This is a genomic window from Paenibacillus sp. TY11, assembly GCF_059772165.1.
The window spans coordinates 1-57,671 of record NZ_JCBAIQ010000027.1 but is presented as its reverse complement, the minus strand read 5'-3'; the positions used below and the strand labels follow the sequence as shown (position 1 = coordinate 57,671).

Here is a 57,671-nt window from a genome sequence, read left to right as displayed (position 1 = left end):
CACCGGGTTATGCGGTCAATAAAGAAATATGGATGAAACGCATGATTCAGGAAATTGAAAGTGAAGATCCACAGCAGTTGGCCGACTGTTTGCTAGAACGGGTTATTCGATACCAACAAAATCAAATCTATGATGATATGACAGTAGTCGTTAGTAAAATAGATCACTTCCGCCCAGAGTGGGCAACCCTTCATGTACCTGGCATGAGCTGGATGGAACGTCCGCGGACGGTGAGTTAAGCCGACATTGCCCGGGAAATTCCTTATTCATTTTTAAAAATCCGCATTCTTCGTTTGAATCGTTCCTGATTAGGTAAAGATAGAATCTATCGGGATAGATTAAGAGGAAGCGGAGGTCAAAAAGCGATGAAGCAAATTTTGATCATTACAGACGGATGCTCTAATGTAGGTGTTAGTCCAGTCATGGCGGCAGCCCAGGCCTTACGGGAGGGTATTACAGTGAACGTCGCCGGAGTCATAGATTATGGAACCATAGGCGAGCTTGGCAGCGCGGAGATTCAGGAAATCGCTAAAGCAGGGGGAGGGTTTAGCCAAATCGTAGGTACGAGGCAGTTGGCGCAGACCATGCAGATGATGACGCGCAAAACGGTGGTTCAAACCATTCAGCAGGCGGTTAATAGAGAGTTAACGCACATTTTGGGTGAGGGTGGCGCCCGACATATCGGTGAACTGCCTCCGGCAAAACGAGCCCAGGTGGTTGAGGTGATGGATGAACTGACAGAAACAAGCACCCTGGAAATTGCTTTACTCATTGATGCAAGTGCGAGCATGAAGCCCAAGCTGCCTGCTGTAGAGGACAGCATCCGTGATTTGCTGCTCAGTTTACAGTCCAGAAGCGGGCTTAGCCGTATATCTGTATTTCATTTTCCGGGCGGACGAATGGGGGAAGACGCGGTCATGGATATCGGTTGGACCTCTGAGCTTAACCAGATCAAATCGATATTCGGACGTTTGCGGATGAAAGGGGCGACGCCGACAGGTCCAGCCATTTTACAAGTGATTGATTATTACCGATATGTTACACTAGGGGAGCAGAAAGATCTGGAAGAATCCTATGGCAAAGGAGAAGGGATGCTCGGTGACTACGTCGTCTGATCCCGTTCTTGCACCCGGAACGGTCATCAAGGGCAAGTGGAAGCGGAGCAGCTATGTCATCCAGCGCTTGCTGGGCCGGGGAGCGAACGGAACTGTATATTTGGTAAAAGAAGCACAGGCCGATCGGCAATTTGCTCTGAAAATGGGGAAGAACACGCTTGATCTGCAATCGGAGATTAATGTGCTGACCACATTGCAGTCTCAGGGGACTCAGGCCGCCCTCCAGCGAAATGGGAATCCCTCCTTTTTGTTTGAGGTGGATGATGTAGTGTTACGCAGCGGGGAGATCCCCTTTTATGTTATGCGATACGTTAAGGGTGATCCGCTTCATCGTTTTGTGGCAGCCAAAGGGTCCGAATGGTATGGTGTGGCTGGAACCGGCATACTGAATCGTCTGGCAGATCTCCATCAGGCAGGATGGGTGTTTGGCGACCTGAAGCCGCAGAATATTTTGGTCAATGCCTATGGAGAGGCTGAATTAATTGATTATGGTGGAGTGTCCCTTGCAGGTCGGAGTGTTAAACAATTTACAGAATGGTATGACAGGGGGTTCTGGAATGCTGGTAGCCGAAATGCCGATTCCCAGTATGACCTGTTTGCCTTTGCTCTTCTAACGATTCATATATTGGAGAGTGAATCGTTAAAGGCGGCTGCGAGCAGGCTGCCACAGCTACGCAATACGGCAGAATTGACAGTCATCATTCGTCGCAGCCGTGTATTACGCCCCTACGCCGAATGGCTGCTGGGTGCAGTGCGTGGAGAATATTCCGATACTCGTGCAGCGGCCCGATCTTGGTCACGTCTGGCTTCCGCACATGTCAGGCAATCGTCCGTCAAAAGAGGGAATTCACGCTGGCTGGGGTATGCCTTCACGGTATCACTTTTGCTGCTTGCCGGAGCGCTCTGGATTGCGTTAAGGTAGCGGCATGACTTACATAAGATAACAGATGATCATCATTTTTACGGTCGGGAGAAAAGAGGGTCGTGAATGGGAACAACAAAACCGACCGGTGTTGTACAGGAAGTGCTCGCTTTGGCGCGAGATCATTCACTGTGGAGCCCCGGAGACCGCATTGTGGTTGCTGTATCCGGTGGGCCGGATTCGGTGGCCCTTTTGCACATTTTACATGAAATATCCGTTATACATATGCCTTTACAACTCGTTTGCGCTCACGTCCATCATGGTTTCAGGCCAGAGGAATCGGATGCCGAGGCTGAAGAGGTACGCAATATTGCACGAAAGCTTGAGCTTCCATTTGAAATGATACGGGTTGATGTACCCACTTATATGAAAGAGAGCGGGAAGGGGCCACAGGAAGCAGCTCGCGAGCTACGATACAGCTTTTTACATGATACGGCTACGAAGTGGGAAGCACAGCATATTGCAATGGCTCACCATGGCGACGATCAGGCGGAAACGGTTCTCTTGCACTTGCTGCGTGGTAGCGGCCCAGCGGGTTTGGCGGGTATGCGTTTGGCGCGCAAGGAAAAAAATGTGCAACTCATTCGCCCGCTGCTTCGTATGTACAAGGCTGACCTGATTGAGTTTTGTAACTTTTATGGCCTTTCCTATGTGACAGACAGCACTAATTTATCGTCCAAATACCGCCGTAACGCCATCCGCATGGATGTGCTTCCTTTTTTGGGGCAATATAATGAACAACTGACACCGTCCCTGAACCGGCTGGCCGAAACGATGGCTGACGAAAATGACTTTATGGAGGAATCTACGCTTTCGGCGTACGAGAAAATGGTGCGTTTGGATAATGACAGGTACATGTTTTCCATCGCTTCATACCGTAAGCTATCCGTTGCTTTACAACGGAGGTTGATTAAACTAATATTAAATTATCTGCCTTCGGACAGTGAAAATTTAGATTTTCGTAAAATTGAGACCGTACGACTAAGACTTCTCCAAGAGGCATCGTCTACGTGGAGTTTGGACTTGGGCGGCGGTGCGGTTGGAGTCCGCGAATATGACCAAGCGGTTTTGTTTGACCGTACGCAAGTCGTTATGGGCGAATGGTGCTATGGACTGAGCGTATTGCCTATTTCCGGTGAGCTTGAGTTGCCTGAGGCAGGGGGTATACTTCGGTGGCGAAAGGCTTCTTATGCGGATGGACACAATCCGGCGAATGAGGAGGAAGCGTGGTTCGACGCAGATGAATTGAGTCTGCCGTTGACTGTACGCTCGCGATTACCTGGAGATACCATGTATGTAATGGGATTAAACGGAAGAAAAAAGGTTAAAGATATTTTTATTGATGAAAAAATACCTCCTTCAATGCGTTCCGTTATTCCTATCGTCTGCGACCACTCTGGAGCTATTCTCTGGATTCCGGGCGTACGACGTTCTGTACATGCCGCGGTGCAAAAGCACACGTCTTCGGTTATATATATGTCATGGCAAAGACGAGAGAGTCCGGGGCACCGGTAATTGCGCAGGAACGGCTTTCATAGTATAAACTTAGGAGGTTTACACCGTTGCAAAATGATATTCAGGAAGTATTGATCAGCGAAGAAGAAATTCAGAGTAAAATCAAGGAATTGGGCGCACTGCTTAGCGTGAAATATGAAGGAAAAAATCCATTGGTGATTTGCGTGCTGAAGGGTGCGTTTATCTTTATGGCAGATTTGGTTAAAGCCATTACAGTGCCGTTAGAGCTTGATTTCATGGCTGTATCAAGTTATGGAGTATCCACCAAATCATCAGGCGTTGTTAAAATCATTAAAGATTTGGACGCTTCAGTGGAAGGACGCGATGTTCTGATTGTCGAAGATATTATCGACAGTGGCCTGACGCTGACACATTTGATTGAATTGCTTAAGAATCGTAATGCCAATTCGGTATGTGTCGTAACGTTGTTCGACAAGCCTGCACGCCGGACCGTTAATCTTGAAGCTGATTATACCGGATTTACGCTTCCGGATGCGTTTGTTGTCGGCTATGGTCTGGACTATGCCGAGCACTACCGGAACCTCCCATACATAGGGGTTTTGAAGCCGGAAATCTATACCAGCTAATCTCAGCCTCCAGTCCTAGGACTAAATAGGGTCCTTTGTTGAGAAGGGCTTACAGGCTATGGTAAAATAACTTAAGTGTCTCGAGAGGAGGTAGGGGATGAATCGGTTCATCCGGAATTCTGGTTTTTATTTGATTCTTTTTTTAGTTGTGGTGGGTATCGTTCAGTTTGTTAGCAACAGTAACGAAGCCTCCGATCTCCCTAGATATGACCAATTACGGCAAGAGGTTAAAGCTAATAATATCTCTAAAGTAACGGTCCAATTTGACGGTTACGCCTATCTTGTAACCGGTGCATATAAGAAGCAGCCGGCTAATGCTAAATCGACCAATTTTTCCGTATATGTTCCGCCAACGGATCAAGCGCTAAGTGAACTGGTGAATGCCAGCGAAACGAACGGGTTTGAATACGTGCAGAAGAAAATGGAAGGCGAAAGCATTTGGCTGACATTTTTGACTTCTATCATTCCTTTGGTGATCATGTTCCTGTTGTTTTTCTTCCTGTTTAATCAGGCACAGGGCGGTGGCGGCAAAGTTATGAACTTCGGTAAGAGCAAAGCCCGTCTGTATAACGAAGAGAAGAAGAAGGTTACCTTTGAGGACGTGGCAGGGGCTGACGAAGAGAAGCAGGAGCTTGTCGAAGTCGTAGAATTCTTGAAGGACCCACGCAAGTTCGCAGCTGTGGGCGCTCGTATTCCAAAAGGTGTTCTGTTAGTGGGCCCTCCAGGTACGGGTAAAACACTGTTGGCAAGAGCTGTTGCAGGCGAGGCCGGAGTACCTTTTTTCAGCATTTCGGGTTCTGATTTTGTAGAAATGTTCGTCGGGGTTGGTGCTTCCCGTGTTCGCGATTTGTTTGAGAATGCGAAGAAGAACGCACCTTGTATCATTTTCATTGACGAAATCGATGCCGTTGGACGTCAACGTGGCGCCGGATTGGGTGGCGGACATGATGAACGTGAGCAGACGCTCAACCAATTGCTCGTAGAGATGGATGGATTCGGCGCAAACGAAGGTATCATCATCGTAGCCGCGACAAACCGTCCGGATATTCTGGACCCGGCATTGCTTCGTCCGGGACGTTTTGACCGTCAAATTACGGTTGACCGTCCGGATGTTAAAGGCCGCGAAGCAGTATTGTATGTACATGCACGCAACAAGCCATTAACGAAGGATGTTAAATTGGACGTAATTGCGAAACGTACAACAGGCTTTACGGGCGCTGATCTGGAAAATCTGCTGAACGAAGCTGCCTTGTTGGCGGCTCGTCGTAACCGCAGAGATATTTCGATGCGAGAAGTAGACGAAGCCATCGACCGTGTTATCGTAGGTACTGAAAAACGCAGCCGCGTAATCAGTGACCGCGAAAAACGAATTGTTGCTTATCATGAGGCAGGCCATACGATTATCGGCTTCTTCTTGGAAAACGCCGATATGGTTCACAAGGTAACGATTATTCCACGTGGACGTGCAGGCGGATATGTCATCATGCTTCCGAAGGAAGACCGCATGCTGACAACCAAGCAGGAATTGCTGGACAAAATCACTGGATTGTTGGGTGGACGCGTATCCGAGGAACTGTTTATTGGTGAGATCGGAACAGGAGCCTACAGTGACTTCCAGCAAGCAACAAGCATCGCACGCAGCATGATCGTAGAATACGGTATGAGTGAGAAGCTAGGTCCGATGCAGTTCGGCACTTCGCAAGGCCAAGTGTTCCTTGGACGGGATATCGGTCATGAGCAGAACTACAGTGATCAGATCGCTTATCAGATTGACCAGGAGATGAATCGCTTCATCACTGAATCTTATGAGCGTGCTAGAGAACTCCTGACCAAGTATTCCAAAGAGGTTCATCTGATCGCTCAAACCTTGCTGGAAGAAGAAACCTTGGAACTTGAGCAAATCAAACGTTTGATCGAGACAGGTTCTTTGAATGGTGGTACGAATGAGGGAGAAGGAACGCCGGAAAGCGGTGAGCCTGTGATCGACAACATTGGAGACGTCCGTGTACGTATTCAAGGTAAGGATGAAGAGCCTAAGAATACAACGGATCAACCGAATGATATCCCTAATCTGCAAAAGCCAGAGGATGATAACAATTCGGGCAACTCCGGTGGTACTCCACCGACAACAACCTGATCATCTAATGGATAGTTGAATAAGCATATATGTAAGCTCCGGGGAACCAGTAACTATTGGTTTTCCGGAGCTTTTTAAAATGTGGAAGATTATTGATAACGTGATTTGACAGACAGAGGAACGTTGTGTACATTTATTGTTAAATAAACGGCTGTCGTCTTTTTAGCTTATAAAAGCCAACAGCCGCTGCAATCGACTTTCTATCATTTTGAACATATATCGTGAGCGCATACTGTACAACCTATGGTGTGCGCTATTCTTCTGTGAAATCAGGTGAAGGCATGATTCCAAGATATCTAGTTGATTTTGATGTAGCGGAATTGACCAAATTGGAAGCCGACGTGTTAATTATCGGCTCCGGCATTGCGGGCTTATATACGGCGATTAAGGCTGCGGAGAATCGGAAAGTGTTGCTGATCACCAAGAAGGCCTTGATGGAGAGCAACACACGTTATGCTCAAGGTGGCATTGCTGCTGTCACATCGGACGAGGATACACCTGCTTCTCATATGCAGGATACCCTGATTGCTGGTGCTGGTCTGTGTGAACCAGAGGCGGTCAGAACGCTTGTACATGAAGGTCCAGGTGGTATTCAGGAGTTAATACGTTTGGGAACGGCCTTTGACCGTGTGGATGGCCAACTAGCGTTGACACGGGAAGGTGCACATAGTCATCGGCGCATTTTGCATGCGAATGGAGATGCCACCGGTCATGAAATTGTTCGTGCGTTGTCACAGCAGGTTGCTGCCCATCCCGGTATCGAAGTGTGGGAAGAATGTATGGTCATCGACCTGCTGACGGAGCATGGCGAATGTATCGGGGCTCTCGTCCAAAAGCCGGATGGGGAAAGATCGTATATAACTGCAAATGCAACGATTTTGTGCTCAGGAGGTAGCGGGCAATTATACCGTTATACGACCAACCCAGATATCGCAACCGGAGATGGTATCGCTATGGCATATCGTGCGGGGGCGGTTGTACGTGATATGGAATTCATACAGTTTCATCCTACGGCGTTGTGCCATCCGGGTGCTCCAAGGTTTCTAATTTCCGAAGCCGTACGGGGAGAAGGAGCCGTGTTACGCAATATTCACGGAGAACGTTTCATGGAGCAGTATGATTCCCGGCAGGAGCTTGCACCCAGAGACATCGTAGCCCGTGCTATCATTCATGAGATGGAACGCACCCAAGCTACGCTTGTATACCTGGATATTACACATGAGCCGCCTGAGCGGGTTAAACAACGTTTTCCAACGATTTATCGGACATGTCTGTCATTTGGTTTGGATATGACGACAGACTGGATTCCCATTGCGCCTGCTGCCCATTATATGATGGGTGGTGTTCAGACTAATTTGTATGGGGAAAGCTCCATTAGACGTTTGTTCGCCTGCGGGGAGACTTCTTCCACGGGTGTTCACGGAGCTAATCGTCTGGCGAGCAATTCGTTATCTGAAGCTATTGTATTCGCCAGCAGGATTATCGAGCGGCTACATTCATTGCCACCGCTGGTCGGTCATACTTTGATATCTTACAGCGATAACCGTGCAGAGTTCCCGGTTTTATCCGTCGTGGAGCAGCGGCATAAGCTGCAAGAAACAATGGTTCGTTATACTGGAGTTCGTCGGCACGGCGAAGGGCTGCAAGCAGCGTTAGATGAGCTGCAAGGGCAAATGCCTGTTTTTGAGGCCGTGATTGCCAGCCAGGAAGAGATCGAATTTGCCAATTTGCTCACCTGTGCATTGTTAGTAACAGATGGTGCGCTGCTGCGTGAGGAGAGCCGAGGAGCGCATTATCGCGAGGATTTTCCTGAGACAGATGATAGCGTATGGCGAAAGCATGTTCAGCAGCGACGTGAGCAAGGCATAACGGAGGAGTGCGTTCATGACATCTAACAGCGAGCTTTATGGAGAGTTTAGTGGATATCAGGAAGAACTGACGGCACAAATTCGCAGCTGGCTGCGAGAAGATACAGGTTCCGGCGATGTGACCACGCGCTGGACGATTGAGCCGGGTCACCAATCCAAGGCTGTCATTCATGCCAAGGAGAGCGGTGTAGTTGCGGGTTTACCCGTGGCTGCACTTGTATTTCGGGTAGTGGACCCTTCCTTGTCGTTCACTCCGCGGGTGACCGATGGACAGTGGATTGAAAAGGGAAGCGTTTTGGCAGAAGTGACGGGGAGTACCCATGCGATTCTGACTGGAGAGCGACTGGCGTTAAATTTACTCCAACGGATGTCCGGTATTGCAACGCGGACTCAATCTTTTATAGATCAATTGCATGGGCTTTCCACTCGCTTGGTTGACACACGTAAAACAACACCGGGTCATCGACTGCTGGAGAAGTATGCTGTTCGTGTGGGCGGCGGCTCGAATCATCGCTTTGGCCTGTACGATGCTGTTATGATTAAGGATAACCATATTAAGGGCGCGGGTGGGATTGCACAGGCGGTGAGTCGAGCGCGCGCCCATATACCCCATACGATGACCATTGAAGTAGAGACGGAAAACATGAAACAAGTTCAGGAAGCTCTGGAAGCCGGGGCGGATATTATTATGCTGGATAACATGTCCGCCCCAGATATGAAGGAAGCCGTTCGTTTCATTCGTGAACGGGCCCCTCATGTCAAAACAGAAGCCTCAGGCAATGTATCCCTGGATACAGTGCGTAAGATGGCTGAGAGTGGCGTAGATGTGATTTCTGTAGGCAGGCTGACATACTCTTTTCATAACCTGGATATCAGCCTTGACCTTAACGCAAAGAAAGTTAGGTGACACCCATTGATTCTTGTAGTGGATGTAGGTAATACCAATATTGTTCTGGGGATGTACAAGGGAAGCGAGCTGCTGCATCATTACCGGATTAGTACCTCCAGACAGGCAACCGCTGATGAATACGGCGTACTTATACATAATCTTTTTGGTATGGGTGGCGTAGTAAAGGATGACATTCAGGGGGTTATCATTTCCTCTGTCGTTCCGCCGTTGGTCCGTGTATTGGAGGAAATGTGCGATAAATACATAGGCAGAACGCCGTTAATCGTCGGACCGGGAATCAAGACCGGTCTTAACCTGCGTTATGAAAATCCGCGTGAAGTAGGGGCGGACCGGATCGTGAATGCAGTGGCTGCTGTCGAACGGTTCGGCGGGCCTCTGGTTGTGGTGGATTTTGGAACAGCGACGACGTTTGATTGTATTGACGATAAGGGAAACTACTTGGGCGGAGTAATTGTGCCGGGTATCGGAATTTCGACGGAGGCACTGTATCAACGGGCTTCCAAGCTACCCCGTATCGAGTTGGAGAAACCCAAAAAGGTCATTGGTCGTAATACGGTCCATGCCATGCAAGCCGGGATTATCTTCGGTTATGCCGGGCAAGTGGATGGCATTGTGAGGCGCATTAAGGAAGAAATGCAGGCAGAGCCTACGGTTATTGCTACCGGAGGTCTTGCTGAGCTAATCGCATCAGAGACAGAGAGCATTCAAAAGGTGTTGCCGATGTTGACGCTTGAAGGATTACGCATCATTTACCAACGTAACGCCGAATAAAAAAAGTGGATATAAGCTGCCGCTGAGGCCAACCGGTGATCTTATCGGTTTGGATTAGCGGCGTTTTTCGTCTATACTGAAATATGTTACGTTTTTGAACAATTCGCGTGATCTGTCGATGCAGGTTGTTTATATAGCAGGAAATCATGCTTCAATGATGAGGAAACACTAACGAAAATAAGCAGCATAGCTGCTCTGGAGAATAGGGGAGGATATCAATATGGAAAATAAGCAGGATCGACTTATTCGCGGTACAGCCATGGATGGAAGGGTTAGAGCTTTTGCTGTTCGGACCACTCAATTGGTAGAGGAATTGCGGAGAAGACATGATACTTATCCTACGGCAACCGCTGCTTTGGGACGAACTCTTACAGCGGGTGCAATTATGGGTTCTATGTTAAAAGGCAAAGAGCGATTGACCATTCAAGTTAAAGGTGACGGTCCGATTGGGCAAATCGTCGTTGATGCCAATGCTGTAGGTGAAGTGCGAGGCTACGTTACTGAACCGCATGTGCATTTGCCGAGCAATAGTATGGGCAAACTGGATGTAGCGGGTGCCGTAGGTACAGAGGGATTCATTCATATCATCAAGGATTTGGGGTTAAAAGAACCGTATCGCGGCAGTACCCCGATTATTTCCGGTGAGCTGGGTGAGGACTTTACCTATTATTTTGCCAAATCAGAGCAGACCCCATCGGCGGTGGGCTTGGGCGTGCTGGTAGATACTGATAACTCGGTTATTGTGGCAGGTGGATTTATTATTCAATTGCTTCCAGGCTTAAATGATGATGAGATTACAGCTATCGAAAATGCAGTCGGTTCTATTCCGCCAGTTACAGCTCTATTGGATCAAGGGCTGGAACTTGATGAAATGCTGCGCTGGATGCTGCCGGACGTTCGTATCCTCGATGAATTGGATATCCATTTTCAATGTGAGTGCTCACGGGAACGTGTGGAAAAAACATTGATCAGTTTGGGAGAAAGCGAATTAGAGCAATTAATTGAGGAAGAAGGACAGGCTGAGGTCGTGTGTCACTTTTGTAATGAGGCTTATCAGTTTAATAAGGACGAATTGCAAGATTTGTTAGATCAAGCCAAGGCCTAACCGGATGGGCGGTGCAAGCGATGACTACACGGGAGAAGGGATTATGGACAGCTGTCATTATTCTGACCGTTAGCGTCGCCGCCTTAGGTGGTCTGATCATGCTTCGGGGGCTGTTAAAGCCGGGTGATGTAAGCAAGGATGACGGCGATCATACTGTGGCGGAGATGAGTCAGGAAGGCATATCGGAGGAACAGTGGATTGCGGAACTGAAAAAGCGATATGGAACCAATACGCTGTTGCAAATGTTGAATCGTAAAGCCGTGCAGGCTGAAACCAAGCGTCTCGGTATCAAGATCACCCAAGAGGATTTACAGCAGGTGCTGGAGCAGGATAGTAAAGGGTACGACTCTGATCACGCCTATTTTGAGGAAATGCAGCGACAGTTTGGCTTAGGTCCGGTTGATTTGCGGAATGAAGCGGAGTACCGAATTGGATTGGAGAAAATAGCCACGCAGGGTATCCAGGTTCAGGAAGCGGAGATTGACGAGTATTGGGAGCAGCACCCCGAGGAATTTGCCGTCGGTAAGCAGATCAAACTGGCAGCTCTTTATGTGGCTAAAGCGGAGGAAGCAGAGGCGTTGCTTGATCGGGTCAAGCAAGGAGAGAGCTTCGATGTGCTGATTCAAGAACATACAGGTAAGCCTTTCGGCAAAGATAGCAGCGGACAGCTGGGATGGGTGGACGAATATGATCCACTTCAACCGGAGGCCATTATGAAGGCTGCAAGAGAACTAAGCTCTGGGGATGTTGCAGGTCCCATCTCTGTTAACGATGGCTACGCCGTCATTTTTGTACAAGATATCCGGCTAAAGACTTCTCCGGATAAGCAGCAGATTCGGCAGCAAATCCGCCGATCTCTTGCGCTTGCACAGGCCGCTCCTTTGGAAGAGGTCGAGAAGAGTCTGCGTGATAAATATGGAGCGCGTATTTTATCTGGAAAAGATGTACCCTCCGCTTCTCTGTAACATAGTGAAAGAATCTTGGTTCGAAGGAAGCACGATGCTGATAACGTGGGATGTCAGCATCGCGGCTTTTCACTCGTATTGACATTGGAATTGAAGATTGTTATGATTAGCGTGTAAAACCCACTATTTTTATCGGAAATTAAATGAACTGCACAAAATAAGAACGATCTACCAAGAATGATCTAGAATGTGATTTCGCAATTGTTAATATATCATCTACAGTCAGGGAGGAATTATCATGGCTAAAGTTGTTAATAACATCACTGAACTTATCGGGGAAACTCCCCTCGTTCGCCTCAACCGGATCGTACCGGGAGATAGCGCCGAAATTTATCTGAAACTGGAATATCAGAACCCGGGCTCCAGTGTAAAAGACCGTATTGCGATTAGTATGGTAGAAGAAGCTGAACGTGAAGGGCTACTTAAGCCAGGCGGTACAATTATTGAAGCAACTAGCGGTAACACAGGAATCGGCTTGGCTATGGTTGCTGCTGCGAAGGGTTATAAGGCAGTAATCGTTATGCCGGAAACGATGAGCATAGAGCGTCGTAATTTGTTGCGTGCTTATGGAGCCGAGCTTGTGTTAACACCTGGGTCAGAAGGTATGAACGGATCCGTTAAGAAAATGGAAGAGTTGCTGAGTGAAAATCCGGAATATTTCGCTGCCGAGCAGTTCAAGAACAAAGCCAATATCAAAATTCATCGTGAAACGACCGGTCCTGAAATTGTGGAAGCGATTCGTTCCATCGGCGGAACTTTGGACGCTTTTATAGCGGGAGTAGGTACGGGCGGGACTATTTCTGGTGCAGGAGAAGTGCTTAAGAAAGAATTCCCTGAAGTTAAAATTGTCGCTGTAGAGCCTGCTTCTTCTCCACTGCTAGCAGGTGGTAAGCCAGGACCCCATAAAATTCAAGGACTTGGTGCCAACTTTATTCCTGAAATTTTAAACCGTGACATCTATGATGAAATTATTCATGTAGAAAACGATGAAGCTTTCGAGGTAGCGCGTAAAGTAGCCAAGGAAGAAGGCATCTTGTCTGGTATTTCATCCGGTGCGGCTATTCATGCGGCTTTGAAGCTTGCTAAGCAATTAGGTAAGGGTAAGCGGATTGTTGTCATCGTTCCAAGTAATGGCGAACGTTACCTGAGTACACCACTATACAATTTCGAGCTGTAATTATGTCGTAATTGTGTATACTATACGTAAGGAATCCCTCATTTCCCTGTTGCCGGGGGGTGGGGGTTTCTTTTTAAGGAGAGAATGTAGACTTTTTGCAAAGTAAGGGAAGGGGAAGCACACACGGATGAAATCGACAGCTAGAGTGACGGAGGCGCAGTGGCAGATTTGGCAGGAGGAAGGCTGGAGTATACTTCCCTATATTGCTGAGTACCAATTACCCGTTGGCGGGTTACCGTCATCGTGGCGGAAGGCTTGGGAGGATTCGTCGCCATATGCCTTCTTGCTGGAGAGCGCTAAAGGTGGGAGATATACCTATCTGGCCTTAAATCCAGTTGCTGTATTGGAAGGCAAGGGAGAACATGCAGTTTGGACTGATTTACAAAGTGGAAAGCATGGTGACATGCATGGACAACCTTTGACAGTCATGAACGAATGGATCGCCCCTTACCGTGCGCCGCGTGTACCTGGCATGCCTTTTTTCTCTGGAGGATTTGCGGGTTATCTTGGCTACGATGTAGCTCGCTCGTTGGAGCGTTTGCCAACTCAAGCTGCAGACGATACGGGCATACCTGATTATGTATGGATGCGGGTGAATGAGCTATGGATTTATGATCACGAAACATCGTGCATATATTGTGCTGTTCATATGCCCACTCCTGCCCATTCCGATAAAGTCGGTAGTCATACCGACTTGGCCAATCACGTTATGGATGGGGAAAAACCTATACTTTGCGGGTATTATGCGGAGGCTGCTCAACGTGCAGAACGTATGCTGACTCAGTGGAACAAAATCATAAATGCCGGAGAGACTGATCCTGCTTATCCCCGTCGTTGTGCTAGGCTCGCCGAAGAAGAACTAGAGGCTGCTCATCATGAATCTGAAGGTTGGACAGCAGCATTCAACCAACAAGATTTTGAACATGCCGTGAAACGTGTGCAGGAATACATTGCCCAGGGAGATGTATTTCAGGTTAACTTGTCGATTCGTCAGCAACGTACGCTTGTAGCCCTCCCTGAAAATATATATGAATGGCTTCGTCTGCTGAATCCTTCCCCTTATATGGGTATGCTGCGCATGCCAGATTTACGGATCGTCAGTGGCTCGCCGGAACTGCTGGTGAAGCTGGAGGATGGACGTGTGAGCGCACGACCTATTGCAGGTACCAGAAGAAGGGGGCTGACACCGGATGAAGATGCCGCTATGTCTGCCGAACTTCTATCAAGTGAAAAAGAACGTGCCGAGCATATTATGCTCGTCGATCTGGAGCGTAACGATATCGGACGGATTGCCGAATACGGATCGGTGCATGTGCCTGAACTGCTGACTGTCGAATACTATTCGCACGTTATGCATTTGGTTTCTCAGGTTGAGGGGAAGTTAGCCTCAGGTCGTACGGCTATAGATGTAATTGCTGCTACCTTTCCAGGCGGAACCATTACCGGTGCACCCAAGGTGCGCACCATGGAAATTATTGAAGAATTAGAGCCCGTTCGTCGGGGGCCTTATACAGGGTCCCTTGGATGGATTGACTATAACGGCAATATGGAATTAAATATTATAATAAGAACATTAGCTGTTAAAGGCAGCACTGCCTATTTACAGACAGGTGCGGGGATCGTCGTCGATTCAGAGCCGTACAGAGAATATCGGGAATGTCGGAACAAGGCCAGAGCTGTCATGAAGGCGGTACAATGTGGTGAAGAAGAAGCCGCTTTGAGCAGGAGCGGTATCACAGGAGGGTGAGTCGTATGATTTTGGTGATTGATAATTATGATTCGTTTACGTACAATCTTGTTCAATATTTGGGTGAACTTGGCGAAGAAGTAACCGTAAAACGGAACGATGAGATTGATGTGAAAGGCATAGAAGAGCTGGCACCAGAGCATATTTTGATCTCGCCGGGTCCATGCACACCGAACGAGGCGGGAATATCGCTGGATGTGATCCGCCATTTTAAAGGTCGCATTCCGATTTTCGGCGTTTGCCTCGGCCACCAGGCCATCGGACAGGCTTTTGGCGGTAAGGTTATCCGGGCTGAACGACTCATGCACGGTAAAACATCACCGATTCTCCATCACAATACGTCGGTATTTGAAGGCTTGCCTTCTCCGTTCACAGCAACCCGGTATCACTCGTTGCTGGTGGAGCGCGAGAGCCTGCCTGAATGTCTAGAGATTACCGCTGAAACCGCAGAAGGTGAAATTATGGGTTTGCGGCATAAAGAATTTGCCGTAGAAGGAGTCCAGTTCCATCCCGAATCCATTATTACGGACTATGGGCATCAACTATTGCGCAATTTCCTAAAACGCAAGGTAGGCGTCTGATTGATGAAATATATTGGAGTCAATGGCGTCCTCACGGAAGCCGCAGATGCCGTGATTCACGTAAGTGATCACGGCTTTTTGTACGGAATGGGTTTATTTGAAACTTTTCGTACCTACAAGGGCGTTCCATTTCTGCTAAATCGGCACTTGCACAGACTAGCGGAAGGCTGCCGCATGCTGGGTATTCCTTTTCAACCGAACGAGGAGCGTCTTACGAGACATATTCAAAGTCTGATGGTAGCAAATGGACTGGATGAAGCCTATATCCGGTACACCGTATCAGCGGGCGAAGAGATGCTAGGCTTACCAGCGGGTGACTATACGCGTCCCAACCATATTTTGTTCGCTAAACCATTGCCCTCTACCAATACACAAACCGAGCGATCAACTTCCCCATCCGCGCTTCAGTTGTTGCGAACCCCCAGAAACACTCCCGAGGGTGAGATTCGCTTAAAGTCGCTTCATTATATGAATAATATTCTTGCTAAGCGGGAACTGCAGCAATATGCCGAGGCTGTCCGTTATAAGGCTGAAGGATTGATGCTTACGGCAGATGGTTTTCTGGCAGAGGGAATGGTCAGCAATTTGTTTTTTGTGCGGAATAATACGCTGTATACCCCTGACTTGTCTACAGGGATTCTGCCAGGCATTACACGTGAGTTCATTTTGGAGCTGGCGCAACTGCGAGACATTCCTTGTGAGCAAGGCCTGTACCGTTGGGACGAGCTGAAACAGGCTGATGAAATTTTTATGACCAACTCTATACAAGAAATACGGCCCGTGGATTTGTTGTTGGAGCCGGGAGGAGCGACGAACCATTTATTGGTTCCCTTAACGCAGTCCAGGTCCATAACAGCTTTGCTGTTGCACGATTATAGACAGAAAGCAGGGATCAAGTGAACATACCGACCCTTTATCAACGTAGTTACCAAATGGGGGATGCTAAGCTTACGCTCGGACATTCCACACAGATCATGGGTATATTGAATGTGACCCCCGATTCATTTTCCGATGGAGGTTTACATCATAGCCCAGAGATTGCTGTTTTACATGCATTGAAGCTGGTGGAAGATGGAGCCGATATGATTGACATTGGTGGAGAGTCTACCCGCCCGGGACATGATCCGGTAGATGTGGAAGAGGAACTGGCCCGGGTTATTCCGGTCATCCAGGCGATTCATCGTATTGCACCACACATCCCGTTATCTGTGGATACTTACAAAGCCGAGGTAGCGCGACAGGCGCTTGAAGCAGGCGCACATATCATTAATGATGTGTGGGGTTTTAAGGCAGACCCCGATATGGCACGTGTAGCTTCAGAATTCGATTGTCCGGTCATTTTGATGCATAATCGTCATGACCGTAACTATAGTGATTTGGTTTCTGATATGCTGGTCGATTTAAAAGAAAGTATTCGATTGGCGCTGGATGCAGGTGTACGTGAGGAACAGATTATTTTAGACCCAGGCATCGGTTTTGCCAAGGATTACGATGAGAATATTCATGCCATGACTTCTCTTGATACATTGAGTCAGCTGGGATTTCCGCTGTTATTGGCTACGTCGCGCAAAAGATTTATCCGTACAGCACTGGATTTGCCTGTGAATGATGTGGTGGAGGGCACAGCGGCTACCGTTGCCTTTGGCATTGCTCAAGGGTGCCAGATTGTGCGTGTACACGATGTGGCGCAAATCAAGCGTACCGTACGTATGTGTGATGCGATGGTGTATGGGTCTAAAAATGCACTGAGTTATGATGGTTAGAAGACGCTGCATGAATGATTTGATCCTGCGATCGCTGTTGCAACGGGATTCTTTTGAATTGTACAGCATGTAGAGGTAAGAATCCCGTTAAGTATATGCTTACGATGTAGCTTTTCCTTGAAAAGCTTTCAGGCGAGCGCTTCGCTTCTCCAGATTCAAATGATTCGCTCCGCTACCACCAGCATAAAGTCACTGTATTTTTAGGGAGTTATTTATTGTGTAAGGTGAACAGAAGAATAGATCAAGTAGAACGAGAACGGAGTAGGCGGAATGGTGCTGTACAAGCGAAGCGGTCGCTTTAAAAGCTTTCCGTAGGAAAGCTCGCTTCGGAAGCATCACTTCCCCGGATTTCTACCTTGATTATAGGTTTTATTCAAGAAATCTGGGGGCGGTGGCGATGGGAAGCACCATCCGACTGCGCAGTGGCACGATATGAAACTTTTAAGTTGAGCTTATTTAGAAAAATCTAATAAAAAATAGGGGGCCTACCCACGATGGATAAAATGGTTTTGCATCGTATGGAGTATTACGGATATCATGGCGTTTTTCCCGAAGAACGTAAGCTGGGACAGCGTTTCTATATTGATTTGGAACTGGAGCTTGATCTGCGTGAGGCGGGCGAGCAGGATGCATTGGACAAAACGGTTAATTACGCTGAGGTGCATTACACCGTTAAAGATATTGTAGAAAAGGAATCTTACCAATTGATTGAAGCTTTGGGCGAACGTATTGCATCTTCCCTACTGGACACTTATACTAGTGTCAATGCACTGACTGTCAAAGTCACGAAGCCGCATCCGCCGTTTGATATTCATTTTCAGGGCGTGACGGTTGAGCTTTATCGCGCAAGAAAGTAGGAACGATACATGAATGCACATTCGACCTCTGAGGCATCAGAGGCTTATATTGCTTTAGGGGCTAATTTGGGGGAGCGTGAGCATACCCTGTATGAAGCCATTACGGCGCTGGACGAACATCCGGGTATACGGGTGCTGCGGTGCTCCAGCCTGTACGAAACAGAGCCTGTTGGGTATCTGGATCAGCCTTCTTTTTTGAACATGACGGTAGCCGTATCTACAACACTTGCTCCAGAGGAGCTTCTGGTTTATATGCTGGAGGTGGAGAGTCGTCTGGGGAGAGTAAGACAAATTCCTAACGGTCCGCGAACCATTGATCTGGACTTGTTATGGATGGAAGCGGCACAACTGGCTACACCGGATTTGGAGCTTCCTCACCCCCGTATGTTGGAGCGTGCTTTTGTGCTGGTTCCCTTGGCTGACATCGTTCCGAACCAAGATCCGTCCGGTCTGTACAGTATCGTGCATACTGCATTGAATTCTGTGGATGGAAAGGACGGCATACAGCTTTGGAAAACATGCAGCTGGCGCAACGACTCCGCGCCTTTCGGAAGCTAAAAGGGTTCACACAGCAGGAGTTGGCAAACCGAACCGGCATATCTTTGACTGTATTAGGTGCTGTGGAGCGAGGCAATCGTACAGTAGACCCAGACATGCTGAACATTATTGCCCAAACGCTAGAAATTGAAGTCCGGGAACTGACGGAATGACGATAAGTACGATATAAAAGAAAGAATAAAGGAGTGAACAGATATGTTGAAAATCGGCGGTATTGAAATGAAGAACCAAGTCGTCTTGGCTCCGATGGCAGGCGTGTGCAATCCTGCTTTCCGCCTGATCGCCAAGGAATTCGGTACAGGACTGGTATGTGCAGAAATGGTTAGTGATAAGGCGATCATTCACGGCAATAAGCGTACGCGCGAAATGCTGTTTGTGGATGAGCGTGAGAAGCCGCTTAGCTTGCAAATTTTCGGGGGAGACCGTGAATCTTTGGTGGAAGCGGCGAAAGTTGTAGATCAGGAGACGAATGCAGATATTATTGATATCAATATGGGCTGCCCGGTTCCCAAAGTGACCAAATGTGATGCAGGTGCCCGTTGGCTGCTCGATCCAAACAAGATTTATGAAATGGTATCGGCGGTAGTGGAATCGGTAAGCAAGCCGGTTACCGTGAAGATGCGTATTGGTTGGGATAGCGAGCATATTTATGCCGTAGAGAACGCTCGCGCTGTTGAACGTGCCGGAGGTCAGGCCGTCAGCGTACATGGCCGTACACGGGAGCAACTGTATACGGGACATGCGAATTGGGATATTATAAAGGAAGTTAAAGAAGCAGTTTCCATTCCTGTAATTGGAAATGGTGATGTGGCATCACCGGAAGATGCCCGCCGCATGCTGGATTTGACCAATTGTGATGGCGTTATGATCGGACGCGGCGCTCTGGGGAATCCGTGGATGCTGTACCGTACGATTGAGTACTTGCAAACGGGTGAGCTGTTGCCCGATCCTTCACCGGAAGAAAAAATCCGTATTGCGATTCTGCATATGGATCGTCTGGTGGCATTGAAGGGCGAAGCAGTAGCTGTCCGTGAAATGCGCAAGCATCTGGCTTGGTACCTCAAGGGACTTAAAGGTTCTGCACGTATTAAGGATGTAATTATGGAAGAAACGAAGCGCGACGATATGGTACGTATTTTGGATCAATTTGTATCTCAATTACACATGGTAGAAAACGACGAGCCTTCTACAAGTGTTGCTGTTGCGCAATAAGGAAGCTGTTCCGGCCTGCGCACGCGATTGACTTTTCCAATTGCTTGCCCTATAATCGTTCAGTATAAAATCTTGATGTATGCTACAAATTTATGCAGCTCTCAAGACAACAGTAGGAAATGTTCTCATTCCCTCAGAGTGGCATATTATGTTTTGAAAGCGTGCATTCCGATGCACTTTTAAACTTTTCCCATGACAGGAGAATCGGTTAAGATGAGCGATAAAGAAGTCATTCTGACACAGGAAGGCCTTAGAAAGCTCGAAGATGAGCTTGAGAACTTAAAGTCTGTCAAACGCCGCGAAGTGGCGGAACGGATTAAGGTAGCCATCGGATACGGAGATATTAGTGAAAACTCCGAATATGAGGATGCGAAGAATGAGCAGGCCTTTATTGAAGGCCGTGTAATTACGTTGGAAAAGATGCTACGCAATGCCCGCATTATCAATAGCGATGAAATTGACACCGATGTTGTGGGAGTAGGCGCAACCGTGACCGTTGAAGATCTGGAATTCGGAGATATTACAGAGTATGCTATCGTAGGTTCCGCTGAATCCGATCCGCTTCAGAACAAGATTTCGAATGAAAGTCCGGTTGGCAAAGCAATTCTCGGTAAGAAAAAGGGAACTGTCGTGGATGTCACCGTTCCAGCAGGCGTTATTCAATATAAAATCGTGGATATCAAGAAATAAGACACGGACTTTGGAATTTAATGTAAAAGCTTCCTTGTGGAAGCTTTTTTTCTCTACACCCGGACGGACCCCGGCCCGTCTATTCATATTGAAGGAGCTGATTTAGCACCATGTCGGATGAAACTACTAACCAGGAATCACAGGAAAATCGCGAGGAATTAAGTGAACTATTGCAAATTCGTCGTGCCAAATTGGACGAGCTTCGCTCATTGGGCATTGATCCTTTTGGACGCAAATACATACGCACGGCTGAAGCTGGCGTACTCCTGAGCAAGTATGACAGTTTGACTAAGGAAGAACTGGAAGAAAAGAACATTGAAGTCAGCATTGCAGGCCGTATTATGGCCAAACGGGTTATGGGGAAAGCCAGCTTTGCTCATATACAGGATCTTAGCGGACGTATTCAAATTTATGTTCGTCAAGACACTGTACCTGAGACAAAATATAAAGCATTTGGTATTTTGGATCTCGGCGATATCGTTGGTGTTAAGGGTGTGCTCTTTAAGACCAAAACAGGTGAAACTACGATCAAAGTGCTGGATATTGAGGTCTTGTCCAAATCCTTGTATCCATTACCGGAGAAATACCATGGTCTGAAGGATGTTGAATTACGTTACCGTCAGCGTTATGTCGATCTGGTTATGAACCCTGAAGTACAAAAAACGTTCATTACACGATCCCGTATTATTCAATCCATGCGTCGTTATCTGGATTCGCTCGGTTATTTGGAAGTTGAGACCCCAACATTGCATTCCATTGCCGGCGGGGCAGCGGCGAAGCCATTTATTACGCACCATAATGCATTGGACATGCAGCTTTATATGCGTATTGCTATTGAACTCCATTTGAAACGACTAATTGTCGGCGGAATGGAGAAAGTATATGAGATCGGGCGTGTTTACCGTAATGAAGGTATTTCGACCCGCCATAACCCTGAGTTTACGATGATTGAGCTGTATGAAGCGTATGCTGACTATCAAGATATCATGCAATTAACGGAAAACATGGTTGCACATATTGCGCAGGAAGTACTTGGCACACAGCACATTCAATATCAAGGCCAGGAAGTGGATCTGACGCCGCAATGGCGCAGAGTCTCCATGGTTGATGCTGTTAAAGAAGTAACGGGTGTGGACTTTAGCGTGCAAATGAGTAATGAAGAAGCTCATCGCCTTGCGAAAGAGCATAAAGTTCCGGTTGAACCGCATATGACATTTGGACATATCCTGAATGCTTTCTTTGAGCAGTTTGTAGAGGAAACGCTCATTCAGCCAACCTTTATTACTGGACATCCGGTTGAAATCTCGCCGTTGGCGAAGAAAAATGAACAAGATCCACGTTTTACGGATCGCTTTGAATTATTTGTTGTCGCTCGTGAGCATGCTAATGCGTTCACTGAGCTGAATGATCCAATTGACCAGCGTCAACGTTTTGAAGCACAATTGCTGGAACGTGAGCATGGCAATGACGAGGCTCATGAAATGGATGATGATTTTATCCGCGCCTTGGAATACGGTATGCCGCCAACAGGCGGACTGGGTATCGGCATCGATCGTTTGGTCATGTTGCTGACAGATGCGCCTTCCATTCGTGATGTGCTGCTTTTCCCGCATATGCGTAACCGTACAGTAGAATAATATAACATTATGAATATAGAGGATCAGCCGGGCTTCCCGTGTCTTGTTCCTCTTTTTCATAAGAACGGATGGAGAGAATACTTCTAATGAAACGCAGCGTCAAGCTTGCCCGGTTTGCATCGCCTCCTTTTATATTGGTTATCGGATATTTGCTGATTATTGCATTGGGCACCTTGCTGCTGATGCTTCCTATTTCCAATCATAGTGGACATGCTCCGCATTGGATTGATTCGCTGTTTACGTCCGTTTCCGCTGCTTGTGTCACCGGTTTAGTCGTGGTGGACGTCAATTCAACCTATACGATGTTTGGTGAAACCGTCATTATGGTACTGATGCAGCTAGGTGGGCTGGGTTTTATGACCTTGGCGACCTTGTTTGCATTGTTAATGGGGCGACGGTTGTCGTTGAAGGATCGGCTGCTGCTTAAGGAAGCTATTAATGCCGATAGCATGGAAGGGATCGTTCGCATTATTCGCAAGGTGTTGATCTTTTCTTTTACCATTGAGGCGATTGCTGCTGTCATCTTAGCTTTACGGTGGATGCGAGAGATGCCTGTAGGACAAGCGATATATTATGGAATATTTCATTCCGTATCGCTCTTTAATAACGGGGGATTTGATCTGTTCGGGACCAGCTTCCAGCAGTACGCTGGGGATTTTGTTTTCAATATGATTGCAACTGTGCTCGTTATATCGGGTGGATTGGGTTTCCTTGTACTAAGCGATCTGTTCGATTTTCGCCGTACCCGGAGACTGACTCTACACTCTAAAATGGTGCTAAGCGTGTCAGGGGCGCTCATTGTGATTGGTACGCTGGTTATATTTATTTTTGAGTTTACCAATGCACGAACCCTGGGTGCGCTGAACGGGGAAGGCAAAGTATATGCAGCTGTCTTTCAATCCGTCTCCACGAGATCATCGGGAACGACCACAGTCGACATCAGCGGGTTGAGGCAGGCAAGTCAGTTTTTTATTATGTTGCTGATGATTATCGGTGCTTCTCCGGGCTCCACTGGAGGAGGAATTAAAACGACCACGTTTCTGCTTATGGTAGGTGCGTTAATCGCCGTCATGCGAGGACAGAAGGAAATTGTGTTTTTCCGTCATAGGGTTCCTAAAGATATCATGATGCGGGCGCTGACCATTATTGTACTGGCACTATTTATATTCTCGATTGTGGTTATACTGCTTTTAATGACAGAGGATGCCCCATTTCTCTCCCTTGCATTTGAGGCGGCTTCCGCAATCGGAACGGTAGGGTTGTCCGTAGGAGTGACGCCAGGACTGTCTGACGCAGGCAAGCTGATCATTTGTGTGACCATGTTTATTGGTCGAATTGGTCCTCTTACGATTGCCTATGCCATTCGTCCACGCTCGACCAAGACGTTGTATCGTCGTCCCGAAGGGCATATTGTAATTGGATAGCTTATAGTATAAAAAGATGTACCCGTGCTGATTGACATGGGTGCATCTTTTTTTATTTCACATTAATCATAATCCTTTATTTATGGCATATCATAAAAAATGTCCAATTTGAGAGTAAGAGATAATGGCCTAAACAGATACTTTTTTTTGCAGAAAAAAAGGCTATTTGTTTCCTTTTATGTAATTATAGACAAAATACTAGGAATATTATGTATAATATTGTATGATAGTGGGCGTGAAAGGGGGATAGCTGAGGGGAATACCAATTTCTAATTTGAAAGGAATCATCCATTATGTATTTATTTATCATTAGTGCTGAAGTTTTATTCTGGGTTTTTGTTGTTTTAGGATTGATCGCAAGGTATATGTTTGGTTTGAAAAAATTAGGTGGTCTTCTTTTACTATTTACTCCTATTATTGATATCCTGTTACTGATTGCAGTGTTCATCACGGTGAGAAGCGGCATGGAGATTACGACTGCTACTGGCCTGGCGGCCTGTTATTTTGGCATTACGGTAGCATTTGGTCACAGGTTAATTAAATGGGCAGATGTGCGGTTCTCTCATTGGTTTGGTAAGGGGCCGAAGCCCGAACGCAAGTATGGTGCTGCGCATGCAAAAGAGGAACGGACGGGTTGGTTGCTTCACCTCCTGGGCTGGGCCATCGGCAACGCTTTGCTGCTCGCCATCATTGTGTATGTAGATGATCCGCAACGTACGGTTTCTTTGGAAGGCATTATGAAAACATGGGCGATCGTTCTGGGAATCGACTTTATTGTCTCCTTTAGCTATACCTTGTCTCCAAAGAAACAATAAGGCGTAGCTTAGGGGTATAAGGCTTCACACTTGGATGAAATCAGGCTGGTCACTCAGGATGTTCAAATCGGGAGAGTCATTGATGAGGAAAATGAAGGTGTTACTTCCGGTAGTTGGGTGAGCCCATCATTGTTGTGGGAATATTTACAAAAATATGTGAATTTTATATTTAACTCGCTTTGACAGTCACCTCATTTTTGCCTCTCTATCTTTTTCAAACGCATGGATTCCTTCCGATTTGAACACAGACCAACAGAAGCAACACAGCTATTTTTCGTGAGCTGACAGACAGCGTGCATGGTGTGTTCTCCAGACCTTTGTAAGAAGGATCGTTGTAAGACGACTTTGCTGGTCTAGGTTGGGTTTATCATAGTTGTTTAGCTTTGGATGCGGTGTCATTGACGCTAGTATAGTTACGATCTTCTTTACACGAATGATAAGGGCCCAGCGTATGTTGTTGCTGGGTATGGCAGGACAAGCTATCGTATGGAGGCGCTTGGATCTCGAAGGAATTGGGCTCGTGATTACAGCCGAACTCATCTGCGGAATAGTGTCCTGCCAATTCTCACAAATTTTTAAAATGAATTCTTGTAATTTGCCTAAAACGTCGCTTGTCTAAGTTTGGCAATTAACGAGATAATATTCCAGGAAAGATTACATATGTCTATAAATGTAGACATACGCAAATAAGTCGATTTTTTGTTTAAAAATGTAAAATAAGAAAGGTGGTTTCTGTGGCAGCACTGCTGAGCGGTAAAAATATTTTGATTATGGGCGTGGCTAATAACAGGAGTATTGCCTGGGGGACAGCTCAATCTTTAGCTGCTGAAGGAGCAAAGCTCATTTTTACTTATGAAAATGAGCGGGTTGCAGAGAGGGTGCTAAAGCTCGTTGAAACGATTCCGGGGTCCATTGTCTGTCCTTGTAATGTACAAAGCGATGAAGAGCTTGATGCACTGGCGGATTTTTTAAAAGAAAAAGTAGGCATCTTGCACGGCTATTTTCACAGTGTTGCCTATGCTAAGGCTGAGGATTTGGATGGCTTGTTCGTCGACACTTCTCGCGAGGGATTCGCCATTGCTCAAGAAATCAGTGCCTACTCTCTGGCCGCTGTTTCCCAACGAGTATACCCGATGATGACGGAGGGTGGAAGTATCGTTACCATGACGTATATTGGCGCAGAACGAGCAATCAAGAATTACAACATTATGGGTGTGGCGAAGGCTTCACTGGAAGCCAGCATGCGCTATCTGTCGAACGATCTGGGAACTTATGGAATTCGTGTGAATGCGATTTCCGCTGGTCCCATACGAACTTTGGCCGCCTATGGCATTAAGGATTTTAGCACAATGCTAAAGCATATTGAAGAGACTACGCCTCTACGCAAGACGGTCGATACGTCCGAAGTCGGAGATACGGCGTTATTCCTATTTTCCCATTTATCGAGAGGCATTACGGGTGAAGTTATCCATGTAGATGCTGGGTACCATATTACGGGGATGTAAGGAGGGAACGTTGTGCTTATTACGCATACGGATTGCCGTATTATCTCACCTGAAGGAATTATGACTAGGGAGCGTCTGGAGCGAGACGTTACGATCTTCTCCCGGATGTTGACGCTCAGAGGAATTCCCGAAGACGGTAGAGTGATTCTGAAAGCGGCCAATTCCTATTGGTTTGTTGTGTCTCTGTTCTCCCTGTGCAATATTGCTGTTTCGGTGACTGTGGTGGACGAGCAGACTGTGCTCGATGAGGTGGCCCAAATCTATGATGAAGCGGGTGCCTGTTGCATCCTTACGGATTCCGATTTAGAACTTCCTCATGCTCTCGTTATTCTGATTCAAGATCTGATTCAAGAAGAAGCAGTACACCCGGATTGGGTGGGAGAGCCAAAGCTTGAAGCCCTCGACTTTAACAAGTGGTGCGAGAGGTCAGATGCGCTCATTCTGTATTCTTCAGGTACGACGGGAAAACCGAAGGGAATCGTGAAAGCTGGTTCAGCTTTTATGGAGAATATCAGGCATTCCATACACGCCATGAACTACCTACCGTCTGACCATATGCTCCCCGTTGTGCCTTTTTCTCATTTTTATGGAATCTCACTTATCTTCTCCTGGTGGTTAACCTCATGTTCTCTCATCATCTGCAATCCAAAAAACCTCTGGAGCGTCATTGCAAGTATTACGAAAGACCGGGCGACGGTCGTAGACGCTAACCCCTCTGCTTTTTACACCTTGTTGCGTATGCTAAACCGAAAACCCGAACAACTGCAAATGGTCAAGGAAGCTCCGGTGCGCATGTGGTGCGTAGGCGGTTCCCCACTTACCCAAGACCTTGAAGAGAAATTTAACAACATATTTGGACAGCCCCTGCTGAATGGTTACGGCCTTTCTGAACTGGGCAACGTTACGCTGGGGACGCTAGAGTGTCCAAAGGGTTGTGGCCTACCATTACCTGGTGTGGATCTGAAAATACTAGATTCTACAGGCAACCAGCAGGCGGACGGTATCGTAGGCGAAGTGTGGATACGCAGTACTGGATGCATGGAAGGTTATCTAAATCGTCCAGACCTGACGCAATCCGTTCTACAGGATGGCTGGTTCAAGACGGGGGATCTGGGCTATCTGGATGATGGAATGCTGTATGTCATTGGTCGCAGCGGTAAGACGGTCAATCGGATGGGCTACATGGTATCTCCGGTCTATATTGAGGACCGGATTGGTTCGATAGGTTACCGATCCTGCGTGATCACCTTGGAGGATGAGGCTAAAGGGACATTGCTTGTTGCATTCATCGAAGGCGAATCCTCGCAAGCCTTGTCTGTACTCCGCAAAGAAATAAATCGTGTACTCCCTTCATACATGTTTCCCGATCTTTTGCTTCCACTCGACCATTTTCCTTTAAATCGTAATGGAAAAGTAGATCGTCTGGAGATGGAGCGTATTGCCCTGGAGAAAGTTGCTTCTCGCAAAGTATAGCAAAATATTTACCAAAACCGCATATAGGAAAGGGAGAATGTGCCATGAGTATAAATCCAGAATTGGCAGGAAACACACTGTTTTTGGAAAGGCATGAATCTATTCTGAAGTGCCTCAATTATTTGATTGAAAATCGGCAGGAAGTGATGGATATTCTCACGCAATTTTCATCCTATCGGGCCGCCAATGCAGAAATTGATTCCACGATCCTCACACTCCAAGGTGCTTTGCAAGAAGTGCAGACCTATCAGCCAAGCTGGCAGCGTTCTATGGCGGTATTTATGCCTTCCAACGTTATTTTGTACTCCTATGCATTATACCTGTTGATTCCGTCCTTGTACGTTGAGAATATAGACTTTCGTCCTTCTTCTCACGTAAACGAGTACGTCAACATGCTGCATGAAAAGCTCCAGGCTGTACATGGATTACCCATCTATATTCGTAAGGTTAGCCAGAGAGTTTTCATGGAAAATTCGGTTATGCCAGCTGATATTGTGGTGTTCACTGGAAGCTATACCAATGCGGAGAAGATCAAAAAACAAATCCGAAAAGACCAGCTCTATATCTTCTACGGACAAGGGATCAATCCTTTCATCATCGGCCCCGATGCCGATCTGGAGCTGGCGGTTACCGATGTGATCCGAATGAGATTGTTCAACTCTGGACAGGACTGCCTGGGACCGGACATCATTCTGGTACATCAAGATGTGACGGAAAATTTTAAAAACTTGCTGATTCAACGGCTTGACCAACTCGTGTTTGGAGCCAACAATGATCCGAATGCGAACTACTCCCCTATTTTCTATAAAGACGCGCTGAACTCGGTTTCTGAATATTTTAATACGAACGATAAGTTTATTATTTACGGCGGTGGCATTGATTTTCGTACGAAAAAGATGGAGCCAACGGTTGTATATAGCGAACTAGATCAGGATTTGGAGATTATTGAGTATTTTTCACCGGTCTTCAACGTGGTTAGCTACCGAGACGACGAGCAGCTGATCAAGCGTATTTCCTCCAGTTATTTCAGTGAACGGGCAATGGGCTGCAGCTTATACGGGTCAGAGCATCTGGCGGATGTCCTGCGAAAGAAGCACACGCTGACCATTAATCAGACGCTTGAGGATGTGGATCAGGGCAATAAGCCCTTTGGTGGCTATGGCACGATGTCGAACTATATTTTTTACGATTTTAAGGTCGTTTCGAAGCCGATTTTGATTTCAGAAATTGTCGCAGAATATTTGTCGGAAAAGAGGAGTTTGGTATGACTTCGAGCTTATTCCCCTGGGATGCTATCATTGGCTACTTACAATCGGCTGGGGTTCGGCATCTCTTTGGCTTACCAAGTGATGATCTCAAAATTGTATCGTCACTCCCCTCGTCCGGTATGGATTTTATTCTGTGCAAAGATCAACGTAATGCGGTGTTCATGGCAGCAGGCTATGCGCTCACAACCAACCAGATGTCCGTATGTGTTGTGGGTAAAGGACCTGCGCTCAGTAATACACTCACAGGGCTGCTGGAAGCCAAAAACCTGGGCGCTCCGCTCCTGCTTCTGGCGCTTGGTACCGGAGGAGACAAGCTGGGTACCCGATCCTTTCAGGAAGCCGATCAAATCTCACTCGTGAAGCCGCTCGTAAAATGGGCTTATCGTGTCGAGCATGTGGATCGGCTTGTATGGGCGATGGAGCGGGCTGCCTTTTTGGCCATCAATGGAGCCCCAGGTCCTGTCTATATTGAACTGCCCGAAAATCTGATGGACCAGCCTGTGCCGACAGTACTTCAATTTACCCCACCAGAAAAGCTGTCGTGCTCTCCGTCTCGTCGGGAGTTGGATGCATCGTGGGGAATTATTGAGAACGCCCGCAGGCCACTCATTCTAGTCGGAGGCGGAATGAAGTCAGGTACAGGTGATGTGATTGAGCGGTTTGCTAACCAACATGGAGCGGCCTTGTTCGCAACCGCCTCGGGACGGGGTGTAGTTAATGAAGACCACGAACTCTTCTGTGGTGTTGCGGGACTCTATACGGATCTTAGTCTAAGACAAATCTGGAAGGAATCTGATGTGGTAATCACACTGGGCAGTCGATTGGAAGAAACGGCTACTTTCGAGTGGGATATTTTGCTACAGGATACACCTTTGATTCAAGTCAATGTAAATCTCGAGGATTTTGCACACGAATACAGGGGTATCAAGGTGCTTGGTGATGGATATGAAGCGGTGGAGCAGTGGCTTGAACGGCGCGGTCAGGAGCCTGATGGAGTGTGGCTTGAAACAATTAGGAGTTGTAAACAGGAGGCTTTTTCTCACAGGGCTATTTATCTGGAGGAGTTGAAAAAGACCCCTGGAATCCACGTTCCTGAGCTGTTGGACATGATTCAGACGGAGTTCCCTGAAAATCTGGTGCTTCTTCAAGAGAATGGATTGCAGGATATGTGGTCCTATTTTTATCCATATTTTCGCTTTGCCCACGGTTCTCTCTCGATTGTTCCTAGTGATCAAACGAGTCTTGGATTCGGTGCGGCTGCTGCTCTGGGAGCAAGCGTGGCAACACAACGTCCAGTAGTAGCACTCGTAGGTGACGGTGCGTTCAATCTCTTCTGTTCGGATTTTATGACGGCGGTGGAGTATCAAATACCGTTAATCTATCTCGTACTCAATAATGGTGGGTATGGTTGGTTACAGAATCAGATGAATTATAAGCATCTCACAGGGCAGTCCCTCCCGTTTGTTTCTGAGGCGGCCAAGACAGGAATTCAAATTCCTCAGTACGAGTTTGTGGAAAGCCTTGCAATTCGGAGTAAGGGAGAGGCACGGGAACAGCTTCAGCTTGCTTGGCAAAAGTATCAGGAGAACAAGCTTGTGGTCGTCGAGGTATATGCTGATCTTGCGGATGTGCATGAAAAAATCAGTCATGTGTATGGCGACTTTCCTCTCTACGAGCAACAGGCTTCTAAGAATTAATTTCAACGAAGGACGTGGATACAGTGAGAAGACGTGTTGTAGTGACTGGACAGGGAGTCGTAACGCCGGTCGGGCTTAATCTTACGGATTTCTGGAATTCACTGTTGGAAGGAAAAAGTGGAATCGGACCTGTCACTGCTTTCGATACAGCGGACATTCCGACAAAGATCGGTGCACAGGTTACGGGCTTTGACCCATTGCAATATATGAGCAAGAAGGAAGCTAACAAAGTCGCACAGTTCACTCAGTTTGCTTTGGCGGCTGCCCGGCAGGCAATGGAGCAATCAAAATTAGTGATTGATGAGCGGAATGCAAGTCGCGTGGGGGTTATTGTCGGCTCTGGAGCAGGCGGCCTCGACGTTATAGAGGAGAACTATGGGAAATTAACAAAGCTTGGTCCCAAAAGAGTTTCTCCTTATTTTGTTTCCTCGATGATGATTAATTCAGCACCTGGTGAAATCTCCATTGCTATTGGAGCCAAGGGGCCTTCTTTTGCTGTGGTTACGGCTTGTGCCACAGGAAGTAATGCCATTGGTGAGGCATTACGTACGATCCAGTACGGCACGGCTGATGTCGTGGTTGCCGGTGGAGCAGAAGCCAATTTTAGTCAGCTTGATCTGGCATCTTTTGCGAATATCCATGCTCTCTCCAGGCGTAATGAAGAGCCGCAGAAGGCCAGTCGTCCGTTTGATGTGGATCGCGATGGCTTCGTCATCGGTGGAGGAGCAGGAGTCTTGGTGCTGGAGGAGTTGGAGTATGCTTTGAACCGCGGAGCCACCATTCTGGCCGAAGTTGTGGGTTACGGATGCACAACTGATGCGTATCATATCACGGCTCCAGATCCCTCTGGCTCCGGCCCGGCAGAAGCGATCAACATCGCACTGCAGGATGGCGGCTTAACACCGCAGGAAATCGACTATGTCAATGCCCACGGTACGAGTACGCCATTTAATGATCGTATGGAGATTAATGCTATTCAAAAAGTATTCGGGGAGCATGCCCCCCATTTGGCGATATCGTCTATTAAATCCATGACTGGCCATTTAATGGGCGGCGCAGGGGCAGTCGAATTAATTGCAACTGTGCAGAGTGTGATTCACAGCAAAGTACCACCGACACTCAATTGCGATAATCCTGAAGCTCCTGAATTGAATTTTGTGCCGCATGTATATCAGGAACGCGAGGTCCGCGCGGCGATTAGCAATTCATTTGGTTTCGGAGGGCACAACGTCTGCCTTGCTGTTCGCAAGTGGGAAGGGGAATAAGCCTGTGAGCGAAGAGCTAATCCATATCCCGGATGTGCTTCCGCACCGGTACCCATTTCTTCTGTTGGATGGCGTGACCGGGTACGAAACGTCGCAATGGGCGAAGGGATACAAGCTTGTCACCTGGAGTGAGTGGTTCATTACTGACACTAACCCATACATGCCTCCTATGTTGATTGTGGAGTCGCTTGCACAATTAGCGGCATTCGCTGCGATTGATAAAAAGGGTATTTCATACCTGACTAACCTCAATGGAATTCGATTCCACAGCTTGGCCAAGCCTGGGGACCGAATTGATCTCTATTTTGAAGTGATCAAGCGTCGGCGGGGCTATATTCTCGGAAGCGGTCGGGCTTCCGTAGGGGATCGATTGGTGGTTGAGGCGGAAGAAGTTGTTTCACTGGATCAATGACGGGGTGGAAGCGCACGTTTAAACGGTCCTTTTGTCCTCCTGACTGCCAGGTGCAGCGGGAGGATATTCACATCATGGAATAGGAGTGAATGAGATGAATGACATGCAGTTATATGATTTAACAAATGCGCAGAAGCGTATATGGTATACCGAATTACTCTACCCAGATACGTCAGTGTCACAGCTTTCCGGTACAGCTAAGATGAAGGGGCATATCAATATTGCTGCCTTTATGCAGTCCATTAATTTGATTATCAAACAGTATGATGCATTCCGCATCCGTATTACCTCAGTGGATGGAGTGCCTCAGCAGTACGTCGTTCCTTATGAAGAGAGACAGTTGGAGTGCCTCGATCTTAGCCACTATGAAAGTGTATCTGAGGTGGAAGCCTTACTTGAGCAACACAAAAGAAAACCCTTGCCCCTGCTGGATTCTGAGCTCTTCCAGTTTTTAATTGTGAAGATTAGCGAGGAAGAGTATTGGATTAATATCAAGATGCACCATATTATTTCTGACGGAATATCAATGGTGGTCTATGGCAATCAGCTTACAACATTTTACATGGAGTTAATTCAAGGTAATGAACCGAAGCTGGGCGACGATTGCTCGTATATTCAATATATTGCAGATGAGAATGCATACGAACTTTCTGACAGATACCAAAAGGATAAGGCATACTGGCTGGATAAATTTTCCGATTTGCCTGAGCTTACGGGTTGGAAGTCATATAATCCGTTATCTTTAAGCACCCACGCCGTTCGGGAGCATTTTACCGTACCAGAAGTGCTATATCACGAGCTGCAAGCATTTTGCCAACAGAATAGGATTTCTTTGTTCCAGTTCTTCATGGGTGCGATGTATATCTACATACACAAAATGACGAATCAGCCGGATGTGGTGATTGGCACTTCGTTCGCTAACCGGGGGAACAAAAAAGAGAAGCAAAAGATAGGTATGTTCGTCAGCACCGCTGCTGCCAGAACATACGTCAAAAAGGATATGGATGTGTTGAGCTTCCTGCAGGATGTAGCCAGAGATCAGATGTCAGTCCTGCGGCATCAGAAATATCCATACAATCAGTTAATTCAGGATCTTAGAGAAATGCATGGTAACAAGGATATTCAGCGGCTTTTTGGCGTTTCAATGGAATATCGTCTTATCAATTGGGTTGATTTGGATGATGTGCGTATTTTGACAGATTATGATTTCTGCGGGGACGAAGTGAACGATTTCGTGCTTCATATCGTGGAGATCCTGGATGAAGGCGAACTGGTACTGGATGTCGATTATCGGACGGAGCTGTTTGAACGCAGTGAAGTTAAGGACATGGTTTCCCAGTTGCTTACGATCGCCGAGCAGATCATTCATTCACCTCAGCTTTCCATCGCAGAGGTAAACCTACTGGGTGAACCAGAAGAGCAGTCCATTTTGGCTCTTTCGGAAGGTGCTGCAGTCGATTATCCACGTGAGAAGACCATCCATGGCTTATTCGAAGAACAAGCCGAGCGCACGCCAGATCACGTAGCCGTTCAGATGGACGAGCAGAGCGTTACATACCTAGCTCTAAACGAGCAGGCTAACCAGCTTGCGAGATATTTGCGCTCCGAGGGAGTAGGAGCAGATACGCTCGTAGGGATTATGGCTGACCGTTCCTTGGAGATGGTCATCGGGATGTTGGCCATTTTGAAAGCAGGTGGTGCCTATGTACCGATTGACCCCGATTATCCCGAAGAACGTATCCATTATATGCTGGAGGATTCAGGTGTCCGTCTGTTGCTCACTCAAAGTCATCTATGGGAGAGCACCACTTTTGACGGAAAGCTTGTGAGTTTGGACGAAGCTGCAACGTATACAGGAGATGCTTCCAATCTGGAGAGTATTTCGGGACCAAGCCATCTGGCCTATGTTATCTACACGTCGGGTACGACCGGCAAGCCAAAGGGCACGCTGATTGAACACAAAAATGTAGTTCGACTGCTCTTTAACGATAAAAATTTATTTGATTTCAACTCTCAGGATACGTGGACGCTATTTCATTCGTTCTGCTTTGATTTCTCCGTTTGGGAGATGTATGGAGCTCTTCTCTACGGAGGGAAATTGGTGATTGTTCCATCTCTCACAGCCAAGAACCCAGCAGCTTTCCTGGAGTTGTTGAAAGACAACCAAGTCACCATTTTGAATCAGACGCCGACGTATTTTTATCAGGTGCTACAGGAAGAGTTAACGAACTCTTCGACAGAGCTTGGCCTTAGAAAAATCATTTTTGGTGGAGAGGCCTTAAGTCCATCTCTTCTAAGAAACTGGCGGGTCAAGTATCCTGATGTGCAGCTGATTAATATGTACGGAATTACGGAAACAACGGTCCATGTCACCTATAAGGAAATCACGGAACATGAGATTGAAGCGGGGAAAAGCAATATTGGCAGAACGATCCCCACACTTAGTGCTTATATTCTCGATGAGCAAAGACGGCTACAGCCTGTTGGGGTTCCGGGAGAGCTATACATTGCGGGGGACGGTCTTGCCCGTGGGTATTTGAATCGGCCGGATTTGACGTCTGAGAAATTCGTTGAGCATCCGTATCGGGCGGGAGAGCGGCTGTACCGAACTGGGGATCTTGCTCGTTGGTTGCCTGATGGCAATATTGAATATTTGGGGCGGATCGACCATCAGGTCAAAATTCGCGGCTACCGAATTGAGCTTGGTGAGGTAGAAGCCCAAATTCTCAAGGCTCCGAACGTACGGGAAACGATTGTCCTCGCACGGGAAGACGAACAGGGCCAAAAATTGCTGTGCGCCTACTATGTAGCCTCCAGTGATCTTTCACCGGGGGAATTGCGGTCTCAGCTGGCGGCGGAACTCCCCGCTTACATGATTCCTTCTTATTTTGTCCGGATGGAGCAAATGCCGCTTACACCAAATGGCAAACTGGATCGCCGTGCGTTGCCGGCTCCTGAAAGCAGCGTACAATCCGGTGAGGCTTATTTGGCTCCGAGAACTGCTGTGGAAGCTCAGATGGTACTCATCTGGCAAGATATCTTGGGCGTTGCTCGTGTCGGTGTCAGAGATAATTTCTTTGAAATTGGTGGTCACTCTTTGCGGGCGACAGTGCTCGTTTCACGGATTCACAAAGAATTGGGATGTAGCATTTCGCTGCGTGAGGTGTTTCAGTCACCTACGGTCGAATCCTTGGCGCAACTTGTGAAAAAACACATTCCGACCATGTACGAATCCATCCCACAGGCAACGGAAAGCGAAGCTTACCCAGTGTCCTCAGCGCAAAAGCGGTTATACGTGCTGAGACAGATGGACGGGGGAGAGCTCAGCTACAATATGCCAGGGGTCTTCACAGTGGATGGACCGTTGGATCGCACGCGGCTGGAGTCTGCGTTCCAGGCACTGATCCAGCGTCATGAATCCCTGAGAACCGGCTTTTATATGCAGGATGGAGAGCTTGTTCAGCGTGTGCATAGGAATGTGCCGTTTGCGTTGAACTACACAGAGGCTTTGGTGGAGGAGACGGATACGCTCATTCACAACTTTATTCGTGCCTTTGATCTGAGCCAGGCTCCATTACTGCGTGTTAGCTTGGTGAAGCTCCAGGAGGAGCGTCATCTATTGCTGTTTGATATGCATCACATCATTTCAGATGGAGTTTCTATTCAAATATTGATAGAGGAACTTACTCATTTGTATCAAGGAGAACAGCTACCAGAGCTGCACATCCAGTACAAGGATTATGCCGTATGGCAACGGGAACAGTCAGAGAACCAATGGCAAGATCTTGAGAAATATTGGCTGCAATCCTTTGAAGGAGAGTTGCCGGTATTGGATTTGCCTACAGACTTCCAACGACCTTCAGTTCGGAGCTTCGAGGGTAGCCGAATTGATTTTACATTGGATGAGTCTGGCAATAAGGCGATACAAGAGCTTGCATCCCGTACAGGTACTACACTGTATATGGTATTGCTGGCCGCTTATTCGGTATTACTGCACAAATATACAGGACAGGAGGACATCGTCGTAGGTTCTCCAGTAGCCGGAAGACCGCAGGCTGAGCTTGAGGGCATCATCGGAATGTTTGTCAACACACTGGCCTTGCGCAGTTACCCGGCAGGAGATAAAACCTTTCAGGATTATCTTCTGGAAATCAAGGAAACGGCGCTCAAGGCGTTTGAGCATCAGGATTACCCTTTTGAAAAATTGGTCGAAAAGCTGGGCGTAGGACGTGATGTCAGCCGCAATCCGCTCTTTGACACCTTATTGGTATTACAAAATACCGAGCAGGAAGAGCAGGATATGGACGGAGTGCACTTTACTCCTTACTTGATGGACACCGTCACAGCCAAATTTGACCTGTCCCTCAATGTAGAGGAGAAGGGGTCAAAATTAGCCTTTGGCCTCGAGTATAGTACGGCTTTATATCGGCGTGAAAGTGTAGAGCGACTTGCAACGCACTTGCTGCGGGTTCTGCACGCAGTCGCGGCCAATCCTCAGTTGCAATTGGCCGAGATAGAAATGATCACACCGGAGGAGAAAGTACAGATCGTTGAAGTATTTAACGCGACATCGACTCCTTATCCAAGTGAGAAGACTATTCACGAGCTGTTCGCAGAACAAGTCAAGCGTACACCAGAGCAGACGGCGCTTGTATTCGGCGATGTCCAGCTAACGTACCTTGAATTGCAAGACAAGGCGAGCCGACTGGCCCAAACACTGCGTCGGTTGGGAACGTTGAGGGAGCAGCCTGTGGCCGTAATGGGCGGACGAAGCATCGAGATGGTCATTGGTATGCTCGCGGTGCTTCAGGCAGGTGGAGCCTATGTGCCGATTGATCCTGATTACCCGGAAGATCGGGTTCGTTATATGCTTGATGATTCCGACGCCAAGCTATTATTGGTGCAAAAGGGCGAGCTTATAAGTGTAGACTACGGTATACCGATTGTCGATCTCAGCAGTGATGAGGCTTATGCAGCTGAACCTGCCCAGCCGGAGACTGCTCAGGGATCGCAGGGGCTTGCTTATGTCATCTATACATCGGGCACGACGGGAAGACCGAAGGGCGTTATGGTTGAACACCGGAACGTGGTCCGTCTGGTTAAAGAAACCAATTATGTGGAGCTGAATGAATCCACACGAATTTTGCAGACGGGAGCCGTGGCCTTCGATGCTTCCACTTTCGAGATATGGGGGGCGTTGCTTAACGGCGGACAGCTCTATTTCGTCGAGAACGACGACATCTTGATTGCTGATAGGCTCAAAGCGGCTATTGCCAAGTACGGGATTACGACATTGTGGCTTACTTCACCGCTTTTCAATCAGCTTTCCCTGCAGGATGAGTACCTGTTCAGAGGGCTAAAAGCATTGCTAGTCGGCGGTGATGTACTGTCTCTATCTCATATGAATCGTGTAATCGAGGCTAATCCTGATCTTGTCCCTATCAATTGCTATGGTCCGACAGAGAATACGACCTTCTCCACCACCTACAAGATTCCAGGTCGTGCTGAAGGGGGAGTGCCGATTGGTCGCCCCATTAGTAATTCGACCGCTTATGTGGTCAATGGATCGCTTCAATTGCAACCTATTGGAGCTTGGGGCGAACTGATTGTCGGCGGTGAAGGTGTAGCGCGCGGATATCTCAATCGCCCCGATCTCACGGCAGAAAAATTTGTCCCTAGCCCTGTGAAGGATGGAGAACTCTGCTACCGAACTGGTGATCTGGTACGCTGGCTTCCGGATGGAAATCTGGAATTCAAAGGAAGAATTGATGAGCAGGTCAAAATACGCGGTTACCGCATCGAACTCCCTGAAATCGAGGCCCAACTGGCCAAGGTGGAGTCAGTAATCGACGCCGTAGTGGTCGTTCGCGCGGATGAGCTTGGAGAGAAGCAGCTTTGCGCTTATTATGTGGCCGATCGTATGCTCACGGCAGGCGAAGTACGTCTTTCCCTATCGCAGGTACTTCCGGGCTATATGATTCCATCCTACTTTATCCAGATGGATCGTATGCCATTAACATCAAACGGAAAAGTGGACCGCAGGTCTCTGCCGGCTCCTCAAGTAGGCGCGCATACAGGAAGGAAGTATACAGCTCCTCGTACACCGGCTGAAGAAGCTTTGGCATCTGTCTGGCAAGGGGTGTTGGGTGCCGAACAGGTGGGTATCCATGACAACTTCTTTGAATTGGGCGGAGACTCCATAAAAGCTATTCAGGTGTCGTCACGGTTACTGCAGGCCGGCTATCGGTTAGAGATGAAGCAGCTGTTCAAATCGCCAACCATTGCCGAGCTAGGCGCGGAAATACAAACGGCTGTGCATATGGCTGAACAGGGAGTTGTGCGTGGAGCGACTCGCTTGACTCCAGTCCAACAGTGGTTCTTTGGACGGAAGCAGGCAGAGCCTCATCACTTCAATCAAGCGGTTATGCTGTATCGTGAACAAGGGTTTGAGGAAAAGGCCTTGCATCAGGTGCTAAGAAAACTCGCTGAGCATCATGACGCCCTTCGCATGGTTTTCCGTCAGACAGAGCATGGATACGAAGCTTGGAATCGTGATCTTGAAGAAGGAGAGCTTTATAGCCTTTTCACCGCTGATTTACGGAATGAATCCGATCCGGCTGCAGCCATTACATCGCTGTCGGATGACATTCAGCGCAGTATCAATCTGGCAGAAGGTCCACTGCTGAAGTTAGGGCTCTTCCATTGTCAGGATGGAGACCACCTTCTGATCGTGATCCACCATTTGGTGGTGGACGGAGTATCCTGGCGGATTTTGTTCGAGGATATTGCAGCAGGCTATGAGCAGGTGATTCAAGGACAAGCGCTGACATTCCCGCAGAAGACGGATTCCTTCCGTGACTGGGGAGACGCCCTTGCTCGTTATTCGGAAGGTCCTGAAATGGAGACTCATCGGGCGTATTGGAGAGAGCTGGAGGATCAGCCACTCGAACAGTTGCCGAAGGATGAGGCTGTGGAAAGCCTTCTTTTACAGGATAGCAAAGTAGTAACAGCACAATGGACTATAGAAGAAACCGACCAATTGTTGAGAAAAGCCCATCGTGCTTATCAAACAGAGACGAATGATCTGCTATTGACTGCTCTAGGCATGGCGGTATCCAAGTGGTCTGGCATCGGAAAGGTTGCTGTGAATCTGGAAGGACACGGTCGTGAGCCGATTATACCGAATATCGACATCACCCGTACCGTAGGCTGGTTTACAAGTCAATATCCGGTGATTTTAGACTTGGGGGATGACCCGGAAGTGGCTGCCTTGATCAAGTCTGTGAAAGAAGGGCTGCGCCGAATTCCGAACAAAGGTATTGGCTACGGGTTGCTTAAAACGATGGCAAGTCAGTTGGACGAAGACAGCTTCAGCTTGCAGCCTGAGATTTCTTTTAACTATTTGGGGCAATTTGATCAGGATTTGCAAGGCAGCTCGTTGCAGATTTCTCCTTATCCGACTGGAAGCGCCCAAAGCTTGTTGGAGGAACCGGCCTATACGCTAGATATCAATGGCATGGTGACGGACGGAGCCCTGACTCTGACGATTACTTATAACGGAAAACAGTATAAGTCATCTACGATGGAACAGCTCGCTGGATATATTGAAGAAAGCCTGCGGGAGCTTCTCCAGCATTGCATAACCCAGGAAAAAACCGTATTGACACCAAGCGACGTGCTTGCGAAGGGTCTAAGCATTGCCGATCTGGAGGAGCTTTCTAAGCAGACTAGCCACATAGGCGATATTGAGAATGTATATAGTCTGACGCCGATGCAGAAGGGCATGCTGTTCCATGATATGTTTGAGCCGCATACAGGTGCTTATTTTGAGCAGGCTGCCTTTGACTTTAAGGGTAGCTTTGATCCGACCGCCTTCGGACACAGTCTGGATGCAGTGGTGGAGCGTCATGCCATCCTGCGCACGAACTTTTACAGCGGATGGGGCAGCGAGCCTTTGCAGGTTGTATTTCGACACAGAGGCGCTAAATTGGTGTACGAAGACCTGCGGGAGATGAATGCATCGCAGCGCGAAGCTTACCTGAAGACATTTGGTGCTAAGGACAAAGCACTGGGCTTCAACCTGGCTGAAGACGAGCTTCTCCGTGTATCAATTTTACAAAGAGATGAAGAGAGCTTCCGCCTCTTATGGAGCTTTCACCACATCGTCATGGATGGCTGGTGTGTTCCGTTAATTACGCAGGAGGTATTTGAACACTATTTTGCCCTCCTGGAAGGAAGAGAGCCGCAGCTGGCAGAGGTTCATCCGTACAGTCGATATATCGAATGGCTGGAACAGCAGGATGAAGCAGTTGCGTCCAACTATTGGAGCCGATATCTGGCCGGTTACGAGCAGCAGACGCTTTTACCTCAAGTCGGTGGAGCAAGTAAGGGAGAAGGCTATGTAGCAGAAAAGCTGAATTATCCTCTCAGCAGGGAATTGACTGAGCGCCTTGAAAAGGTGGCCAGGGATGCTCATGTCACGATGAATATATTGCTGCAGTCCCTCTGGGGCATTGCGCTTCAACGCTATAACGGTAGCCGGGATGTTGTGTACGGAAGTGTAGTATCAGGCAGACCAGCAGAAATTCCGGGCATTGACCGGATGATCGGTTTGTTCATCAATACGATTCCCGTTCGTGTGAAGACAGAGGAGAATCTCCCCTTCACCGTGCTGATGAAGCAGCAGCAGGAACAATATATGGCTTCTCATATGTATGACACCTACCCGTTGTTTGAGATTCAGGCTCAGACGGACCAGAAGCAGGATCTAATCTCCCATATTATGGTGTTTGAGAACTATCCTGTGGAGGAAGAGGTAGAGCGTCTGGGTGGTGGCGAGGCTGCCTTTGAGATTGAGGAAGCGGAGCTTCTTGAGCAAACGAATTATGATTTTAATTTAATTGTCCTCCCTGGCGAAGAGATGAGATTGCTGTTCCAGTACAATGCACTTGTTTATGACCCAGTGACAATTGGGCAAATCAAGGGCCATCTGGTTCACCTTATGGAACAAATTGTAGAGAACCCTGCTATTTCCGTGGATGCTCTAGAATTAGTCACGCCGCAGGAGAGAGAACAGATTCTGAACGTATGGGGAAATACGAAAAGCATTTACGAGCACTGTAACACGTTCCACGGGCTGTTGGAGGAACAGGCGGGACGAACGCCGGATGCGACTGCCATTTGGTTCGAGGACGAGAGTCTGACCTATGCCGAGCTCAATGCAAAAGCCAATGGACTGGCGAGAAGGCTCCGTACTCAGGGAATCAAGACGGGAGATCTGGTGGGACTGATTGCTGAACGGTCGCTCGAAATGATCGTTGGTATCTACGGCATTATGAAAGCCGGGGGTGCCTATGTTCCAATCGATCCAGAGTATCCGAAAGAACGAATCAGTTACATGCTTGAAGATTCCGGGGCGAAGCTGATCCTTACACAGGCCCATCTCTTGGAGCATCTCGGATGGACGGAAAATGTTTTGCTGCTGGATGAATCATCGACCTATGATGCCGACACCTCGAGTTTGGAGGATACTGCTGGTCCGGATGATCTGGCTTACGTGATCTACACTTCAGGTACGACGGGTCAGCCTAAGGGCGTATTAGTTGAGCATCGGGGACTACCAAATCTTTCGGACGTATATGGGGCACACTTCGAAGTTACACCGCAGGATCGGATCGTTCAGTTTGCAAGCCTGTCGTTTGATGCATCGGTTTCAGAAATTTTAACGGCGCTGAGCCATGGGGGGGTTCTGTGCATCCCTTCTACACAAGATATTTTAGATCATGCCCTGTTCGAGCAGTTCATGAACGATAAGGGGATTACGATAGCGACTTTGCCACCAGCATACGCTATCCACCTTGATCCAGAGCGTTTGCCAACACTGCGGTGCCTGCTAACCGCTGGATCGGCCGCATCGGTCGAGTTGATCGAAGAGTGGAGGAAGCATGTACGTTACTCTAATGGCTATGGCCCAACGGAGAACTCCGTATGCACCACAATCTGGTCTGTCCCGGACAGTGAGGAAGCAACGGATATTGTATCTATTGGACGACCTATTGCTAACCATAGCGTGTACATCTTGGATGACCATTTTAGATTGCAACCTGTCGGTGTAGCTGGAGAGCTATGCATTTCGAGTATCGGATTAGCACGGGGGTATCATAACCGGCCTGAGTTAATGGATGAGAAGTTCGTGGACAATCCGTTTGCTCCAGGAGAGCGTATGTATCGGACGGGTGACCTGGTTCGCTGGTTACCGAATGGAACCATCGAGTACTTAGGCCGAATAGATCACCAAGTCAAAATCCGCGGCTACCGTATCGAGCTAGGCGAGGTAGAAGCACAAATGCTCAGAGTGCCGTCCGTTCAGGAAGTCGTGGCCATGGCTGTAGAGGGCGAAGACGGCTACAAAGATCTAGTCGCTTATTTCGTAGCTGCTCAGAAACTTGAGGTATCCGAGCTTCGGGCCGTCCTGTCGGAGATGTTACCTGGATATATGATCCCTTCCCGCTTCATACAACTGGAGGATATGCCTCTGACGTCGAACGGAAAAATCGATCGAAAAGCGCTGCAGGGCGAGCGTGGATGGGCAGCGGCTTCATCGGAGGCTCCAAGGACACCTGTGGAAATCCAATTAGCCGAAATCTGGCAAGAGGTGCTGGGTGTAGAGGGCGCGGGATTGAAGGATAATTTCTTCCATTTTGGAGGTCATTCCCTGCGTGCAGCCCTGCTAGTCTCACGAATTCGCAAGGAAATGAATCGCGAGATTAGTCTGAGAGAAGTGTTCGAGTCTCCTACTATTGAAGGATTGGCTCGTGCCATTGAGGGCTATACACCGCTGAATTTCGAAGAAATTCCTACAGCGGGAGCGAGAGAGCATTACCCATTGTCCTCGGCTCAAAAACGACTGTTTATTCTAAGTCAGCTGGAAGGTGGAGAGCTGAGCTACAATATGCCGGGTATCCTTACGGTTGAGGGAGCTTTGGATCGGGAACGGCTAGAGCAGGCATTCCGTCGTCTGATTCAACGTCATGGTTCGCTGCGTACTCGTTTTGTGACTGTGAACGGTGAACCTGTACAGCAGCTCCTGACGGATGTTCCGTTTACTGTGGAATATGCGGAGTTGAGCGAGGAAGAGGCAGGAGCTACCCTTCAGCAGTTTGTCCGTCCTTTTGATTTAGGTGTAGCTCCATTGCTGCGGGTCGGCCTTATTCGAATTGCACATGAGCGCCATTTACTATTGTTTGACATGCATCATATTGTCTCAGATGGGGTTTCTATGAATATTCTCATAGAAGAGTTTCTCCGCTTCTACCAAGAGGAGGACGTATTTCCTGAGCTACAGATCCAGTACACAGACTATGCTGTATGGCAGCAAGAGCAGCTCGGAAGCGAGCGTCTTAAGGCCCAGGAAGCTTACTGGCTGGATGCTTTCCGCGGAAGCTTGCCAGTGCTGGATTTGCCAGGAGATGAAGTTCGTCCTGCGGTGCGAAGCTTTGCGGGCGATCGAATCGACTTCCAAATTGATTCTTCTCTGAGTGCTTCACTTCAGGAGCTGGCTACCCGAACGGGTTCCACTCTGTTCATGGTACTGCTGGCAGCCTATACAGCGCTCTTGCATAAGTACACAGGTCAGGAAGATGTCATTGTCGGTTCACCTGTGGCAGGAAGATCCCATGCGACACTCGAAGGCCTCATCGGTATGTTCGTCGGCACAGTGGCACTTCGTACTTATCCAGAAGGAGAGAAGCCTTTCGAGGCTTATCTGCAGGAAGTGAAGGAAACAGCGCTGCGGGCCTATGAAAACCAGGATTACCCGTTCGAGGAGCTGGTAGAAAAGCTGGAGCTTCAGCGTGATTTGAGCCGTAACCCACTATTTGATACCATGTTTGTCCTGCAAAATATCGAGCAGGGAGAACAAGAAATAGAAGGATTACGCTTCACTCCTTACGATAATGTACATCCGGCTGCCAAGTTCGATCTCACACTGACCGTGAGTGAAGCAGACGGGGCATTGAACTGCACGCTTGAGTATGCGACTGCGATCTACAAGCAAGAGACTGCTGAGCGGATGGCAGGCCACTTTGTACAGCTTATTCGGGAAGCCATAGCCAATCCGGCACTGCCGTTGTCATCCCTTGATATCGTGACACCTCAGGAAAAATCAAGGCTGATGAAAGCGCCGGACGAAGCCAAGGCAGATTATCCTCGTGACAAGACGATCCATGCGCTGTTCGAGGAGCAGGCCGCACGTACTCCGAATGCAGTGGCAGTCGTATGTGAAGAGGCAGCCCTGTCCTACAGCGAGCTGAACGAGCGGGCCAATGGACTTGCCCGAACGCTGAGAGAACGTGGTTTGCAACCAGACGGTTTGGCTGGAATTATGGCGGATCGTTCCCTTGAAATGGTGGTCGGAATTTTAGCCATCTTGAAGGCAGGCGGGGCCTATGTCCCTGTAGACCCTGAATATCCAGAGGACCGCATTCGCTTTATGCTTGAGGATTCGGGAGCCAAGCTACTGCTGACACAAGCGCATCTGGAGCAACGTGTCTCCTTCACCGGGGATATCGTCAATCTGGACGAGACCGCTTCCTACAAGGAAGATGTCTCAAATCTGAAGCCTGCGGCTGGACCGACGGATCTTGCTTACGTCATCTACACATCGGGCACGACAGGCAAGCCAAAGGGAACGCTGATCGAGCACAAAAATGTAGTCCGACTGCTCTTTAATGATAAAAATATGTTTGATTTCGGTCCTCAGGATACGTGGACACTGTTCCATTCATTCTGCTTTGACTTCTCCGTATGGGAAATGTACGGGGCATTGCTGAACGGAGGACGATTGGTCATCGTCCCATCGCTTACGGCAAAGAGTCCGGATCGCTTCTTGCAATTGCTTAAGGACCAGAAGGTCACTGTTTTGAACCAGACACCGACATACTTCTACCAGTTGCTGCAGGAAGAGCTTGGTCATCACGCAGCAGAGCTGAGCCTCCGTATGATTATCTTCGGTGGAGAGGCATTAAGCCCGGCCTTGCTCAAGGACTGGAGAACGAAGTACCCGCAAGTGCAGCTCATCAACATGTACGGCATTACCGAAACGACCGTCCATGTAACATACAAGGAAATCACAGAACTGGAAATTGAACAGGGCCGCAGCAATATCGGGACCACGATTCCGACGCTGCGTGCGTACATTCTAGATGAACAACGCCGTCCACAGCCGATTGGCATTCCGGGTGAACTCTATGTGGCGGGCGAAGGCCTGGCGCGCGGCTACCTGAACCGACCGGAATTGACGGAAGAGAAGTTTGTCACTCATCCGTTTGAAGCGGGCGAGCGTATGTACCGCTCGGGTGACCTGGCACGCTGGCTGCCTGATGGCAGTATGGAGTATTTGGGACGGATTGACCATCAGGTTAAAATCCGGGGTTACCGCATCGAGCTGGGCGAAGTGGAAGCGAAGTTGCTCCATGCTCCGTCTGTAAGGGAGGCCGTTGTGCTCGCCCGGGAGGATGGAAGTGGACAAAAAGTGCTTGTCGGCTATTTCACTGCCGATCAGATGCTGACGGTAGGCGAGTTGAGAAAAGCCTTGGCTGCAGAATTGCCAGCTTATATGATTCCATCTTACTTCATGCAATTGGAACAGATGCCATTGACGCCAAATGGCAAGCTGGATCGCAAAGCGCTTCCGGCTCCGGAGGCCAATGTGCAGACTGGAGCAGTTTATGAACCGCCAAGGACGAATGCTGAGGAAGCTTTGGCGTCTGTATGGCAAGGTGTGCTGGGAGCACAGCAGGTCGGCATCCATGATCATTTCTTCGATTTGGGTGGTGACTCCATCAAAGCGATCCAGGTATCCTCGAGATTGTTCCAAGCCGGGTATAAGCTGGAGATGAAGGATCTCTTCAAATATCCGACAATTGCCGAGCTAAGCCCATATCTTCAGGCAGCCGGACGTACAGCAGAACAGGGCGAAATTAAAGGCGCGGCAGAGTTAATGCCAATTCAGCGTTGGTTCTTTGAACGCCATACTGCGGAGCCGCATCATTACAATCATGCTGTTATGCTCTATCGAAAAGATGGCTTTGATGAGGCTGCACTTCGGTTGACGATGACCCAAATCGCCACCCATCATGACGCGCTGCGTATGGTCTTCCGGCCTTCAGAAGCTGGATATGTAGCCTGGAATCGGGGAACTGACGAAGGCGAGCTCTACACATTGGACATCGTCGATGTGCGACAGGCAGAAGACCAGGCAGCTGCCGTTCAAGCCAAAGCCGATGCCATCCAGGCAAGCTTTCACTTGGAAGACGGCCCACTGTTCAAGCTAGGCTTGTTCCATTGTGAAGATGGAGATCATTTATTACTTGTTATTCATCACCTTCTAGTTGACGGGGTATCCTGGCGCATCCTGTTTGAGGACATTGCGGCGGGATACGAGCAGGCGTTGAATGGACAAGCGATCATTCTTCCACAAAAGACCGATTCGTATCTTGTATGGTCCGAACAAGCGGCGAAGTATGCGGCCGGGCCTACCCTGGACAAAGAGCTTGCATACTGGCAGCAGATCGAGGAGGCGATTTTGGCCCCACTGCCAAAGGATGAGGATCAGGAGCCAGGCACCATTCGGGATACCGAGTCAGTAACGGTAATGTGGTCTGCTGAAGAAACAGACCTACTGTTGCGACAAGCGAACCGGGCGTATCATACGGAGACGAATGATTTGCTCTTGACTGCTCTGGGGGCAGCCATTCAGCGTTGGACAGGCATGGAGCAGATTTTAGTCAATCTTGAAGGGCATGGACGGGAAATGATCGTACCAGACCTGGATATTACCCGTACCGTGGGTTGGTTCACAACCCAGTATCCAGTTCTGCTGAACCTGCAAGGCAGACAGGAAGTATCTGCGCGAATCAAGCGCATCAAGGAGAATTTGCGAGAGGTTCCGCACAAAGGAATCGGCTACGGTCTTCTGAAGTATATGGCACCGGAGAAAAGTGTCGGATTCGGCGTGGAGCCGGAGACTTCCTTCAATTATCTTGGGCAGTTTGATCAGGATTTGGAGGGTAATGCCCTTAGCCTATCCACACATTCAGTTGGTAAGGCGCTCAGCGACTACACACCACAGCAATATGCTCTGGATGTGAATGGCATGATTGCCGAAGGCCAGCTATCCCTGACGATTACGTACAGCAGCAGGCAGTATCGTAACGAGACGGTGAGTCATTTTGCTGAATTATTACAGTCAAGCCTTAGTGAGGTCATCCGTCATTGTGTGGCTCAGGAGCGTTCACAGCTTACACCAAGTGATGTTCTGTTCCAAGGATTAACATTGGAGCAGCTTGATCGACTCACGGCGCAGACGGCTCATATCGGAGAGATTGAGGATGTGTACAAGCTGACGCCAATGCAGAAGGGAATGCTGTTTCACAGCCTGCTGGAGCCGGACTCCTCTTCATACTTCGAACAGGCAACGTTTGAGCTGCGTGGTAGCTTCGATGTAGATATCTTCTTCGAGAGCTTCCAGGCTTTGGTGCAACGACATGCCATACTACGTACCGGATTTTACAACAACATTACTGATGTACCGCTGCAAGTTGTCTTTAAGCAACGGTTAATCCCTCTGCACTACGTAGATTTGCGCGACGCATCTATGCAGGAACAAGAAGCCCGAATCAAGGCTTATATTGCTGAAGATATGGTTAAGGGGTTCAGCTTGTCAGAAGATCCGCTGATGCGAGTGACCGTCTTGCAGAAGGATCAAAGCTGTCTTGTATTGTGGAGCTTCCACCATATTGTCATGGATGGCTGGTGTATCCCGATCATTACACAGGAGCTGTTCGATTATTATTCTGCCAAGAAACAGCAATTACAGCCTGTCCTGCCGCCAGCTCAGCCCTATAGCCGTTATATTGAGTGGCTTGATGCACAGGATGATCAAGAAGCTTCAACGTATTGGAGCCAATACCTCGAAGACTATGACGGGAATACCGTATTGCCGGAAGGTAAAACGAAACCACAAGCTAAAGAAGCGGGCTATGTTCTGAATGAGCATGTTCTCCATTTGGGTGCATCTTTGACCGGTAAAATGGATGTTGTCGCGAAGCGAAATCACGTGACCGTCAACACACTCATGCAGACAGCCTGGGGACTGATTCTTCAACGTTACAATGCCAGCTCGGATGTGGTTTTCGGCGGCGTTGTATCGGGTAGACCGGCTGACATTGCAGGTATCGAGAATATGGTGGGTCTGTTCATTAACACAGTACCGATCCGTGTGCAGTCATCCAAAGACGAAGCCTTTGTCGAGGTCATGAAACGTACACAGGCACAATCGCTGGCAGGCCGTGCTTACGATACCTACCCACTGTACGAGATTCAGGGGAAAACAACCCAAAAGCAGGACCTGATTTCTCATATTATGATCTTTGAAAATTATCCGCTCGACGAACAGGTGGAGCAATCGGGTAATCAAAATGAGGACAATCTCGAAGTCGCGGACTTCAACATGTTTGAACAAACGAACTATGACTTCAACCTGGTTGTGATTCCAGGCGAGGATATTAAGGTCTGCATTCGTTATAATGCTTCGGTTTACGAGCAAGAAAGCATTGCACGTATCGGAGGACACTTGTTGCAGATGCTCGATCAGGTGGCTACTCGTCCGCAGGCGACTATCCGGGAACTGGAGATTGTAACATCTGAGGAACGAGTGAAACTGCTTGACTGGGGCGGCAAGGCCCATACCTATCCAAGCGATCAGGGTCTGCATACCTTGTTTGAAGAACAGGTTGTCCGTACGCCTAATAAGATTGCGGCAGTAAACGGCGACATCCAGATCACGTATCGGGAGCTGAACGAGCAGGCGAACAGGCTGGCCTCCACCTTGATAGCCCAGGGACTACGGAGTGAACAAGTAGTAGGTCTGTTGGCAGATCGGTCTGTAGAGCTGCTTGTCGCTATCATGGGTGTGCTGAAAGCGGGTGGAGCCTATGTGCCTATTGATCCTGAATATCCGCAGGAGCGGATTCAGTATATTCTGAAGGATTCCGGCGCTGAGATTCTGCTCACACAGAGCCACCTAACGGAGTTGGCTTCCTTTGAGGGAACGGTTATGGAATTGGATTCGCCGCACATCTACGGAACTGGGGTGGATAATCCCAATATTCCTGTTGGAGGAAACGATCTGGTGTATTTAATCTATACCTCGGGTACAACAGGAAATCCGAAGGGAACCATGATTAACCACAAAGGGATCGTGAACTACATCTGGTGGGCCAATAAGGTCTATTGTGCTGGGCAACCAACGGACTTCCCACTGTACTCATCCATTTCGTTTGATCTGACGCTGACGTCGATCTTTACTCCATTAATTAACGGAGGATTAGTACGGATTTATGATGGCATAGATAAAGCGGAGGTTGTACAGCATATTTTGCGCGAAAATGCGGTCGATATTCTCAAGTTGACGCCGACTCATCTCAGTCTGATTAAAGATATGACCATCCCGGCGGAAAGTCGCATTCAGCAGCTCATTGTGGGTGGAGAGAATCTGACCACACATTTGTCGAAAACCATCACAGATCTCTTTGGCGGCAACATCAAAATCTACAATGAATATGGACCAACCGAAACAGTCGTCGGCTGCATGATTCACCTGTACAATCCTGCAAAGGATACGCGTGAATCTGTACCGATTGGATTGCCAGCAGACAATATATACATCCATATTCTGGATGATCAGCTCCGTCTCGTACCGTTAGGCGTGGAGGGCGAAATGTACATCGCCGGGGACGGGGTAGCCCGTGGATATCTGAACCGTCCTGAGCTTACCGCAGATAAATTCATTAGAAATCCGTTCGCTTCGGAAGGAAATATGTATCGCACTGGGGATTTGGCTCGTCGCCTTCCTAATGGAGACATTGAGTACATTGGACGCATTGACCATCAAGTTAAAATACGGGGCTATCGTATTGAGCTTGGTGAGATTGAGGCCAAGCTGCTGGACATTCCACTTGTCGAGGAAGCTCTCGTTGTTGCGTGGGCAGATGCTCATGGGCAGAAATCGCTGTGTGCTTACTTCGTAGCTGATCGCGAAATGTCTGTCAGCGAGCTGAGAGACGAACTGTCTGCCGGACTGCCTGCATATATGATTCCGTCTTACTTCGTCCAACTGGACGTGATGCCTTTGACACCGAATGGCAAGCTGGATCGTAAGGCACTGCCTGAACCGAACTCGGGTGTAAAGGCGGGTGCAGACTTTACCGCTCCGCGGACGGATGTGGAGAACATTTTGGCTTCGATCTGGCAAGGTGTACTCGGCGTGCCGCTTGTCGGCATACATGATAATTTCTTTGAGCTTGGAGGCGACTCGATCAAATCCATTCAAGTCTCATCAAGGCTTCTCCAAGCAGGCTATAAGCTTGAAATGAAGGATTTGTTCGGCTATCCGACAATTGCAGAGCTGGCACAGCGCGTTAGCGCGGTTAGCCGAATTGCGGACCAAGGCGAGGTACACGGAGCGGTAAGACTAGGACCTGCTCAGCGCAGATTTTTCGATGAGCAGTCGATGGACCTGCACCACTTTAATCAGTCAGTCATGTTGTACCGACGGGAGGGCTTCAACACCGATGCGCTCACCAAGGTTGTTCGGAAAATTGCAGAACATCATGATGCGCTGCGACTGGTATTCCGCCAAGGAGAGCAAGGATTTGAAGCCTGGAACCGCAGTTTAGGTGAGGGTGAGCTTTATAGCCTCGAGATCCATGATCTACGGGATGAAATAGACCCAGCTTCGGCAATAGAAGCAGGTGCGGAAGCCATTCAGCGCAGCATCTCTCTGGAGGATGGACCTCTCTTTAGACTGGGTCTGTTCCGCTGTACGGACGGCGAACATCTGTTAATCGCTATTCATCATCTGGCTGTTGATGGCGTATCCTGGCGTATTCTCTTTGAGGACCTGCAGGAAGGCTACGAGCAGGCGGTGCGCGGAGAAGCTGTCAAGCTTCCGCAGAAGACGGATTCGTACCATGCATGGGTTGAGGGAATTACACAATATGCGAACAGCCCGGCGGCTGAACAAGAACGCAGCTATTGGGTAGATATAGAAGGAGATGGCTTCGCCCCTCTTCCAAAAAATAACGTAGACGACATTCTTCTCATCAAAGACAGCGAGGCTGTTACGGTGAAGTGGTCGCCAGAAGAGACAGAGCAGTTCCTGAAAGAAGCGAACCGCACTTACAACACGGAAGTTAACGATCTGCTCCTGACGGCCCTCGGTATAGCTGTTCACGAGTGGACGGGAATCGAACGTGTAGGCATCCTTCTGGAAGGGCATGGACGGGAGCCTATTGTACCGGAATTGGATATCACCCGCACAATAGGCTGGTTTACAAGTCAATACCCTGTCGCCCTTGAGATGGGAGGGGAATTGGAGATCGGCGCCAGAATCAAGCACGTCAAGGAAGGCTTGCGTCGTATCCCGAACAAAGGTGTCGGATATGGTATTTTGAAATATTTAAGCGACGGTTCCGATGTCTCCTCCTTCTCGGCTGAACCGGAGATTACCTTCAACTACTTGGGACAGTTCGACCAGGATCTTGCAGGAGGGATGATGGAAGTATCGCCTTACTCAGTAGGACCTGAGGTCAGTGAGCAGATGGTGCAGCATCAGGCATTGAACATTAATGGACTGATTGCCGAAGGACGGCTTCAACTTTCGGTCAGCTATAACCGTCATCAGTTCCACGGGGAGTCCGTGGCTAAGTTTGTTGGCATTCTGAAGAACCGTCTTAGCGAAGTTATTGGACATTGCGTAAGTAAGGAAAGAACAGAACTTACACCAAGCGATGTACTCCTCAAAGATATCAGCTTGGAAAAGATTGAGGAGTTAGAAGAGCAGACACGGCATATCGGCAGTATTGAAAATATGTATAAACTAACACCGATGCAAAAAGGAATGTTGTTCCACAGCTTGCTTGAGCCTCATTCAGAAGTCTACTTTGAGCAGGCCAAATTTGAAATTCAGGGAGCATTCTATCCTGAGGATTTCAAACGCAGCTTAAAATATCTGATGAAACGGCATGCCATATTGAGAACGAATTTCCATGCCGGGTGGGGCGATTTCCCTATTCAGATTGTGTTCAAAGAAAGAGCGTGTGACTTCGCATACGAGGATCTACACGAGCTGGAAGTCGATGAAATTCAAGCGCGTCTTGCAGCTTATACTGCTCAGGACAAAGCAAGAGGCTTTAATCTTGCTGAAGAAGCGTTGCTGCGTGTTGCTATTCTACGTACAGCAGAAGAGGCTTACCATTTGCTGTGGAGCTCTCATCACATCATTTTGGATGGCTGGTGTATGCCGCTTGTGCTCCAGGAAGTGTTTGAGACGTATGGGGTTCTGCGTGAGCAAAGGGAGCCTGAGCTTCCTGCAGCTGTATCGTACAGCCAGTATATTCAATGGTTGGAGAAGCAAGGCGAGGAAGAGGCATCCTCTTACTGGAGAAATTATCTGGAAGGCTACGAGCAGCAGACGAAGCTGCCGCAGGCGATAACACAGCCATCGGCAAAAGCAGAAGCCTACGTGTCGGAAAAGCTTGTTTTCACGTTAAACGCGGAACTGACCGAGCGGCTGGAACAAGTGGCCAAGCAGAACCAGGTAACGATGAACACGCTGATGCAAGCAGCCTGGGGAATCGTGTTGCAGCGCTACAATAGAAGCCAGGATGTCGTCTTCGGAAGTGTGGTATCAGGAAGACCTGCCGAGATTCCGGGTATCGAAAGCATGATTGGTCTCTTCATTAATACGGTCCCGGTTCGGGTTCAGGCAGAGGGAAGCGATTCGTTCTCCCATGTGATGAAAAGACAGCAGGAATTATATTTGGCAGGACATGCTTATGATTCTTATCCGCTCTATGAGATTCAAGCACAGAGCGAACAAAAGCAAGATTTGATTTCTCATATTATGGTATTTGAGAATTATCCGGTAGAAGAGCATCTGGAAGAGAAAATTGCCAGTGAAGAGGCTGAATACAAAATTACGGATGTTCAGATGTTTGAACAGACGAATTATGATTTTAACCTCATTGTGCTGCCAGGCCGTAATCTGGAGTTCTTGTACCGTTACAATGCCCGCGTCTATGATCGGGAGAGCGTGGAACGGATTCAAGGACATTTAATGAAGATTCTGAAAAGCGTATCTGTTCATCCTGCCATCCGCATTGATGAGCTGGAGCTGATTACGCCGGAAGAGAAATCGCAGATTATAGAGGTGTGGGGCGATACAGCAGCTCCTTATCCGCGTGAGAAGACCCTTCACCGTATATTTGAGGAAAAAGCGGCGCTTACACCGGATCGTACAGCACTTATTTACGGCGAAACGGAGCTAACCTACGGAGAGCTTCATCAGCAGGCGAACCGCCTCGCACGTACGTTGCGTGCCCAAGGGGTCAGACCGGACCAACCGGTCGGCATCATGGTTGAGCGCTCGCTTGAGATGATCATTGGCATCCATGCCATTCTAAAAGCGGGTGGGGCGTATGTACCGATTGATCCGGAATTCCCGGAAGATCGCATTCGCCACATGCTGGAGGATTCGGGAGCGAAGGTTCTGTTGACGAAGAACCATCTCAAAGATCGCTTTCCGTTTGCTGGTACGCTCCTGGCACTCGATGATCCGCAGGCGTATCATGCGGATGACTCGAGTCTGGAGCCAATCGCGGGGCCGGAGCATCTGGCGTATATCATTTACACGTCAGGTTCAACCGGCAAGCCGAAAGGTGTAATGATCGAGCACCGTTCCGCCGTTCATACGCTGAGCCAGTTGGAAGCTGAATATCCGATGTTGGCAGGTGACCGATTCCTGCTCAAAACGACATTCACCTTTGACTTCTCCGTGCCGGAACTGTTCTGCTGGTTCTTTGGGCAGGGAACCCTCGTGATCCTGCCGCAGGGCGCAGACAAAGACCCGTTGGCACTGCTGGAGGCCGTGAATACGAGCCGTATCACGCATCTCAATCTGGTGCCGTCGATGCTCAGTGTGCTCGTTCAATACTTGAAAGAAAGCGGCACCCAAGGATTCCTTACTCTGAAATACCTGTTTGCCTGCGGCGAGACGCTGCCTGCCAAACTTGTAGAAGAGTATTATAAAGTATCTCCTTACGCAGTACTGGAAAACATCTACGGTCCTACGGAAGCGGCCGTATATGCGACCCGATATACAACGAGCCCTGAGACTGCTGCTCTAACGCATGTACCTATCGGCAAACCGTACGCGAACGTGCAAGTCTGGATGATGGACAGTGCTTCTCAGGTATCACCTGTGGGTGTACCGGGAGAACTCTGCATTGCAGGCGAAGGGGTAGCGCGCGGGTACTTCAACCAACCGGACCTGACGGCAGAGAAGTTCATTCCTCACCCGTACAAACCGGGAGCACGGATTTACCGGACGGGCGATTTGGCTCGATGGCTACCAGACGGGAATATTGAGTATTTGGGGCGGATCGATCACCAGGTAAAAATCAGGGGTTACCGCATTGAACTGGGAGAAGTGGAAGCACAAATTCTGAAAGTGCCATCTGTGCAGGAAGCAGTTGTTCTTGCACTGGCTGATACAGCTGGAAGTACTCAGCTTTGCGCGTACTTTGTGGCTGAGGAGGGGCTTGCAGCGGGTGTGTTACGCGAGGCACTGGCCAGCGAACTGCCGAGCTACATGATTCCGACTGCTTTTGTACAGTTGGCACAAATGCCGCTGAATCCGAACGGCAAATTGGATCGTAAGGCGCTGCCTGCACCAGAAGCACTTCTGCGGAGCACAGCGGAGTATATCGCGCCGCGTACGCAGACAGAAGTAGAGCTCGCTCAGATTTGGTCCGAGGTGCTCGGCGTACAGGAAATCGGGATCAGGGATCATTTCTTCGAACTTGGGGGCCATTCCCTGAAGGTATTGGGCTTGATCCAAAGGATCTCGTCCGGTATGGGCGTACAGCTCCCACTCCAAGTCGTGTTTAATCTGCCGACTGTGGAAGAAATGGCGCATGAAATCTCCAAGTTGCAGGCAACAACTGCTGCTAATGAAGAGGAAATGGAAATTATCCGCTTCCCAGGGAAAGGAACACTCAAAGTGTTTTGCTTCCCTCCACGGGTAGGCCACTCTCTGGGGTACTATGAGATGGCCAAGGAGCTGGAAGGGCTTTGCGAGGTGTACGGGATGGAATTTATCGGCGATCGTTTCCAGGGCCAAGATATGCTGGATCGATACATCGATGCCATCGTGGATATTCAAGCAGAGGGTCCATATGTATTCCTGGGATACTCACTTGGAGGAAATCTCGCCTTCGAGGTAGCTAAAGCCATGGAAAGCCGAGGTCACCATGTTAGCGACCTTATTATGGTAGATGCTATGAGAAAGATGTCCAAGGATGAATCGACACCGGAGGAGCTTGAAGAGATTGTCGAGATGGTACTGGACAGCATTAGGGACCAGTACAAAGCATTCCTCGCCGATCCAGTGGACAGGGAGCGAGTCATGGACAAAATGTTGGTTTACTCCGTCTACCGCGATGAGCTTATTAACTCAGGTGAAGTTCATGCGAATATCCATGCTCTGATTGCAGAGGATGATAGTATTGGTCCGGATACATCATTAGATAAATTGTTATGGCAACAGGCGACACTTGGTCAATACAAAGAATACGAAGTCATCGGAACGCATGATGTGCTGCTTGATTCCGGTTATGTCGGGGAGAATGCTAAAGTGCTGAGACAGATACTTGGCAAGGTCGCAGAAGCATCATCTAAAAACAAGCCCATTTTGTCCTAAGATCAATCAACCATAATAAGTGTTGGGCAGCAAAGACGCCCGGGTTCCTTTATATAGGAGAAACCCGGGCGTCTTTTTGTGTTTTATGCAACCATCAACATATAATGCCCTTAATCATCTGTGTTTTTTAGGAACGGTTGGTTGAGGAGGACTGATAGTGGGAGATGAGCTCACGGATTACCTGAATGACAAGCTCTGGTTGATCATGGATAATCATATGCTCGCTCTTCTTGGCAACAATAAATTTGCTGTTTGTAGAGATGTTGAGCATCTCACGCTGCCCAATTTGCCAGCTTTGTTCGATCTGGTCATTTCCGCTCTTGCTAATACCGAACTGAGTCAAATCTTGCTGGATGCCCCGGGCAATCACACGCACAGGGAGATTCCCCAGATGCTGCCCACGTATGGCATCTTCGGTCGTGCTCGCCAGATCACCCTCCTCGGCAACAGATCGAAAGTATTTGGGGGAAGCGACAATATTCACAAAAGATTTTCTATCTTGATACTCGACACGACCCGTTAGCATAAAATTGGGGAACAGACGAAAAGCCCCCGACTTTTCTAGGAGAATGGATAGTAACGGCGAGGGATTGACCTTAGGTCGTTCCTTGGCATAGATCTTATTTGTCCGGCGAGCGTCATTCTCAGGCCTAGCATCCACCAAGACCAATCCTGCCACCTCGTCTCTGTACGTTTGTGCATACAGTCTTGAGTACATCCCCCCGAGGGAATGGCCTACAAGGATATAAGGAGCCTGGATGTCTGCATTCTTTAAGGCGACATGAAGCTCTCGAACGATGTTTTCCCCGGTTCGTGGAGTAGCAGCCTCCTCGCTCCATGCATAGCCTGCCCGGTCATAGGATACAACGGTGGCGAATGAAGACAGCTTTTGGGGAATATCTCTCCAGGACAGGCTGCTTTCCCCGCTCCCCGATTCAAGCAGTATCGTCGGAGAGCCGCTACCAAGTTTGTGAATATGAAGCCGATAGCCCCCGGCGTCGACCATTTCCCCCAGAGGAGGGTATTGCAATTTATCCTGTTTGGATGCGATCCACTCATACACAAATCCAGAGATAACGAATAGTAGTAAGCAAGAGATGATAAGAGACAGAATTTTCGTCCATGTTCGCCTTCGTCGCTTCATTTAAAATCTACTCCTCTATAATGTAATAATTAATCATCACCTAATGTCATATGAAACAAAATTGCTTTCGTGTGGTTTGTGGCTTGCTGAAGATTTCATGTAAACTATTAAAATGAAGTTCCGTAATATCCGCCTATTCTCTATTAGCGGTTGAGTGGTTATGGCGCTGGCGTTCTTTATCATTTTTACCCATCCTTTCTTTGTCAAATCATCAATATTAAAGAAAAAACAGAATATGCACTTGAGTTGTAATGAGTAACGCGATATTTCGAGGCCATTGCCTGGACTTCATTATTCTTGGATGACGGGCGATAGGTCCACTTGAATAAAGCACAGGGTACAGTTACAACTATAAAAATAGTAAAAACAATTTAATAAAAATAGGTTGCATTTAAAAACACAGAATGATATACTCTAATTCCGGCCAAGAAATACAATGATCGCGAGCGAATGTTACAAAAAAGATTTTAAAAAAATGCTTGCAAAGTTGGTTCGGACATGATATGATATAAGAGTTGATGAGGCGACGAGCTGATTCGACGAAAAAGAATGTTTGATCTTTGAAAACTGAACAACGAGTGAGTAAAATGATTTTGCTTGCAAAATCAAACAAGAGATATTTTATCTCGTCAGTTTCAAAATGAGCTTATCGCTCTTTCTATAAACCAGCTTCGGTTGGTCTTTAATGGAGAGTTTGATCCTGGCTCAGGACGAACGCTGGCGGCGTGCC

General features: G+C 48.3%; 32 protein-coding genes (1 of these 32 running past the window's edge). 31 read left to right on the top strand and 1 reads right to left on the bottom strand.

Annotated features, from left to right (window positions below):
- The 31 genes from spoIIE to AC6EJC_RS23210 all read left to right on the top strand — a co-directional run.
- Positions 1-239, top strand: partial view of a stage II sporulation protein E gene (gene spoIIE, locus AC6EJC_RS23360; RefSeq protein WP_444956023.1) — the end only. 2,269 nt of this gene lie to the left of the window's left edge; only the last 239 of its 2,508 coding nucleotides appear in the window; its start codon lies off the left edge, out of view; the stop codon is at positions 237-239.
- A gap of 126 nt (positions 240-365) precedes the next feature.
- Positions 366-1,115 (top strand): vWA domain-containing protein, encoded by a 750-nt coding sequence (locus AC6EJC_RS23355; RefSeq protein ID WP_444956022.1) that lies wholly within the window; start codon positions 366-368, stop codon positions 1,113-1,115.
- The gene (locus AC6EJC_RS23350; RefSeq protein ID WP_444956027.1) at positions 1,099-2,037 is read left to right on the top strand and encodes a protein kinase domain-containing protein; all 939 of its coding nucleotides are present in this window, start codon (positions 1,099-1,101) and stop codon (positions 2,035-2,037) included. Before AC6EJC_RS23355 ends, AC6EJC_RS23350 begins: the two co-directional genes overlap by 17 nt.
- A 66-nt stretch (positions 2,038-2,103) precedes the next feature.
- The gene (gene tilS, locus AC6EJC_RS23345) at positions 2,104-3,552 is read left to right on the top strand and encodes a tRNA lysidine(34) synthetase TilS (protein ID WP_444956021.1); all 1,449 of its coding nucleotides are present in this window, start codon (positions 2,104-2,106) and stop codon (positions 3,550-3,552) included.
- A gap of 47 nt (positions 3,553-3,599) precedes the next feature.
- The gene (hpt, locus tag AC6EJC_RS23340) at positions 3,600-4,139 is read left to right on the top strand and encodes a hypoxanthine phosphoribosyltransferase (protein WP_444956020.1); all 540 of its coding nucleotides are present in this window, start codon (positions 3,600-3,602) and stop codon (positions 4,137-4,139) included.
- A 97-nt stretch (positions 4,140-4,236) separates the two neighbouring features.
- The gene (gene ftsH / locus AC6EJC_RS23335) at positions 4,237-6,276 is read left to right on the top strand and encodes an ATP-dependent zinc metalloprotease FtsH (RefSeq protein WP_444956019.1); all 2,040 of its coding nucleotides are present in this window, start codon (positions 4,237-4,239) and stop codon (positions 6,274-6,276) included.
- Positions 6,277-6,557: 281 nt separating this feature from the next.
- Positions 6,558-8,171: an L-aspartate oxidase gene (gene nadB / locus AC6EJC_RS23330; protein WP_444956018.1), complete on the top strand. Its 1,614-nt coding sequence runs from the start codon at positions 6,558-6,560 to the stop codon at positions 8,169-8,171.
- The gene (gene nadC, locus AC6EJC_RS23325; protein ID WP_444956017.1) at positions 8,161-9,051 is read left to right on the top strand and encodes a carboxylating nicotinate-nucleotide diphosphorylase; all 891 of its coding nucleotides are present in this window, start codon (positions 8,161-8,163) and stop codon (positions 9,049-9,051) included. Before nadB ends, nadC begins: the two co-directional genes overlap by 11 nt.
- Positions 9,052-9,057: 6 nt before the next feature.
- On the top strand, positions 9,058-9,825 hold the full coding sequence (locus AC6EJC_RS23320) for a type III pantothenate kinase (RefSeq protein WP_444956016.1): 768 nt from the start codon (positions 9,058-9,060) through the stop codon (positions 9,823-9,825).
- Between the two features lie 220 nt (positions 9,826-10,045).
- Complete coding sequence (gene hslO, locus AC6EJC_RS23315) at positions 10,046-10,930, top strand: Hsp33 family molecular chaperone HslO (RefSeq protein ID WP_444956015.1); 885 nt, start codon at positions 10,046-10,048, stop codon at positions 10,928-10,930.
- Between the two features lie 20 nt (positions 10,931-10,950).
- The gene (locus AC6EJC_RS23310) at positions 10,951-11,895 is read left to right on the top strand and encodes a peptidyl-prolyl cis-trans isomerase (RefSeq protein ID WP_444956014.1); all 945 of its coding nucleotides are present in this window, start codon (positions 10,951-10,953) and stop codon (positions 11,893-11,895) included.
- A 238-nt stretch (positions 11,896-12,133) separates the two neighbouring features.
- A complete protein-coding gene (gene cysK, locus AC6EJC_RS23305; RefSeq protein ID WP_444956013.1) occupies positions 12,134-13,072 on the top strand; it encodes a cysteine synthase A in 939 nt (312 codons plus the stop codon).
- Between the two features lie 127 nt (positions 13,073-13,199).
- Positions 13,200-14,819 (top strand): anthranilate synthase component I family protein, encoded by a 1,620-nt coding sequence (locus AC6EJC_RS23300; protein WP_444956012.1) that lies wholly within the window; start codon positions 13,200-13,202, stop codon positions 14,817-14,819.
- A 5-nt stretch (positions 14,820-14,824) separates the two neighbouring features.
- Positions 14,825-15,400, top strand: a complete 576-nt coding sequence (gene pabA, locus AC6EJC_RS23295; RefSeq protein ID WP_152380042.1) for an aminodeoxychorismate/anthranilate synthase component II — start codon at positions 14,825-14,827, stop codon at positions 15,398-15,400.
- Positions 15,401-15,403: 3 nt separating this feature from the next.
- Positions 15,404-16,300, top strand: coding sequence for an aminotransferase class IV (locus AC6EJC_RS23290; RefSeq protein ID WP_444956011.1), 897 nt, complete (start codon positions 15,404-15,406; stop codon positions 16,298-16,300).
- The gene (folP, locus tag AC6EJC_RS23285) at positions 16,297-17,163 is read left to right on the top strand and encodes a dihydropteroate synthase (protein ID WP_444956010.1); all 867 of its coding nucleotides are present in this window, start codon (positions 16,297-16,299) and stop codon (positions 17,161-17,163) included. The genes AC6EJC_RS23290 and folP overlap by 4 nt, the downstream gene beginning before the upstream one ends.
- A gap of 494 nt (positions 17,164-17,657) precedes the next feature.
- Positions 17,658-18,020, top strand: coding sequence for a dihydroneopterin aldolase (folB, locus tag AC6EJC_RS23280; RefSeq protein ID WP_023986457.1), 363 nt, complete (start codon positions 17,658-17,660; stop codon positions 18,018-18,020).
- Positions 18,021-18,029: 9 nt separating this feature from the next.
- Complete coding sequence (gene folK / locus AC6EJC_RS23275; protein ID WP_444956009.1) at positions 18,030-18,578, top strand: 2-amino-4-hydroxy-6-hydroxymethyldihydropteridine diphosphokinase; 549 nt, start codon at positions 18,030-18,032, stop codon at positions 18,576-18,578.
- The gene (locus AC6EJC_RS23270; protein ID WP_444956008.1) at positions 18,530-18,730 is read left to right on the top strand and encodes a helix-turn-helix domain-containing protein; all 201 of its coding nucleotides are present in this window, start codon (positions 18,530-18,532) and stop codon (positions 18,728-18,730) included. Before folK ends, AC6EJC_RS23270 begins: the two co-directional genes overlap by 49 nt.
- Before the next feature lie 43 nt (positions 18,731-18,773).
- On the top strand, positions 18,774-19,790 hold the full coding sequence (dusB, locus tag AC6EJC_RS23265; RefSeq protein WP_444956007.1) for a tRNA dihydrouridine synthase DusB: 1,017 nt from the start codon (positions 18,774-18,776) through the stop codon (positions 19,788-19,790).
- 213 nt (positions 19,791-20,003) lie between these two features.
- Positions 20,004-20,480 (top strand): transcription elongation factor GreA, encoded by a 477-nt coding sequence (greA, locus tag AC6EJC_RS23260; RefSeq protein ID WP_013308160.1) that lies wholly within the window; start codon positions 20,004-20,006, stop codon positions 20,478-20,480.
- A 110-nt stretch (positions 20,481-20,590) separates the two neighbouring features.
- The gene (gene lysS, locus AC6EJC_RS23255; RefSeq protein WP_444956006.1) at positions 20,591-22,117 is read left to right on the top strand and encodes a lysine--tRNA ligase; all 1,527 of its coding nucleotides are present in this window, start codon (positions 20,591-20,593) and stop codon (positions 22,115-22,117) included.
- 86 nt (positions 22,118-22,203) lie between these two features.
- A complete protein-coding gene (locus AC6EJC_RS23250) occupies positions 22,204-23,541 on the top strand; it encodes a TrkH family potassium uptake protein (RefSeq protein ID WP_444956005.1) in 1,338 nt (445 codons plus the stop codon).
- 293 nt (positions 23,542-23,834) lie between these two features.
- Entirely contained in the window at positions 23,835-24,356 is a 522-nt protein-coding gene (locus tag AC6EJC_RS23245; RefSeq protein WP_444956004.1) for a hypothetical protein, read from the top strand.
- A 734-nt stretch (positions 24,357-25,090) separates the two neighbouring features.
- Positions 25,091-25,861, top strand: coding sequence for an enoyl-ACP reductase FabI (fabI, locus tag AC6EJC_RS23240; protein ID WP_444956003.1), 771 nt, complete (start codon positions 25,091-25,093; stop codon positions 25,859-25,861).
- A gap of 12 nt (positions 25,862-25,873) precedes the next feature.
- Positions 25,874-27,334: a class I adenylate-forming enzyme family protein gene (locus AC6EJC_RS23235; protein WP_444956002.1), complete on the top strand. Its 1,461-nt coding sequence runs from the start codon at positions 25,874-25,876 to the stop codon at positions 27,332-27,334.
- Positions 27,335-27,378: 44 nt separating this feature from the next.
- The gene (locus tag AC6EJC_RS23230; RefSeq protein ID WP_444956001.1) at positions 27,379-28,602 is read left to right on the top strand and encodes an aldehyde dehydrogenase family protein; all 1,224 of its coding nucleotides are present in this window, start codon (positions 27,379-27,381) and stop codon (positions 28,600-28,602) included.
- On the top strand, positions 28,599-30,299 hold the full coding sequence (locus tag AC6EJC_RS23225; protein ID WP_444956000.1) for a thiamine pyrophosphate-binding protein: 1,701 nt from the start codon (positions 28,599-28,601) through the stop codon (positions 30,297-30,299). Before AC6EJC_RS23230 ends, AC6EJC_RS23225 begins: the two co-directional genes overlap by 4 nt.
- Positions 30,300-30,322: 23 nt before the next feature.
- Entirely contained in the window at positions 30,323-31,564 is a 1,242-nt protein-coding gene (fabF, locus tag AC6EJC_RS23220; protein ID WP_444955999.1) for a beta-ketoacyl-ACP synthase II, read from the top strand.
- A gap of 4 nt (positions 31,565-31,568) precedes the next feature.
- Positions 31,569-31,976, top strand: a complete 408-nt coding sequence (locus tag AC6EJC_RS23215; RefSeq protein ID WP_444955998.1) for a 3-hydroxyacyl-ACP dehydratase FabZ family protein — start codon at positions 31,569-31,571, stop codon at positions 31,974-31,976.
- Positions 31,977-32,070: 94 nt separating this feature from the next.
- A complete protein-coding gene (locus AC6EJC_RS23210; RefSeq protein WP_444955997.1) occupies positions 32,071-55,797 on the top strand; it encodes a non-ribosomal peptide synthase/polyketide synthase in 23,727 nt (7,908 codons plus the stop codon).
- A gap of 127 nt (positions 55,798-55,924) precedes the next feature.
- On the opposite strand, the gene AC6EJC_RS23205 is transcribed toward AC6EJC_RS23210, so the two are convergent.
- Positions 55,925-56,941, bottom strand: coding sequence for an alpha/beta hydrolase (locus tag AC6EJC_RS23205; RefSeq protein WP_444955996.1), 1,017 nt, complete (start codon positions 56,939-56,941; stop codon positions 55,925-55,927).
- Positions 56,942-57,671 lie beyond the last annotated feature (730 nt).

Excerpts from the sequence above, each read along its gene's own strand:
- AC6EJC_RS23355 (WP_444956022.1), top strand. The coding sequence starts at position 366 with ATGAAGCAAATTTTGATCATTACAGACGGATGCTCTAATGTAGGTGTT.
- tilS (WP_444956021.1), top strand. The coding sequence starts at position 2,104 with ATGGGAACAACAAAACCGACCGGTGTTGTACAGGAAGTGCTCGCTTTG.
- ftsH (WP_444956019.1), top strand. The coding sequence starts at position 4,237 with ATGAATCGGTTCATCCGGAATTCTGGTTTTTATTTGATTCTTTTTTTA.
- nadB (WP_444956018.1), top strand. The coding sequence starts at position 6,558 with ATGATTCCAAGATATCTAGTTGATTTTGATGTAGCGGAATTGACCAAA.
- nadC (WP_444956017.1), top strand. The coding sequence starts at position 8,161 with ATGACATCTAACAGCGAGCTTTATGGAGAGTTTAGTGGATATCAGGAA.
- hslO (WP_444956015.1), top strand. The coding sequence starts at position 10,046 with ATGGAAAATAAGCAGGATCGACTTATTCGCGGTACAGCCATGGATGGA.
- AC6EJC_RS23310 (WP_444956014.1), top strand. The coding sequence starts at position 10,951 with ATGACTACACGGGAGAAGGGATTATGGACAGCTGTCATTATTCTGACC.
- cysK (WP_444956013.1), top strand. The coding sequence starts at position 12,134 with ATGGCTAAAGTTGTTAATAACATCACTGAACTTATCGGGGAAACTCCC.
- AC6EJC_RS23300 (WP_444956012.1), top strand. The coding sequence starts at position 13,200 with ATGAAATCGACAGCTAGAGTGACGGAGGCGCAGTGGCAGATTTGGCAG.
- pabA (WP_152380042.1), top strand. The coding sequence starts at position 14,825 with ATGATTTTGGTGATTGATAATTATGATTCGTTTACGTACAATCTTGTT.
- AC6EJC_RS23290 (WP_444956011.1), top strand. The coding sequence starts at position 15,404 with ATGAAATATATTGGAGTCAATGGCGTCCTCACGGAAGCCGCAGATGCC.
- folB (WP_023986457.1), top strand. The coding sequence starts at position 17,658 with ATGGATAAAATGGTTTTGCATCGTATGGAGTATTACGGATATCATGGC.
- folK (WP_444956009.1), top strand. The coding sequence starts at position 18,030 with ATGAATGCACATTCGACCTCTGAGGCATCAGAGGCTTATATTGCTTTA.
- dusB (WP_444956007.1), top strand. The coding sequence starts at position 18,774 with ATGTTGAAAATCGGCGGTATTGAAATGAAGAACCAAGTCGTCTTGGCT.
- greA (WP_013308160.1), top strand. The coding sequence starts at position 20,004 with ATGAGCGATAAAGAAGTCATTCTGACACAGGAAGGCCTTAGAAAGCTC.
- lysS (WP_444956006.1), top strand. The coding sequence starts at position 20,591 with ATGTCGGATGAAACTACTAACCAGGAATCACAGGAAAATCGCGAGGAA.
- AC6EJC_RS23250 (WP_444956005.1), top strand. The coding sequence starts at position 22,204 with ATGAAACGCAGCGTCAAGCTTGCCCGGTTTGCATCGCCTCCTTTTATA.
- AC6EJC_RS23245 (WP_444956004.1), top strand. The coding sequence starts at position 23,835 with ATGTATTTATTTATCATTAGTGCTGAAGTTTTATTCTGGGTTTTTGTT.
- AC6EJC_RS23230 (WP_444956001.1), top strand. The coding sequence starts at position 27,379 with ATGAGTATAAATCCAGAATTGGCAGGAAACACACTGTTTTTGGAAAGG.
- AC6EJC_RS23225 (WP_444956000.1), top strand. The coding sequence starts at position 28,599 with ATGACTTCGAGCTTATTCCCCTGGGATGCTATCATTGGCTACTTACAA.
- AC6EJC_RS23210 (WP_444955997.1), top strand. The coding sequence starts at position 32,071 with ATGAATGACATGCAGTTATATGATTTAACAAATGCGCAGAAGCGTATA.
- AC6EJC_RS23205 (WP_444955996.1), bottom strand. The coding sequence starts at position 56,941 with ATGAAGCGACGAAGGCGAACATGGACGAAAATTCTGTCTCTTATCATC.